We start from the raw sequence: 47,655 nt of genomic DNA on the forward strand, positions 1-47,655 counted from the left end.
CGCCTCCATAACCGCCGCGGAAACGATGTTCTCGCTCGCGATCAGCTCGATCTCGTCGCGCTGGCGACCAAGCTCCGACGACACCGCGCCGAAAACCTCGGGGTCGCGCGACGACAAAGACTCGGTGAAAAAACCGGGGTCCGGTGCGACGCTGTTTCCGTCATGGGCCATGAATCCGACTCCCTGCTGCATGGATCTGCGCGATTTCCTATCGGAAACTCCCGGGGCGGGGAAGGTTGTAAAGCGACAATTGCACCCTTGGGACCGGCACGGGTGGCGCCGGAGGGAAACTTGTGGTTCGATCCGACCCTCGACACCCATTTTCGGAAACGGGACCGGGCGGATGCCGACCAGGATCAACTTCGTCGCCAGCGACGATCCCGTCGCGCAGACCGCGCGCGCGGCGCTGATCGCGCGCTACGGCAACGTGCCGGAGCACGAGGCCGACGTGATCGTCGCGCTGGGCGGCGACGGCTTCATGTTGCACACGCTGCACCGCACGCAGGACCTGGACGCTCCGGTCTACGGGATGAACCGGGGCACCGTGGGTTTCCTGATGAACGAATACAGCGAGAGCGACCTGCTGGAGCGGCTGGCAAAGGCCGAGGAAGCAGTCATCAACCCGCTTTCCATGAAAGCGATGTGCGTGGACGGCACGATCCACGAGGCACTGGCGATCAACGAGGTCTCGCTGCTGCGCGGCGGCCCGCAGGCGGCGAAACTGAAGATCTCGATCGACGGCCACCTGCGCCTGCAGGAGTTGGTCTGCGACGGTGCGCTTGTGGCCACGCCGGCGGGTTCGACGGCCTACAATTATTCCGCGCACGGGCCGATCCTTCCGATCGGGTCGGACGTGCTGGCGCTGACGGCGGTGGCCGCCTTCCGCCCGCGCCGCTGGCGCGGGGCGCTGCTGCCCAAGTCGGCGCACGTGCGTTTCGACGTCATCGATGCCGAGAAGCGCCCGGTCATGGCCGACGCTGACAGCCGATGGGTCGAGAACGTGCTGTGGGTCGAGATCGAATCGGACGATACCATCGCCCACCGCATCCTGTTCGACCCCGGCCACGGGCTTGAGGAGCGGCTGATCCGGGAGCAGTTCGTGTGATGCAACGCCGCACAAACCTGGCCGGCGCGCGGCGCCTGATCCGCTCGATCCTCGCCGCCATCGCCCTGGCCGCGCCGCTTCATGCCGAGGAAGCCATGCCCGACGCCTACACGCCGCCGCCGCCCGAGACCTGGACCTTCCTGAGCGACCGGGTGATGGGCGGCGTGTCCGATGGTCGGGTGACGGTCGAGCCCGGCCCGGACGGCCCGGTGCTGCACCTGTCGGGCACGGTCAGCACCGAGAACCGCGGCGGGTTCATACAGACGCGCGTGGCGCTTGACGCCCCGCTCCCGGCCGGGGCGCGGGGTGTCGTGTTGCGGGTGAAGGGCGACGGGCAGCGCTATTTCGTTCACATCCGCACGCGCGGATCGGTCCTGCCCTGGCAGTTCTACCAGGCGCCGTTCGACACCGACGGGCAGTGGCAGGAAGTGCGCCTGCCCTTCGAGGCCTTCGCGCCCCGGGGCGGGCTTCTGCGGGCGCGCCTGCGCCCCGAGACGGTCGAGAGCGTGGGCATTGCCGCCTACGGGCGCGACCATGTGGCCGATCTGCGCGCCGTCTGGACCCGCCTTTTCTGACGCGTCCACCGGCTGCCGGTGCAATCGGATGACAGCGGGCAGGTTATCCCGTGACGGGCGCGCGATATTGCCTGTCCGGCCGGGGCGGGGGAGGCTGATGGCATCGCAAGGATGCACACGCCAAACCCCGAGGAGACACACCATGACCCGCACCGACCGCACCCGGACCGCGCAATGGCCCGCACCGATGAGTCGGACCGAGCGCCGCCGGTTCCGTCGTTTCGAGCGTGACCGTGGCGCGCGCCAGGTCTTCCCCGATTTCGCGATGATCTGAGCACCGCCCCTGCGCTGTTCCCCGCCCGAGCGGGCCGGAGTTTTCCGGCCCGCTTTTTCGTGTGCGCAGGGGAACGCGGACCGGGCCGGGTGGCGCCCCGGCCGCAGTCACGTCGGAACGCCACAGGCGTGGACGGCCTGCGCCGGCTGTGGCGGCGCCGCTAGATTCGGTCGCATCGGGACCGGCCCCGCGGCGTTGCGCCGGTGCTCCGGGCCCTCGCCGGGCCGACCCGCGCGGCAAAGCCTGCAACCCGCCGGAGGCGGCGCCGACTCGCGCGGCGGCGCGCGCCCTGCGCGCAGGGTGGCGGCAAAACGGTGCTGTTATCCGATGACACAGCACCGTCAAGGGCGCGCAAGGCGGCGACATCGGGGCAGGATCCGGCCAGTCACGAGGCATCGGAAATTCCGGCAAACTCCTGAATGGAAACAAGAAATGAGTTTGTTATCGGATAGCGGGCCCGGGAAATCGGATAGCCTGGCCGCGTTATTGCGTGTCGTCGCGAAACCTCCCCATGGTCGACTTGCCATCCCGAAACGGGAGGCCGTCACAAGGCAGACGGCTCGCCCGGGGAGGAGACGAAAGAAACCGACCACGCAGACCATGAAAGGACCTCGAAAATGACCTTTACCAACACCATCAAGACCGCAGCACTTTCCTTCCTGATCGTCGCAGGCGCAGGCGTCACCGCCGCCGAGGCCGGCAGCAACCGCGTCTCGATCTCGCAGGGCGGCCACGCCAACGCCGTGGGCACCGCGCAGAGCGGTTGGCAGAACCGCATGACCGTCATCCAGCGCGGCGTCGGCAACACGTCGATCCTGAGCCAGGACGGCCGCCGTAACGTCAGCGTCGTGGGCCAGCGCGGCCGCAACAACAGCGCCGCCAGCAGCCAGCGCGGCCGCAACAACATCAGCGGCACCGCCCAGTTCGGCCGCAACAACAATGCCGAGACGCACCAGCGTGGCCGCAACAACGCCGTCGGCGTGATCCAGGCCGGCAACGGCAACGACGCCGAGACGCACCAGCGCGGCAGCGGCAACGTCGCCGTGATCGTTCAGGACTGAAACCCGCCATGCCGGGCGCGGCCCGCGGCGGGCCGTGCCCGACCCCGCCGGAAAGGATGCCGACCATGAAAACCCTCTTCCACACATTCGTCCAGGGCGCGCCGTTGGCGGCTTGTGCCCTGGCCGCCGCCGTCGGCGCCGCCGCGCTGGCGGGGCAGACGACGAACGCCACCGCGGGCGGCACCGCGCAGGACGCGCCGGTGCGCTGCGCCATCGCGATCCGCGACCTTGGCGGTTCGGTCGAGATCAGCGGCAAGGTCAAGTCGGACGTCGCGACGCACGGCCACTACGAGATGACCATCCGCCAGAGCAGCGGCGCGGGCAGCACGATGATCGACCAGTCGGGCGACTTCACGCTTGGCGCGGGCCGCATGACCACGCTTGGCCAGGCGGTCCTGGGCGGGACGCCCGGCAGCTACGACGTCGACCTGCACCTCGACGTGGACGGCCAGCGCCTGCGCTGCGCCGCGCAGGACGACGCCGCGGACATCTGAAACCCGACACGGCAAATCCACCACTGCATACCGAAAGGACATCACCATGAAACGCACCCTTCTTCTCGCCCCGCTCGCCCTCGTCGCTGGAATGATCGCCGCGCCCGAGGTGCAGGCCGGCAGCACCGGCGTTTCCGTCAGCGTCGGGAAAGGCCATGTCGCCCGCACCGTCAGCCGGATGGCCGGCTGCAACCCGTCCGGCCCCTTCGATGCCCATGGCAATTACCGTGGCGACAACGATGACATCTTCGTCACGCAGGGCCGGGGCAACCGCGCGGTGGTTCGGCAACAGGGAAACAACCATCGCGCAGGCGTCCGCCAGCACGGCAAGGACCAGTGCAACCTCGTCATCCAGACGGGCCGCGGCACCTCGGCCAATGTCAACCAGCACGGCAACGGGACGACCGGCCTGACCGTCATCCACGGAAACTGACCGCGCCCCACCACGCAACGCCGGGCCGGACCGTACCCACGGTCCGGCCTGTCGTATTCCCGGGGCGTCAGCCCTTCGGGTAGCCGACCGTCGCCAGCGCCTCGCGGATCTCGTCAAGGATCGCGGGGTCGTCGATCGTCGCGGGGGTCTTGAACTCTGCGCCGTCGGCGATCTTGACCATGGTTCCGCGCAGGATCTTGCCCGAGCGTGTCTTGGGCAGCCGGTCGACGATCACCGCGGTCTTGAAGGCGGCGACGGGGCCGATCTGGTCGCGGATCATGTCAACGCATTCCTTCACGATCTCTTCGCCGGGGCGGTTGACGCCCTTGGTCAGGCAAACGAAGCCCACGGGGCTCTGGCCCTTCAGGTCGTCGCTGACCCCGATCACCGCGCATTCGGCCACGTCCGGGTGATCGGCCAGCACCTCCTCCATGCCGCCCGTGGACAGCCGGTGGCCGGCCACGTTGATGACGTCGTCGGTGCGCGCCATGATGTAGAGGTAGCCGTCGGCGTCGATCATGCCCGCGTCGCCGGTTTCGTAGTAGCCCGGGAAATGGTCGAGATACGACTTGCGGAACCGGTCCTCGGCGTTCCACAGCGTGGGCAGGGTGCCCGGCGCAAGCGGCAGCTTTATCGCCACCGCGCCCAGCGTGTCCGGCCCCTGGGGATGCCCCGCCTCGTCGAGGATCTGCACGTCGTAGCCCGGCATCGGCACGCCCGACGATCCGATCCTGATCTCCATCTCCTCGATGCCCATCGGGATGCCGGTGATCGCCCAGCCGGTCTCGGTCTGCCACCAGTGGTCCACCACCGGCACGCCCAGCTGATCGGCCGCCCAGTTGATGGTGTCGGGGTCGGCGCGTTCGCCGGCGAGGTAGAGCGTGTTCAGGCAGCTCAGGTCGTATTTCTTCACGAACTCGCCCTTGGGGTCCTCGCGCTTGATCGCGCGGAAGGCGGTGGGCGCGGTGAAGAAGCTCTTGACGTTGTGCTCCGAGATCACGCGCCAGAAGGTGCCGGCATCGGGCGTGCCCACCGGCTTGCCCTCGAACACGACCGTCGTGTTGCCGTGGATCAGGGGGGCATAGCAGATGTAGCTGTGCCCGACGACCCAGCCCACGTCGGAGGCGGCCCAGAACACGTCGCCCGGGTCGACGTTGTAGAGGTTCTTCATCGACCAGTTCAGTGCCACGAGGTGCCCCGCGGTGGGGCGCACGACGCCCTTGGGCTGGCCGGTGGTGCCCGAGGTGTAGAGGATGTAGGCGGGGTGGTTGCCCTCGACCGGCACGCAGGCCGCCGGCTCCACGCCGTACTGGAAGCCGTGCCAGTTCACGTCGCGCCCGGGCTTGAGGTCTGCCACTTCCTGTTCGCGCTGGAAGATGACGCAGAAGTCCGGGGCATGGTCGGCCTGGTCGATCGCACCGTCGAGCAACGGCTTGTAGTGGACGATCCGGCCGGGCTCGATCCCGCAGGAGGCGGCGATGATCGCCTTGGGCTTGCAGTCGTCGATGCGCACCGCCAGTTCGTGGCTGGCAAAGCCGCCGAAGACGACCGAGTGGATCGCGCCGATGCGGGCGCAGGCCAGCATCGCTTCCAGCGCCTCGGGGATCATCGGCATGTAGATGATGACGCGGTCCCCCTTCTCGACACCCTTGGCCTTCAGCGCGCCGGCGAGCGTGGCCACGCGGTTGCGCAGCTCGACATAGGGGATCTCGCGCTTGGTGTGGGTGACGGGGCTGTCGTGGATGATCGCCGTCTGCTCGCCCCGGCCCTGTTCGACGTGGCGATCCACCGCGTTCCAGCAGGTGTTGACCATGCCGTCGACGAACCACTCGGGGACGGGCGCATCGGTCTCGAAAATCGCCTTGGACGGCATCCGGTCCCAGTCGATGGCCCTGGCCTGCTCCATCCAGAAACCGTCCGGGTCGGCCTTCCAGCCTTCGTATACCTCTGCGTAGCGCATCTGTCCCTCCTCCACAGTATGCCGGTGCATTCCGGGGCGGTTTACGCGCGGTCGGCACCCCGCGCAAGCGCGCGGCCTGCGCCGCCTTGACGCTGTTTGCGGTAACGCGAAGGCGCGCACCCCGACCGCGCGGAGAATTCGCGGTTTGCGGGACACGCGAGGCAAGGTAGCCTGACCGAAGACGGCGGGGGAGGAAACGATGCGCGCCATCCTTGGGATCGCACTCCTTGCGGGGGCCGCGCTGGTCGGCAGGCCGGCCGCGGCGCAGCCGGCCTGGCAGAGCTACACCAACGCGGTCGACGGCGACCGGGGTGCCGTCACCTGCCCGGTGAACGACGCGCAGACGGGTCATTTCTATTGCCTCGCGCTGGATTGCGCGGAGGGCGGCGAGATCGGGTTCAAGCTCATGATCGCGGGTGGCGGCGCGCTGCCGGAGAAGACAACGGCGCGGATCAGCGTGGACGGCCGCGTCGCCGGCACGCTCAGCCTGGCGCAGACGGCGGCCGTCAACCACCACGAATACAGCGCGCCCTTCGACCCGGCTGCCCACCCGTCGTTGGTCGCGGCGATGAAGGTGGGCCGGCGCGGGGCGATCACCCTCGATCCGGGCGGCCTGGCAGCGCGCCAGGAATTCTCGCTGTCCGGGGCGGCGCAGGCGATCGACGCGGCGATGCGCACGTGCCGGATGCCGCAGGCCGCGGTGCCGCCGGACAACCCGGTGGCCCGCGCCCGCGCCGAGGTGCGCGGCGAATGCGGCGCAAACACGTCCTTCGGCGCAGGCTTTGCGCGGCGGGCGGACCTCGACGGCGACGGGCGCCGCGACATCCTGCTCGACTACGGGGCGGTGTCCTGCGGGGCGATGGCCAGTTTCTATTGCGGCAACGGCGGTTGCCAAAGGACCATCTTCCGCGCGCGGGCCGACGGGGGCTTCGACAAGGTGTTCGACGACGTGGCCTATAGCATCACGCCGGAGCGTGTGCTGCGGATGGAAACCCACGGCAGCATGTGCGGCCGCGTCGGCGCCGAAGGCTGCGTGCTGTACTACACTTGGCGAAACGGCCGGCTGGAAAGGCTCGACCGTCAGCCGTAGTGCGCCACCGGCGTGCCCGCGACGGCCGCCATGTTCAGTAATCCCCGCGCGGTGATCGAGGGTGTCACGATGTGCACCCGGTTGCCCATGCCCATCAGGATCGGCCCGACCTCGAGCCCGCCGGCCTTGGCCTTGAGGATGTTGCGCACGCCCGAGGCCGCGTCGGCATGGGCAAAGATCATGACGTTGGCCGGCCCCTTCATGCGGTTGCCCGGGAAGACGCGCGCGCGCAGCTCGGGATCCATCGCCGCGTCCACGTTCATCTCCCCCTCGTAGCAGAAATCGCGCGGGGCCTCGTCGAGCAGGGCCATGGCGTCGCGCAGGCGCTTGCCGCTGCCCTCGGCCTGGTTGCCGAACTGCGACTGCGAGCACAGCGCGACGTTGGGCTCGATCCCGAAGCGGCGCACGTGGCGCGCGGCCCCGATCGCCGTTTCCGCCAAGTCGGCCGGCTGCGGCAGTTGCCGCACGTGGGTGTCGGCGATGAACAGTGGCCCGTCCTCGAGGATCATCATGGAAAGCGCGCCGTGAGGGTGGTATTCTTCGGTGCCCAGCACCTGTTGCACGTAGTTCAGGTGCCACCGGAATTCCCCGAAGGTGCCGCAGATCAGCGAATCCGCCTCGCCGCGGTGCACCATGATCGCGCCGATGGCGGTGGAGTTGGTGCGCATGATCGCCTTGGCCAGGTCCGGGGTGATGCCGCGTCGCGCCATCAGCTCGTGATAACTGCCCCAGTAATCGCGGTAACGCGGGTCGTCCTCGGGGTTGACGATGTTGAAATCGCGCTCGGGCCTGATCTCGAGCCCCATGCGTTCGCAGCGCTGCTCGATCACGCGCGGCCGCCCGATCAGGATGGGATGTTCGGTTGTCTCCTCAAGGATCGCCTGCGCCGCGCGAAGCACGCGTTCGTCCTCGCCCTCGGCGAACACGATCCGGCGCTCGGCGGTTGCCGCGGCCTCGAACACCGGGCGCATCAGCAGCGCGGACTTGTAGACCGAGGCGTCCAGGTCGGCCTTGTAGGCATCGAGATCCGCGATGGGGCGGGCCGCCACGCCCGACTCCATCGCCGCGCGCGCCACCGCGCTCGACACGATACCCGAAAGCCGCGGGTCGAAGGGCTTGGGGATCAGGTAGTCGGCGCCGAATGTCAGCTGCTCTCCCTTGTAGATCTTCGCCGTCTCGGCGCTGGTGGTGGTGCGCGCAAGTTCCGCGATGCCGTCGACGCAGGCCACCTGCATGGCGTCGTTGATCTGCGTGGCGCCCACATCCAGCGCGCCGCGGAAGATGAAGGGAAAACACAGGACGTTGTTGACCTGGTTGGGGAAATCGCTGCGGCCGGTGGCGATGATGGCGTCCGGCGCCACCTTGCGTGCCACGTCGGGCATGATCTCGGGCGTCGGGTTTGCCAGCGCGAAGATGACCGGGCGGTCGGCCATCTTCGCGACGTGTTCGGGTTTCAGGACGTTGGGCCCCGACAGGCCGAGGAACAGGTCGGCGTCCGCGATCACCTCGTCGAGGTCGCGCAGATCGCTTTGCTGGGCGAAGGCCGCCTTCTCGGGGGGCATGTCTTCTTCGCGGCCGGCGTAGACCAGCCCGTGGATGTCGCACAGCCAGACATTCTCGCGGCGCACGCCGAGCTTGAGCAGCAGGTTCAGGCAGGCGATCCCGGCGGCGCCCCCGCCGGTTGAGACGATCTTGATCTCCTCGAAGCGCTTGCCGGCGACGTGCAGTGCGTTGGTGGCGGCCGCGCCCACCACGATGGCGGTGCCGTGCTGGTCGTCGTGGAACACCGGGATGTTCATGCGCTCGCGGCAGATCCGTTCGACGATGAAGCAATCGGGCGCCTTGATGTCCTCGAGGTTGATCGCCCCGAAGCTGGGCCCGAGGGCACAGACGATCTCGGCCAGCTTCTCGGGGTCGGATTCGTCGAGCTCTATATCGAAGCAGTCGATGCCCGCGAACTTCTTGAACAGCACCGCCTTGCCCTCCATCACCGGCTTGGAGGCCAGCGCGCCGATGTTGCCCAGTCCCAGCACGGCCGAGCCGTTGGTGACGACGCCAACGAGGTTGCCGCGCGCGGTGTACCGGCTGGCGTTGCGTTCATCTGCCTTGATCTCGAGGCAGGCCTCCGCCACGCCGGGCGAATAGGCGCGGGCAAGATCGCGGCCGTTGGCCAGCGGCTTGGTCGCGCGTATCTCGAGCTTCCCGGGCTTGGGCTGCTCGTGATACTCCAGCGCCGCCTGGCGCAGCGTTTCGTTCTGGTTGTCGGTCAACGGTCCCTCCCTCGCGCCGGATGGTTCAACGTTGAACTATTTCCCATCCATGGCGCCGGCCGTGGCGGCAGCGCCATGCCCGCCAGCTTGCAAAACCGGGGCGGGGCACGCAATGATAATCGGGGCACCGGCCCCGGCGCCCCCGCACGAAGGAGACCGCAGGCCCATGACCTTGCTGGACGAAGCGCGCGCCGTGCGCGAAAACGCCCATGCGCCCTATTCGGGGTTCCGCGTCGGCGCGGCGGTGCGCGGCGGGTCGGGGCGCGTCTACCGTGGCTGCAATGTCGAGAACGCGGCCTACCCGGAGGGCGTGTGCGCCGAAACCGCGGCCATCGCCGCGATGGTCGCCGCCGGCGAGACCGAGCTGGCCGAGATCGCGGTGATCGCCGATGGTGCCGCGCCGGTCAGCCCCTGCGGCGGCTGCCGCCAGCGCATGGCGGAGTTCGCCGGCCCGGAATTGCGCGTGGTCATGGGCACGACGCGCGGCAGTAGCACCGCCGTCACGCTGGGCGAGCTCCTGCCGATGACCTTCGGGTCGCACCGCAGCCGCGCCTGATGACTGCCTGCCGGCTTGCACCGCGCGTCCAGCCGGGCGAGGGTGCAGGCGTGGAAACAAGGCCGGGGCATCCGTCATGAGCGACACGCTGACCATCGTCACCCACCCGCTGGTGCAGCACAAGCTGACCCTGATGCGCCAGCGCGACACCACCTCGGCGATGTTCCGCCAGCTGCTGCGCGAGATCAGCCAGCTTCTGGCCTACGAGGTCACGCGCGACCTGCCGATGACCGAAACGGCGATCGAAACGCCGATGGCGCCGATGAGTGCGCCCGACCTGGCGGGCCGCGACCTCGCGCTGATCTCGATCCTGCGGGCCGGCAACGGGCTGCTCGACGGGATGCTCGATCTGATGCCGTGGGCGCGGGTGGGCTTCGTCGGGATGCAGCGCAACGAGGAAACGCTGCAGCCCGAGCAATACTATTTCAAGGTGCCCGACGCGCTTGACGCGCGCCGCGTGATCGTCGTGGACCCGATGCTGGCCACCGGCAACACGGCCGTCGCGGCGCTGGATCGGCTCAAGCAGGCGGGTGCGCGCGACCTGCGCTTCCTATGCCTGCTGGCGGCGCCGGAAGGGGCCGACAGGCTGGCGCAGGCGCACCCCGATGTGCCGGCGATAACGGCCGCTCTGGACGATCGGTTGGACGAACACGGCTACATCCTGCCCGGCCTCGGCGACGCGGGCGACCGGATCTACGGGACGGTGTAGGCCATAAACTGTTTACTCGGTTGAAAAATTGAGGCAGAGTTCCCGCACATCCTGTGGGGGCAAGATGAATATGCGACGTGTCATCGCGATGGCTGCCATCGCGGCGGTTTGCAGCACCGGATTGGTGCATGCGAAAACGCTCAGGAACAGCGACGGACCGGCCGAGATGCCGCCGCCGTCCTACGACAAGCGCCAGTACGTGGACAGCGAAGGGTGCGTCTTTGTCCGTGCCGGCATTGACGGGGACACCAAGTGGGTGCCGCGCGTGACGCGCAACCGCAAGGTGATCTGCGGTTTCAAGCCCAGCTTGCCGGGTTCGCGACGCACGGCCGCCAAGCCCGAGCCGGCGGCCACGCCGGCGCCCGAACGCCAGCCCGAGCGTGTCGTGCGCAGGGTCCGCGTGACGCCGGCCACGGCGCAAGCGCAGCGCCAACCGCGCGAAAAGACGGCCACGCCCGCCCCCGCCAAACCCGCGCCGAGGCGCGTCGCGGTGCGCACCGCGCCCGACATGGCGGCCGCGCCCTGCCCGGGGCGCAGCCCGATGACGCGCCAGCACATGCGCAACAACGCGGGATTTGCCGTGCGCTGCGGTCCGCAAGCGGAGCCCCCCGTCACGCCGGGAACGGGGCGCAACGTCCGGATCGCGCCGCGGCACGTCTATGAAAAGCAGCTTCGGGCCAAGCAGGGCGTCCATGTGCCCGAGGGCTACAAACCCGTGTGGGAGGATGACCGGCTGAACCTCAGGCGCGCCCACCAGACCCCGCAGGGCAAGGCGCGCACTGAGATGATGTGGACGAACACGGTCCCGCGTCGGCTGGTCGAGCGCCCGGTGGAGGCGCGGCCGGCGCCGGTCGCGCGCCTGTCCACGCGGGGAGCGGCCAAGCCCGCCCCGACGAAGCCCGAGGCCACGTCGAAGACCCGGACCGCGCGCGTTTCCAGCCGTTCCGCCCGGCCCGAGCAGACCGTGACGCGCCGCGACAGCACGGCGTCGGAACCGGCCAGCCACCGCTACATCCGCGCCGCCGTCTATCCCGACCGCGCCGCTGCGCGCGCTGCCGCCAAACGGTTGGCGGGGCAGGGGCTGCCGGCGCGGCTGGGCAAGTTCGACCGCGATGGCCGGAGGTTCAGCATGGTGCTGGCGGGCCCGTTCCGCAGCCAGGCGCGGCTGGACGCGGCCATGGCCACGGTCCGGGCGGCGGGTTTCGGCAACGCGGGATTCATCAGGTAGGCAAAGGCGGCCGCGCGGCGCGGCGCAATCATGTTCCGCAGATGCCCTGCAGGCGCAGCCAGTCGCCGTCGCTCAGCAGCGGGTCCGGTGTCTTGCCGGCGAAGGGATCCGCCTCGATCAGCCCGAGAGTCGTTTCGCCGGAAACGTCGCGCGCGTAGGCATAGGGCCGCGCGCGCACGGACCAGCCTTCGAAACCACGCAGCAGGGTTTCGTCCGGCAAAGGCGCCGGGGCGCTTTGCAGCAGGTGGTGCGCGTGGTCCGACAGCGTTTCGGTGGCCAGTTCGCCCGTGGTCAGCAGGCGCAGGCTGGCCACCAGCCCGCCGTGATCGAGAAGCCGTGCCAGCGGGTCGCGCACCCGCGCGCGCAACCGTTCGGCCACGATGTAGCCCGCGGCGACGTCGGGTTCCTCGTAATCCTCGACCAGCGACCGGTTCAGAAGCACCAGGCCACCGGGCAGATGCGCGGCCTGCCGCACGCCGCCCCGCAGCACGACGATCCGGCCCGGCCCGGCCCGCGCCGGCAGGCGGCGGGCCAGCTTGTCCAGCGCGGCCTCGCCGCCATTGGCCGTGCAAGGCGGGCCCGTGACCGGGCGCATCTGCGCCAGCAGCGCCTGTCCGATCTCGGTTCGCTTGACCGCCGGCACCACCGAGACCGCGTGGTCGCGCACGGCGCCGGGCAGCCAGAACACCGCCAGCACCGCGAGGCCGAGCAACACAAGAAGCCCGCCGGTCAACCGCAGGCGACCCGGGTGCGGCCGGCGCCGGTCGATCGCCGTGCGCAGCTTCTCGATCGCCGCGATCATGTCCGTTTCGTCGGCGGGAAGTTCCAGGGTCTCCCCCGGGTCGCCGTCGGGGTGGTAGATGGCGGGAAGATGCCCGGGGTTGGCGCGCGCCACGGCAGGCAGCGACCAGTGCGCCAGCACCCGTTCCCGCAGGTCCGTGATCACGAGGGTCGCGTCGCCGATCGACACGATAACATCGCAGCGTTGCGCCTGCGGCGACTCGCGCCACAGGCCCGACGCTTCGAGCCGCTGGTATTCGCTGAGGGCTGTCATGATCTGCCCGGGGCCTGCTCTGCCTTTGACCCCGACGATAGCATGGCCCCTGCGACCGCGGCAATCGCGCGGCTCAGAGCGCGCGCGCGACCTTGCGCAGCTCGAACTTCTGGATCTTGCCGGTCGAGGTCTTGGGCAGGTCCTGGAACACCACCGTCTTGGGCGTCTTGAACCCCGCCAGCTTCTCGCGCGCGAAGGCGATGAGCTCGTCCTCGGTTACATCGGCGCCGTCCTTGGCCTCGATGAAGGCACAGGGCACTTCGCCCCACTTGTCGTGGGGCATTGCGACCACGGCGCACAGAAGCACGGCGGGGTGCATCATCAACACGCCTTCCACCTCGACCGAGCTGATGTTCTCGCCGCCCGAGATGATGATGTCCTTCGACCGGTCGAGGATCTTCATGTAGGTGTCGGGGTGCTGGATGGCGATGTCGCCGGAGTGGTAGTAGCCGCCGGCAAAGGCCTTGGCCGTCGCCTCGGGGTTCTTCAGGTAGCCCTTCATCACCCCGTTGCCGCGGAACATGATCTCGCCCTGCGTTTCCCCATCCATCGGCACCTGCCTCATGGTGTCCGCGTCCATGACGGTGGCGTCCTCGATGAAGGGCATCGCGACCCCTGTGCGCGCCTTGATGTCGTAGCGGTCCTCGTCGGGCAACTCGTCCCATTCTGGGTGCCACAGGCATTCGGTGCCGGGTCCGTAGGTTTCCGTCAGCCCGTAGACCTGCGTGACGTTGAACCCCAGCGGCTCGATGGCGCGCAGCGTCGCCGCCGGGGGCGGCGCACCGGCGGTGAACACCTCGACTGTGTGGTCGAAGTCGCGGCGCTCGTCCTCGGTGGCGTTCACGATGGCGTTGAGCACGATGGGCGCGCCGCCGAAATGCGTGACGCCCTCGTCGGCGATGGCGTCGTAGATGTTCTTGGCCGTGATGTCGCGGCAGCACACCAGCGTGCCGCCCACCGCGGGCATCATCCAGGTGTGGCACCAGCCGTTGCAGTGGAACAGCGGCACGATCGTCAGGTAGCGGGGGCGAAGCGTCATCCGCCAGCTGATGACCTGCCCCATGGCGTTCAGGTAGGCGCCGCGGTGGTGATAGACCACGCCCTTGGGCCGGCCGGTGGTGCCGGAGGTGTAGTTCAGGCTGAGGCTTTCCCACTCGTCCTCGGGCATGATCCATTCGAAATCCGGATCGCCCGAGGCGAGGAACGCTTCGTACTCGGTGTAGTGGCCGTGCGCGTGCACGCCCGCCTGGTCGTCGGCCACCTCGATGATCGTGGGGGCGGGGCCGTCCATCCGCTCGATCGCCTCGGCGGCCACCGGCAGGAACTGCGGATCGGCCATCAGCACCGTCGCCTCGCCGTGGTCGAGGATGTAGGCGACGGTGTCCGCTTCCAGCCGGGTGTTGATGGTGTTGAGCACGGCGCCGCAAGCGGGCACGCCGAAGTGCGCCTCGGCCTGGGCGGGCAGGTTCGGGATGAGCGTGGCCACCACGTCGCCCGGCCGGGCGCCCAGACCCGCCAGCGCCGAGGCCAGCCGCGTCACCCGCTCGGCATACTCGGCATAGGTCTTGCGGAAACTGCCATAGATCACCGCCTCGGTGTCGGGGAACACCTGTGCCGCGCGTTTGAGAAACGAAAGCGGCGTGAGCGGCGTGTAGTTCGCCGTGTTCCGGTCAAGACCGGTCTCGTCGGTCATCCAGCCCATGTGATCCTCCCTGATTCCTTTCCGCACACCGGCGGGGCCCGTGCGACAGTATTGGCTTTGCCGGCACAGGCAACAGCGAAGGTGGCGCCGCCTTGTTCGGGCCGCCCCGGCGGCCTAGCGTTGGGCGCATGATCATTTCGCGCGGGCGCAACTACATCTTCGTGCACATTCCCAAGACGGGCGGTACGGCGATGGCCGCCGCGCTGGAGCGGCGCGCGATGGCCGACGACATCCTCGTGGGCGACACCCCGAAGGCGCGCCGCCGGCGCGGTCGGCTGAAGGGGCTGGCGACCGCCGGGCGGTTGTGGAAGCATTCGACGCTGGCCGACATCGACGGACTTGTGACGTGCGACGAGATCGCGGCGGCCTTCACCTTCACCCTGGTGCGCAACCCCTGGGACAGGGCGGTGAGCTATTACCACTGGCTGCGCGGCCAGCGGTTCGACCACCCGCACGTGCGCTTGGCGCGGCACCTGGATTTCAGCGGGTTCGTCAACGCACCGCGGGTGCAGGCGGACATGCGCGCGCACCCCTACGGCCATTACATGACGGCCGCCGACGGGCGCGAACACGCCCGCCTGTTCATCCGGCTGGAACACCTGGAGGAGGACGCCGGCCCGCTCTGGGCGCATCTGGGGTTCCGGCTGGATGTTCCGGTGACGAACCGTTCGGAGCGCGGGCGCGACTACCGCGCCTATTTCACCGATGCCGATGCCGAAACCTGGGGCCGGGTCTGCGCGGCGGACGCGGCGCGCTTCGGCTACGCCTTCTGAGGGGCGGCGCGCCCGTCGCGGGGGCGCGCCGCGCACGGGCCGGTCGTCAGGCCGCCTGCGCGTGCTGGCCGAAGCGGCCGTAGAAGGTCTCGTTCTTCTCGGCCATCTCGCGCAGAAGGGCGGGGGCGTCGAACCGCCGGCCGTGGCGGCCGGCCAGCGCGTCGCAGCGTTCCACGGCATAGGGGGCGCCAAGGATGTCGAGCCAGGAAAACGGCCCGCCCGACCATGGCGCGAAGCCCCAGCCGAGGATCGCGCCCACGTCGCCCTCGCGGATGTCCTCCAGCACGCCGTCTTCCAGCGCGCGCACCGCTTCGAGCACCTGCGCGAACATCAGGCGGTGCTGTACCTCGATCAGCTCGGGCTGGTCGTCCTTGGGCGGGTAGCGCTCGGCCAGCCCCGGCCAGTAGCCCTGACGCTGTCCCTTCTCGTCGTAGTCGAAGAAGCCCGCGCCGGCCTTGCGGCCCAGCCGGCCCTCGCCTTCCATCCAGAAGATGACCTCGTCCACGGCTTCGTCGGGATAGTCGTCGCCCATCGCCGCCTTGGTGGCCCGGGCGATCTTGGCCCCCAGTTCGATCGAGGTCTCGTCGACCAGTTGCAGCGGCCCCACGGGGAAACCGAGCTGCCGTGCCGCGTTGTCGATCAGCGGCGGCGTGACCCCCTCGGCCACCATGCGGATGCCCTCGTTGATGTAGGGGATGATGCAGCGGTTGGCGTAGAAGAAACGCGCGTCGTTGACGGCGATCGGCGTCTTGCGGATCTGCCGGACGTAATCCAGCGCCTTGGCCACCGCGCGGTCACCGGTCTGCTTGCCCTTGATGATTTCCACCAGCTGCATCTTCTCGACCGGCGAGAAGAAGTGGATGCCGATGAACTGCTCGGGGGTGTCGGAGGCCTTGGCCAGATCGGTGATCGGCAGGGTCGAGGTGTTCGTGGCGAAGATGCAGTCGCCGCCCGCCTCGGCCAGTGCCTTCCGCGTGACCTCGGCCTTGACCGCCGGGTCCTCGAAGACCGCCTCGATGATCAGGTCGCAGCCGTTGAGCGCGCCGTAGTCGGTGGTGGCGGTAATTCGCCCGAGTGTCTCGACCTTCTTCTCCTCGGTCGCCTTGCCGCGCTTGATACCCTTGTCCATGTAGTCGGCGGTGTAGGCGCGGCCCTTGTCGGCCGCCGCCTGGTCCTGGTCGATCAGCACGACCTCCATGCCCGCCTGCGCGGAAACCAGCGCGATGCCCGCGCCCATCATGCCGGCCCCGAGAACGCCCAGCTTCTGCACCCGCTGGTCGGGCGCGTCGGGCCGGTTGGCGCCTTTCTCCAGCGCTTCCTTGTTGATGAACAGCGACCGGATCATGGCGCTGGAGGAGGGGTTCATCAGCACGTTGACGAACCAGCGCGCCTCGATCTTCAGCGCGGTGTCGAACGGCACCAGCGCACCCTCGTAGACCGCCGAGAGCAGCGCCTTGGCCGCGGGGAAGGCCCCCTGCGTGCGGCCGTTGACCATGGCGCTCGCGCCCACGAAGGTCATGAAGCCCTGCGGGTGATAGGGGGCGCCGCCGGGCATCTTGTAGCCCTTTTCGTCCCACGGCTTGACGATGTCCTTGTCGCCGGCCTCCAGCACCCAGGCCCTGGCCTTGTCCAGCAGCTCGTCCGCCGGCACGACCTCGTCGACCACGCCGGCCGATTTCGCCTTCTTCGGATCGTTCAGCTTGCCTTCCAGCAGCAGCGGAGAGGCCGCCATCGCCCCCATCTTGCGCACCAGCCGCGTGGTGCCGCCCGCGCCGGGGAAGATGCCCACCATGATCTCGGGCAGGCCGATCTTGGCCGATGCGTTGTCGGCGGCGAAGATGCGGTGGCAGGCCAGCGGGATCTCGAGCCCGATGCCCAGCGCGGTGCCGGGCAGGGCGGCGGCGATGGGTTTGCCGCCGCGGTTCTTGTCGTCCATGCCGGCGCGCTCGATCTTGCGCAGGATGGCGTGCATGCCCATCACCCCGTCGAACAGCCCCTGCGCGGGGGCGTCGCCGGCCTCGTCGCGCATCCGCGCAATCGCGTTCAGGTCCATGCCCCCGGCAAAGCTGTCGTCCTTGCCGCTGGTGATGACGATGCCCTTGACGCCCTCGTCGGCGAGAGCGTCGTCGACCAGCGTCTCGAGCTCGGTGAAGCCCTCGCGGCTCATGACGTTCATGGATTTGCCGGGCACGTCCCAGCGGATCACGGCGACGCCGTCGGCGCCCTTGTCCATCTCGAAATCGGTCATCTCTTCAATCTCCTGTCGCTCCGGCGTTCAAACGCGCTCGATGATGGTGGCCGCGCCCATGCCCGAGGCGACGCAGAGCGTGGCCAGCCCCGTCTGCTTGTCGGTGCGTTCCATCTCGTCGAGCAGGGTGCCGATGATGATCGCCCCCGTCGCGCCCAGGGGGTGGCCCATGGCGATGGCGCCGCCGTTCACGTTCACCTTGTCATGGTCGACGTCGAAGGCCTGCATGAATCGCAGCACGACCGACGAGAACGCCTCGTTCACCTCGATCAGGTCGATGTCGGACATCGCCATCCCGCTGTCGGCCAGCGCCTTCTCGGTCGCCGGCACGGGGCCGGTGAGCATGATCGTGGGGTCGGTGCCGATCTTGGTGGTCTGGCGGATGCGTGCCCGCGGGGTGAGCCCCCATTTCTCGCCGAATGCCTTCGACCCGACGAGCACGCCGGCCGCGCCGTCCACGATGCCGCTGGAGTTGCCGGCGTGGTGGATGTGCTCGATCCGCTCCAGGTGCGGGTACTTGAGCTTGGCCACCGCGTCGAAGCCCGGCATCTGCTCGCCCATGTCCTTGAAGCTGGGCTTGAGGCCGCCAAGGCTCTGCATGTCCGTCTCGGGGCGCATGTGCTCGTCCCGGTCGAGGATGGGCAGCCCGTTCCGGTCGCGCACCGTGACGACCGAGCGCGCGAACCGCCCGTCGTCCCAGGCCGCCTTGGCACGCTTCTGGCTTTCGACAGCAAAGGCGTCGGCGTCGTCACGCGAAATCCCGAACCGGGTGGCGATGATGTCGGCCGAGATGCCCTGCGGGACGAAGTAGCTTTCCATCGCCACCGAAGGGTCCACGGCAATGGCCGCGCCGTCGCTGCCCATCTCCACGCGGCCCATCATCTCGACCCCGCCGGCGATGTAGCCGTCGCCCGCGCCCGCGCGCACCTGGTTGGCGGCGAGATTCACCGCCTCCATGCCGCTGGCGCAGAACCGGTTGATGGACAGGCCCGGGATCGCCTCGTCCAGTTCCGAGGCGAGGACGGCCGTCCGCGCAAGGCAGCCGCCCTGTTCCTTGACCTGCGTGGCGTTGCCCCAGATCACGTCCTCGACGGCGTGGCCGTCGAAGCCGTTGCGCGCCTTCAACGCGTCGAGGACGAGGCTGCTCAGCCGCACGCTGGTGACCTCGTGCAGGGCGCCGTCGGTGCGCCCCTTGCCGCGCGGGCTTCGCACGGCGTCATAGATGTAGGCGTCGGTCATCGCTTGCTCCTTTCTCGGGCCCGGTCCGCGGGGGAGCCGGGCATCAGGTCATACGGGTGTTTCCAGCCCGGCGTGCCCTCGATGTTCGAAAGCCACCGGTCGATCCGGGGCCAGTCGGCGCGCGAAAAGCCGAAGGGCTCGGGGTAGAACAGGTAACCGCAGCAGCTCAGGTCGGCGTTGGTCATCGCGTCGCCCACGATCCAGTCCCGCCCCTCGAGATGCGCGTCCAGTGTCTTGTAGGCGCCCTTCAGCCGGCCCTGCAGGAAGGTGATGACCTCGGCGGGGCGCTTCTCCTCGGGCATGAAGTTCATCAGGAAACGCGCCATGCCCGCCTGGCTCGACAGCTTGTGATTGTCCCACAGCACCCAGCGCAGCACCTCGTAGCGGTCCCCGGGCGCGCCGCCGAACCTGCCGGTCCGGTCGGTGATCCACTGCTGGATCGCGCCCGACTGGGTCAGGCGGAACGCGCCGTCCTCCAGCACGGGCACCTCGCCCATCTCGTTGAGCGCGCGGTAGTCGGGGGTTCGCGTGGCGCCGCCGAAGAAATCGACGAACACCGGCGCCCAGTCCAGGCCGGAGAGCTCGAGCGCCAGCGCCGCCTTGTAGGCGTTGCCGGATTCGCCGAAGCAGTGCAGCTTGATGGTCATGGTCTGCTTGTCCTCGCGTTCGCGTTACGGGCGCGGCCCGGCGCGGGGGTTTCACACCCCCGCACCCCCGTGGAGTATTTCCGGCAAGATGAAGGGTGCCGTTCACCGTGCATTAACGTTAATTGTGTTGTCCTGCCCTTGCGGTACAGGCTGGAGAGCCGATGACCGCGCAAGGTGAAGCCCTGTCCCGGTCCGGATGCCAGGCGGCCGGTGGCCGGGGCAGGGTGACCCCCGGCTTCATCTTGCCCGAAATACTCCCGCCGGAGGCATACCGGCATCTCCGCTCGCCCTTTCATCTTTTCTCCGCGTCCCCGGTGAAGCCGCGGGCGATCAGTTCCTTCATGATCTCGTTGGTGCCTCCGTAGATACGCTGCACGCGCGCGTCGGCCCACATGTTGGCCACGTCGTACTCGGCCATGTAGCCGTAACCGCCGTGCAGCTGCAGGCACTCGTCGAGGACCTCGCTCTGCGTGTCGGTCAGCCAGTACTTGGCCATCGCCGCGCGTTCCACGGTCAGCTCCCCGCGCAGGTGCTCGGCGATGCAGGCGTCGAGGAAGGCGCGGCCCACCTGTGTCTTCGTCTGGCACTCGGCCAGCCTGAACCGTGTGTTCTGGAATTGTGTCAGAGGGCCGCCAAAGGCCGCGCGTTCCTGCGCGTAGCGGACCGTGCGCTCCACCGCGCCCTCCATGGCTCCCTGCGCGCCGCAGGCGATGATCAGCCGTTCCTGCGGCAACTGTTCCATCATCTGGTAGAAGCCGCGGCCCTCCTGCCCGCCGAGGATGTTCTCGGGCGGGATCTCGACCTCGTCGAAGAACAGCTCCGAAGTGTCGTTGGCGTGCATCCCCAGTTTCTCGAGATTGCGCCCGCGCGAGAAGCCCTCGGCGCCCCCGGTTTCGACCACCGCCAGCGACACGCCCTTGGCCCCGGCCGACGGGTCTGTCTTGGCGGCCACTACGATCAGGTCGGCGTGCTGGCCGTTGGTGATGAAGGTCTTCTGCCCCGACAGGCGCCAGGCGTTGCCGTCGCGCACCGCCTTTGTCTTGATGCCCTGCAGGTCGGAACCCGCGCCGGGTTCGGTCATGGCCAGCGCGCCCACCATCTCGCCCGAAACCATCCGGGGCAGCCAGCGTTTCTTCTGGTCCTCGCTGCCGTAGGCGAGGATATAGTGCGCGACGATGCCCGAGTGGATCGGGTTGCCCCAGCTGGCGAGATTGGCGCGCGATTGCTCGATGCAGATCACCGCCTCGTGGCCGAAGTCGCCTCCGGCGCCGCCGTAGTCCTCGGGGATGGACGGGCACAGCAGCCCGAGTTCGCCGGCCTGTTGCCATGTCTCGCGATCCATCTGGCCCTGCTCGCGCCAGCGGTCGAAATGTGGTGCCCATTCCTCGGCGATGAACTTCGCCGTCATCTCGGCGATCATCCGGTGGTCGTCGGTCATCCAGTGTGATGTCATGGCGGCTCCTCCTGCCACGGTCAGCGCTTGCGGGCCTCGAGTTCCGAGTTGAACTGGCGCAGGCGGTGCGTGAAGACCTCCTCGTCGATCACGCTGTCGAAATGCTCGAAGAGAAACGACAGGGCCTCGCCTTCGTCCAGCCCCGCCTCGGCGGCGAAGCGGCGCAGGCGGCGATAGGCGTCCTCGGTCATCGCGGCGTTGAAGCGGCGGGTCAGACGAAAGCGTTTCGGCATCGTGTCCTTCCTTTCGCAGGGCGCCGTGGCGGCGCCCCGCGTGTTGCGTGGCCTCAGAACTGCCCGGCGTCCAGTGCCATCACCGGGTCGGCGCCGCTCTGGATGCGCGCGAGGTGCGCGGCCGTCACGGGCAACTGGCGGGCCATGTAATAGCGCCCGGTGGCGATCTTGGCGTTCAGGAAATCGGCGTCGCCGTCGCCCGCCTCCAGCGCGGCCCTGGCGGCGCGGGCCATCCGCGCCCACATCAGGCCGAGGCAGACATGCCCGAAGAGGTGCATGAAATCGTACGACCCCGCGAGCGCGTTGTTGGGTTCCTTCATGCCGTTCTGCATGAAATAGGTGCCTGCAGCCTGCAGGTCCTTGCTGGCGGCCTTCAGCGGCTCGAGGAACGCGGAATCGAAATCCGCGTCCTCGCCGCTCATTTCCTTGATGTCGCCCTTCACCATGTCGAAGAAGGCCATGATCGCCTTGCCGCCGTCCTTGGGCAGCTTGCGGCCCACCAGGTCGAGCGCCTGGATGCCGTTGGTGCCCTCGTAGATCATGGTGATCCGCGCATCGCGCACGAACTGCTCCAGCCCCCATTCGCGGGTGAAGCCGGATCCGCCCAGCGTCTGCTGGGCCAGCACGGTGGTCTCGAAGCCCTTGTCGGTCAGGAAACCCTTGATGACCGGGGTGAGCAGCGAGATCGCGGCCTCGGCCTCTTCATCGCCGGCGCGGTGGCTGGCGTCGATCATCTGCGCGCCCCAGAACGTGAAGGCGCGCGCGCCCTCGACGAAGGCCTTCTGGTCCATCAGGTTGCGGCGCACGTCGGGGTGCACGATGATCGGGTCCGCGGGGCCGTCGGGGTTCTTTTCGCCGGTCACGTCGCGGCCCTGAAGGCGGTCGAGCGCGAAGTCGCGCGCGTTCTGGTAGGCGACCTCGCCCTGGGCATACCCCTGCAGCCCGACGCCCAGGCGGGCCTCGTTCATCATGGTGAACATCGCCTTGAGACCTGCGTGTTCCTCGCCCACGAGGTAGCCGGTGGCGCCGTCGTAGTTCATCACGCAGGTGGCGTTGCCGTGGATGCCCATCTTTTCCTCGAGCCCGCCGCAGGACAGCGCGTTGCGCGCGCCCAGGCTGCCGTCCGCGTTGACAAGGAACTTGGGCACGATGAACAGCGAGATGCCCTTCACGCCGTCCGGCCCGCCGGGGATCCTGGCGAGCACGAGGTGGACGATGTTCTCGGCCATGTCGTGTTCGCCGGACGAGATCCAGATCTTCTGCCCCGAGATCCGGAAGGTGCCGTCGTCCTGCGGCTCGGCCTTGGTGCGGATGAGCCCGAGGTCGGTGCCGCAATGCGGCTCGGTCAGGTTCATCGTGCCGCCCCATTCGCAGGTGGCCAGCCTGGGCAGGTAGGTTGCCTTCTGGTCGTCCGACCCGTGGGCGTGGATCGCGTTGTAGGCGCCGTGCGTCAGCCCCTGGTACATGTTCAGCGCCATGTTGGCCGACGAGAACATCTCGCCCACCGCCGTGCTGACAAGGTAGGGAAGGCCCTGGCCGCCGTAGTCCGGATCGCAGTCGAGCGCGGGCCAGCCGCCCGCGCGCACCTGTTCGAAGGCGTCCCTGAAGCCGTCGGGTGTGCGCACCACGCCGTTTTCCAGCGTGCAGCCCTGCGCGTCGCCCACCGGGTTCAGGGGCGCGAGGACCTCGGCGGCGAGCTTTCCCGCTTCCCCGAGCACGGCGCCGGTGAATTCGCGGTCCAGCTCGTCGTAACCCGGCAGGTCGCTTTCGGCGACCTTGAGCATGTCGTGCAGCACGAACTGCATGTCCTGGGTGGGCGGCGTGTAGCTTGGCATTCTCGTCTCCCTTGCCTGTCCTGTCGGCCGGCGGCGCGCGTTACTCGGCCGCGTCCTTCGATTGCCTGAGCGACGCGATCATGCGTTCGCCCCAGCGCATCTGCTCGCGCAGTTCCGCGATGGCCTCGTCAAGCTCGTCGCGCTGCGCGATCATCGCCTGAAGACGGTCCTGCGCGATGGCATAGGTGTGTTCCAGCTGCGTGAGCTGCTGGTCGCCCATGTCGTAGAGGTCCAGAAGCTGGCGGATCTCCTCGAGGCTGAAGCCGAAGCGCTTGCCCCGCACGATCAGCTTCAGCCGGGCGCGGTCGCGCTTGGTGTAAAGCCGTTTCTGGCCCTCTCGGCGCGGCGCCAGCAATTCCTTGGATTCGTAGAACCGCAGCGTGCGCGGCGTCACGTCGAACGCGTCGCACATCTGGCGGATTGTCATTGTCTCGTCGCTCATGTCCGGGCTTCTGCCGTTGGCTTGCTCATGCACCCAAGGTGGGCCCCGCGCTCCGGTGATACAACAATGGTTGACGTTTACGTAACCAGAACGTCGCGTCACTTTCCCGAGGTGCCGGAGTCCGCGTCGGATGGCGGCCCGATGGCGTCCGCGTGCACGAAACACAGCTTGTTGCCCTCCGGGTCCCTGCAATAGGCGGCATAGAAATCCGGCGCGTAGCGGGGGCGCCGGCCGGGGCGGCCTTCGTCGGTGCCGCCGGCCTTCACCGCCGCGCTCCAGGCCGCGTCGACGGCGCCCCGGTCGGGGGCGGCGAAGCTGACCTGCACGCCGTTGCCGGGGCTGGCGGGCCGGCCGTTCAGCGGTGCGCGGATCGCGAACTGCGGCCAGCGCTGGCCCGGCACGTACCAGATCACGCCGGCCGGGCCGGCCTGCTCGATTCTCTCGCGCCGTTCCAGGCCCAGCGGCGCAAGCACGGCGTCGAAAAAGGCGACCTGCCGCGCGAGGTTGTCGGCGCCCAGCATGACATGGCTGAACATCAGTCCAGGCTCTTGGCGGTTTCGTCACGCAGCTGCTTGAGCTCGGCCATCGCCTCGTCGAGCTGCTCGCGTTGCGCGGCCAGCTCCCTGAGCTGCCGGTCGGCAAGGTCCAGCCAGCTGCGCATCTGCGCCTCCGTGCCCTCGCGCTCGTAGATCAGAAGCCATTGGCGGATGTCCTCCAACGCGAAACCGAAGCGTCGCCCGCGCAGGATCAGCGTCATGCGGGCGATCTCGCGCGGGCCGTAGAACCGCGCGCGCCCCTCGCGTTCGGGCGCCAGAAGCTCGATGTATTCGTAGTACCGCAGGGTGCGCGGCGTGACGTCGAACTTCGCGCACATTTCCTTGAACGACAGACGTGTTTCGGACATCGGCCCCGGGCTCCTCTGGTCGGAAAGGGTAGGATCAAGCGGCCGCGAGGGCAACCGCCGCCCTTGAACCCGGGCCGGAATGCGGCGACAAAAGGCCCGGATTCAAGGGGGCGGCCATGTGCGCGGACAAGACGAGGATCGCGGAACAGTTCATCGGGATGATCCCGCATTCGCAGGCGCTGGGCATGGCGCTGACCGATATCGGTGACGGCACTGCCGAGATCGCGATGGAGTATGACGAACGTTTCGTCGGCGATCCGGAGACGGGCGTGATCCACGGCGGCGCGGTCTCCGCGCTGATGGACACCTGCTGTGGCGCAGCGGCGATGAGCCATCCCGCCTCGCCGGGAACCACGGCCACCATCGACCTGCGGATCGACTACATGCGTCCGGCGACGCCCGGGCAGCGAATCCGGGCGCGGGCGACCTGCTATCACATCACCCGGTCGGTTGCCTTCGTGCGGGCCACGGCGATGGACGACGACGAAACGCGCCCGGTTGCCGCGGCCACCGGGGCCTTCACCGTGGAGGGCGCGTGATGGCCCGGCCCACCCCCGACCCCGTGCAGATGGTCAAGCAGCGGCGCGACGCGGCGCTCAACGCGCTGGTCGAGGGCGTGCCCTACATCCGCTTTCTCGGGATCCACTTCGACCGGCGCGGCGACGAGCTGACCGCCGTGATGCCCTACGACGAAAAGCTCATCGGCAACCCGTCGCTGCCGGCGCTGCATGGCGGCGCCACCGCGGCGTTCCTCGAGGTCGCGGCGATCATCGGGTTGAGCTGGGCGATGCTGTGGGAAGAGATCGAAAGCGGCCGGCTCGACCCCGACAGCCTGGCCGCCGGCGATCTGCCACGGCTGCCCAAGACCATCGACTTCACTGTCGACTACCTGCGCGCCGGGCTGCCGCGCGATGCCTATGCGCGTGCGCAGGTCACGCGCTCGGGCCGACGTTACGCCAGCGTGCGCGCCGAGGCCTGGCAGGACAACCGCGGCCGCCCCTTCGCCGAGGCGACGGGACATTTCCTGATGCCACGGCGCGATGGCTGACACGGCCCCGCCGCGGGGCGCGCCGATCACTCATGGCCGCGTCCTGCACATCGCCCTGCCCATCGTGATCTCGAACGCCACGGTGCCGATCCTCGGCGCGGTGGACACCGGCGTGGTGGGACAGCTGGGGCAGGCCGCGCCCATCGGCGCGGTGGGGCTTGGGGCGGTGATCCTGACATCGCTCTACTGGCTTTTCGGGTTCCTGCGCATGGGCACCTCGGGGCTGACGGCCCGTGCCCACGGCGCCGGGCAGGCGGGCGAGGTGGCCGCCATGCTCACCCGCGCGCTGATGATCGGGCTGGCCGGCGGGCTGGCGATCATCGTGTTGCAGCTGCCGCTGTTCGCGGCCGCCTTCGCCCTCGCGCCGGCAAGCGCCGAGGTCGAGGGGCTGGCGCGCGGCTACATGGGCGTGCGCGTCTGGAGCGCGCCGGCGCTCATCGCGATCTACGGCGTCACGGGCTGGCTGATCGCGCAGGAGCGCACGCGCGCCGTCCTCGCGCTTCAGGTGCTGATGAACGGGGTGAACATCGGGCTGGACCTGTGGTTCGTTCTCGGGCTGGACTGGGGCGTCGTCGGGGTGGCGCGCGCCACCTTCATCGCCGAGTGGGGCGGGCTGGCCTTCGGCATCTGGCTGTGCCGCGACGCCTTCGCCCGGTCCGCGTGGCGGGATTGGCCCCGGGTCTTCGACCGGGCCCGCCTGCGCGAGATGGCGGCGGTGAACACCGACATCCTGCTGCGCTCGCTGATGCTCAAGGGCGTCTTCCTGTCATTCCTGTTCCTCGGCAGCGGGTTCGGCGACGTGACCCTGGCGGCCAACCAGGTGCTGATGCAATTCCTCGAGATCACGGCCTTCGCCCTCGACGGTTTCGCCTTCGCCGCCGAGGCCCTGGTGGGCCAGGCGATGGGAGCACGCGACCCGATGCGCCTGCGCCGCGCGGCGTGGATGACCAGCCTCTGGGGGCTCGTGGCCACGTTCGGGCTGGCCGCCGCCTTCGCGCTGGCGGGCGGCGCGGTGATCGACCTGATGGCCAAGGCCCCGGAGGTGCAGGCCGAGGGGCGCGTCTTCCTGCCCTACATGGTGTTCGCGCCGGTGCTCGGGCTCGCGGCCTTCATGCTCGACGGCATTTTCATCGGCGCCACCCGCAGCCGCGACATGCGCAACATGATGGCCGTCAGCCTCGCCGTCTACGTCCTCGCCGTCGTCGCGCTCGTTCCCGCGCTGGGCAATCACGGGCTCTGGGCCGCGCTGCTGGTCAGCTTCGTCGCACGCGGCGTGACGCTCGGGCTTCGCTACCCGGCACTGGAACGCGCGGCGGCGGGCTGACCGGGCGCGCCCTTCTTCTTGCTCGGGGTATCCCGCGGGGCAAAGCCGTCCCGCGGCCGGTTCCCGTGCTCAGTCGCGCGTCCGCAGCCGCGTGCGCTGCACGATGAAGATGGTTACAAGCGGTGCCAGAACGGTGATCGCCGCCACGCTCAACAGGATCCAGCCCAGTTCGGAGTAGTCCTGCGGAACCTCGACCTCGCCCGTCTCCTGATCGCGCACCTCGCGGGTGACCTCGAAGATCTGGTTGAGGTATTTCGTCAGCAGGCTGCTGGCCGACAGCGCGAGGTTGGTGAACGACGCCATGACGGCGAAGAAGGTGGCCTTCAGGTTCGCCGGCGCGTTGCGCGCGATCCAGGCCAGCATCGGGATCATGGCGACCTGGCCCAGCGGCGACTCGAGCGCGGTGTCGATGATGGCAATGAACCGCGCGTCGACGATCCCGTCGGTCAACGGGCCGGTCCATTCGTGTATCCCGTAGTAAAGGCCGATGTTGGGCATCGACAGCACGCCGTTGGCGAGGGTCAGGACGATGACGATCCAGACGATCGAATGGGTGGCCATCAAGGGCCGCAACACGACCAGCCCGACGAGCGTCAGCACCGAGGTGATGAGCGACAGCACCGACAGGAACCGCTGGTCGAATCCCAGCACGTCGATCGAGAACCAGTTGTAACCGGGGCCCGGCAGGGGCACGGCGCGGAACACGAAGATGATGATCGCCGTGCCGATCAGCGCGCGCGCCTTGGCGGGCTCCAGCACGGCCACGAGTTGACGCATCAGCACGATGACGATGGCCATAGAGCCGGCAAAGACGAGCTCCTGGGAATAGGGCACGTCGGACACGCCGATCGCGATGGTCAGCGCGACGAACAGCCCGCCGCCGACGAAATACCACGGGTTGGCCTCGGAGGCCTCGTTCACGCGATCGAGCACCGCGTCGATCTCGCCCTCGTGCCAGCCCTGCCGCCGCAGGCGCCGGCGCGCGGTGATCTTCTGCAGCGCTGCCAGGATCACGCCGGACACCGAGATCGCCGGTATCGCGAGGGCCATCAGGTAGATGTCGGCATAGGTCTCGACCTTCTGCGGCTCGCTCATGCCCTCCACGCCGCGGAACATGTAGATGTTGAGCGCGGCCACCAGCACGGTGCCGGTGATCACCGCGAAGCGGCCCAGCGTCTGCATGGTGGTGTGCAGCTCGCGCTCGCGCTCGTCGCTCAGCGGGTTGCCCTCGGCGTCCACCCTGGGCACCGCCTCCACCGACATCGCGTCGGCGACCGCGTCCTGGATCACGTATCCGGTGGGTGCCAGAAGCTGGGCCGTGACATACCACGCCGACACCGGCAGGATCCCGGCCATCCAGTCGCGATAGGTTATCAGGAAGAACATGATCGTCAGGCTGGCCGCGATCAGGCCGGCGCCCAGGTAGACCAGAAGCCACTTCCACCGCCAGATCAGGTCGACGAAATGGCCCAGCGGCATCTTCAGCGCCCAGGGCAGCCCTGCCCAGAAGCTCAGCCCGGCCAGGAAGGCCGCCGACAGCCCGAGGTAGTCCTTGACGAAGAAGGTGCCGACGATCGCCGTCAGCCCCGAGATCCCGGCGGCCAGGTAGATCATCAGCGGCGGCAGGAAGGTCCAACGCACCTGCCGGGCCAGATCGAACACCACGGCGTCGATCCAGCTCATCACCGTGCGTGCGGGGGTCATGCTCATCGCGTCTGCCCGGTCTGACTTTCTCCAGTAGAGGCCGCGCGCCGGGCGGAATCAAGCGTTCCGCGCCCCCTCCGGCATCACAGGATCGACAGCACGGACTCCGGTGGCCGGCCCAGCGCGGCGCGCGCGCCCGCGATCACGATGGGCCGTTCGATCAGCCCGGGATGCGCGGCCATCGCCTCGATCAGCCTGTCCGGGTCGTCGTCCTTCGACAGGCCCAGCTCGCGGAAAAGCGCCTCCTTGGGCCGCATCATCGCGATCGCGGGCACGCCCAGCCTTGCGTGGACGGCGCGCAGTTCCTCGGCCGACGGCGGGTCGTCGAGGTAACGGCGCACCCGCGGATCGAGCCCGCGGTCCCGCAAGAGCTTTAGCGTCTCGCGCGACTTGGTGCAGCGCGGGTTGTGCCAGATGGTGATCAAAGCCAATCCTCCCTTGCGGTGCCCACGGCGTCGGCCACGGTGGCGAAGCCGTCCTCGGCCAGCCGCGCATCCAGCCCTTCGGTGATCCGAGGGACCAGCGACAGGCCGTGAAGGCTCAGCGCGGTGTAGAGCTGCACGGCGCGCGCGCCGGCGCGGATCTTGGCATAGGCATCCTCTGCCGAGGCGATGCCGCCCACGCCGATGAGCGGCATCTTCCCGTCCGTGATTTTCGACAGCCGCGCCAGCACGCGCGTTGATCTGTCGAACAGCGGGCGGCCCGACAGCCCGCCCGCCTCGTCCCGCGCGGGGCTCGTCAGCCCCTCGCGCGACAGCGTCGTATTGGTGGCGATGATCCCGGCGACGCCGCCCGCCTGCGCGACGTCGGCGATTTCCGTGAGTTCCGCCTCGGACAGGTCGGGCGCGATCTTCAGGAACACCGGGATCGGCCGGGGCAGCCAGTCACGCGCCTCCATCACGCCCGCCAGCAGCGCCGAAAGCGCCTCGGCGCCCTGCAACTCGCGCAGCTTCTCGGTGTTTGGGCTGGACACGTTCACCGTCGCGAAATCGAGGTGCCGGCCGCAATGCGCCAGCACGCGCGCGAAATCCTCGGCGCGGTCGGGGCTGTCCTTGTTCGCGCCCAGGTTCAGGCCGATGACCGCGTCCGCCGGCCGCCCGGCCAGCCGCCGCGCCACCGCCTCCATGCCGTCGTTGTTGAACCCGAAGCGGTTTATGACCGCATCGTCGGCGGGCAGGCGAAACAGCCGCGGCCGCGGGTTGCCGGGCTGCGGCTGCGGCGTGACGGCGCCCGCTTCCAGGAACCCGAAGCCCGCCCGCGACAGCGGCCCCAGGGCCTCGGCGTTCTTGTCGAAGCCGGCGGCAAGCCCGACCGGGTTGGGCAGGTCCAGCCCGGCCACCCGAGTGCGCAGCCGCGGCGACGCGACGGGGCCGGGCCGCGGCGCCAGCCCCGCACGCAGCGCGAGAATCGCCAGCCTGTGCGCGCGCTCGGGGTCGATACGGCGCAGCGCGGCGAGGCCCGTGCGTTCAAGCATGCTCATCCGAAGCGCCCCCCGGCCTCGGCCGGCCGGCAACGGATCAGCCGAGAGGTGCTCACCGCCGCCTGCCGGTGCACGACCGCCGTCCGGTAGGCCGGGTCCGTCACCATCTCCAGGAAGGCGTGCGCGGTGGGATAGCGCGCGATGAACAGGTGATCCCAGTGCTCGTTCGGCGGGCCGATCAGCACCCCCTCGAAACCGCCGCGCCACAGGATCGTGATCCCCAGCCGGTCGAGGATCGGCGCGGTTTCGGCGCCGTAGCGGGCATAGGCCTCAGCCCCGGACAGCCCCGCCACCGCCAGTGCATGGTCGGCCGGGTAGGCCGCGGTCTCTCGCAGTCGCACGAGGTTGAGCATCTCCACGGGCCGGTCGCGCTCCATCGCCTTGAACCGGTCGAACTGCGCGCGCGCCGGGTCGACATGGCCTGCCACGCACTCGGGGAAGCGGTGCGCACCGTCCGCCAGCGGCAGCGGCACGATCCAGGCGAGATCGGCCAGCGTCAGCGCGCGGTAGAGATGCGGAAACAGGGCCCCGCCGCGCGAGCGTTCCCAACGCAGGGCCTCGCCCAGCGTGTCCGTGTCCACGGCGGCCAGCATCAGCCCGTCCTCGCCCGCGAAATGCTTCGCGGCCGTCCCGGCTGCCTGGTCGGCGGTGGAGAGGTGGATGAAGCCGTCCGCGACGTCCACCGGCGCGCCGTCGGTCCGGCCCTCGGCGCGCAGCGTCTCCCACTCGGGGCCGCGGAGTATCTTGTAGATCAGCATGGGGCTCTTCTGCGGCCTGCGCGCGGGCGGGTCAAGGGTGCGGGCCACCCATCCCCCGACCTTCATCTTGCCCGAAATACTCCGGGGGAGTCGCCCGCAAGGGCGACGGGGGCAGCGCCCCCCGTGCGCCGCCCGACCGTCAGCCCAGCAGGTCGGGGCGCAGCACCATCACCGCACCCAGCGCCAGCAGCACCACCCCGCCCACAAGGTGCGAGATGCGGCTGAACCGGCCCGTGGCCGCGACGGCCCGCAGCGTGACCATCGCCGTCACGAAGATCGCCGTGTCGTCCAGCAGGAAGACCCCGAGGTAAAGCGCGAGATAGCCGTAGTGCGCACCCGCCGGCAGGTCGTGCATCGCCAGCACCTGCGTGTAGACCGCCGGCACCCCGGCCGAGCACAGCAGCTCCACCAGGTTGACCACCACCGCCAGCGCCGCCACGCCGAGGGCGGCCAACGCCAGGCCGGGCCGGTTGACCAGCGCGTCGAGCCGGTCGCGGATGCGCCGGCGCTGCTGGCCGGGCGTCACGCGGCACACGCCCTCGGGGTTGGTCCAGTATTCGCGCAGGTAATAGACGCCCGCCGCCAGCGCCAGCGCCCCGATGGCCAGCCGCAGCCACCCGGCCGCCCCGATCCAGAGCACGACGTTCAGCCAGGCGGCCATCACCGCGAAATACATCGCCCCCGTGGCCAGCAGGAACACCGCGCCCAGCGTCCACATGCGCCGGCGATCCTCGACCCCCAGCAGCAACCCGATCAGCAGCGCGAGCACCCACATCGCGCAGGGGTTGAAGCCGTCCACGCCGGCCAGAACGACCGTGAGCGCGGGCAGCGACAGCCGGTCGAGCGTGATCTCGCCCACGAGCGGCAGGGTCACCGTCTCCGGCAGGGGCGGGGCCGCCGTGTCCGCTGGTGGCGGCACGGGCGCCTGCGCCCCGGCGCGGAGATCGGCCACGCGGTCGGGGCAGGGCACCTCGCGGCACAGCGCGACCATGTCGCGGTAGCGTTGCGTCGTGGCCGCGCCGGCGAATCCCACCTGGTGGCGGGCGCCGATCACCACCAGCGGCACTGCCGGCCGGTCGATTCCAAGCGCGGCGTTCACCCGTTGAAACAGGCGGTTGTTGTCCGCCGAGGGACCGAGCTCGATCGCGTTGACCCCAAGCGCGGGATCCTGCGCCGCGATCTCGGCCAGCGCGGCGCGGGCACGGTTGCAATATGGGCAACCCTCCTGCCAGAACACATGCGCGGTGACCTGCTGGGCGGCGGCGGGCAGGGCGGTCAGGATCAACAGGAACAGCGGGGCGAGGTGGCGCAGGGTCATCAGGGTGTGGCGCGTGTCGTTCGCCCCGATCCTAGGCGGTGGCACGAAGGCGTCGTTGATCGGTGTCAAGGTGCACGAGGCTTTACATCCGCCGCGCGGTCGGCTCTATCCTGTGCCCCGCCGATGATGAGAAGATGCGAATGGTTTCCGTCGAGGACCAATACGAGGCCTATCCCTATCCCGAGCGCGACCCGGCCGAGGAAAAGGACCGGCTGATCACGGGCTCGCCCTCGCACCCGCTGGAGATCGACCATTTCCTGTTCGGCGGGCAGCGCGACTGGTCGCAGCCCCTGCACGCGCTGGTGGCCGGTGGCGGCACCGGCGACGGGCTGATCCAGCTCGCCCAGCTCATGGCCAGCGCCGGGCGGCCGTGCGAGATCACCTATATCGACCTGTCGCGCGCCGCGCGTGAAGTCGCCGAGGCCCGCGCGGCCGCGCGGGGGCTGACGGGCATCTCCTTCGTCACCGGCAGCCTGCTGGACGCGCCCGGGCTGGGCCGGTTCGACTATATCGACTGCTGTGGCGTGCTGCACCACCTGCCGGACCCCGCCGCCGGCTTCCGGGCCCTGCGCGATGCGCTCGCGCCCGGCGGCGGGCTGGGGTTCATGGTCTACGCGCCCCACGGCCGTGCCGGGGTCTATCCGCTTCAGGAAGCCTTCGAGGCGCTCTACGGCGATCTTTCCGCGCCCGAGAAGCTCGCCGCGGCGCGCGCCGCGATGGACAAGGTGCCCGAGGGCCACCCGTTCCGCTGCAACCCCAACCTGGGCGATCACATGTCGAGCGACGCGGGTTTCTTCGACCTGCTTTTGCACTCGCAGGACACGCCCTTCGACGTGGGCACGCTTCTGGACACGCTGGGCGCGACGGGATGGGCGCTGTCGGGTTTCACCATGCCGGTGCTCTACGATCTCGCGCGACTGGTGGAGGTGCCCGCGGGCATGTCGCCGGACCGGGCCATGGCGGTGGCCGAGAAGCTGCGCGGCACGATCAAGACGCACGTGGGCTATGCCGTTCCCGCCGACGAGGCGCGGGCCCCCGCCACGGGGCGCAACCGGGCGCTGGTGCCGCACCTGGTGGGCGTGGAGGCCCGCGGGCTGGCGCGCGCCGTGGGGCAGGGACAGGCGCCGCCGGTGAATTTCGCCGGCGTCTCTGGGCGGCTGGAGCTGCCGAAACAGGCGGCGCCGCTGATCGGCGCGATCGACGGGCGGCGCAGCCTGTCGCAGATCGCCGGCGCCGCGGGCGCCGATCCGATCGGCATGGGCGCCACCTGGGCGCGGGTCGAGGCGGAACTGACCGGCTGGGGGCTGCTGCGCTACTCCGCGTTGCTGGCGCAGGCGTAGGCCGATGTGCGGGCGTTTCGCCGTCACCCTGCCCGACGACGCGATGGCGCGGCTTTTCGCGGCGCGGCCCGCCAACGACCTGCCGCCGGTGCCCAACTACAACGTGTGCCCGACAATGCCGGTCCACGCGGTGTCGCTGGGCGAGGGCGGCCGCCATCTCGGCGCCATGCGCTGGGGGTTCGTGCCGCACTGGTACGACACGCCCGACGACGGCCCGCTGCTCATCAACGCCCGCGCCGAGACCATCGCCGAGAAACCGGCCTTCCGCAGTGCCTGCCGAAACCGCCGCTGCCTGATCCCGGCGGCGGGGTTCTACGAATGGTCCAGGGGCGCCGACGGAACCAAGCTGCCGTGGTTCGTGCGTGCCGCCGACGGCGCGCCCCTGGTGTTCGCCGGCGTATGGCAGGTCTGGGAGCGCGGCGACCAGCGCATCGCCAGCTGCGCCATCGTCACCACCGAATCCAGCCCGGACGTGGCCCACATCCACCACCGCATGCCGGTGATCGTCGCGCCCGAGCACTGGGGCTTCTGGCTGGGCGAAGAGGGGCGGGGCGCCGCGCGGCTCATGCATCCCGCGCCCGAGGGCGCGGTGACGGCCCACCGGGTCAGCCGGGCCGTCAACTCCAACCGCGCGCAAGGCCCGGAGCTGATCGAGCCGCTGGAGGACGGGGAATGACGGCGGCGGAACCCTGCACAGCCCGTGTGCAACCGCGCCGCTTGCCCGTGGCGCACGCGCGCGCCATATCGGCGCAAGGCAAGTGAAGATACGGAACAGGAGGCACCCTTCATGGAAGACCCCAAGTTAGTCACCATCTCGGGATCGTTGCGCGCGGGCTCCTACAACCGGATGCTGCTGCGCGAGGCGGTCGCCGCCTTCGGCCCCGCTCAGGTGACCGAGGCCGACATCCGCTTCCCGCTTTACGACGGGGATCTCGAGGACGCCGAGGGCGTGCCCGAGGCGGTCGAACGCCTGGCCGGCCAGATCCGCGAGGCCGATGCGCTGGTGATCTCCTCGCCCGAGTACAACAAGGGCATTTCCGGCGTGATGAAGAACGCGCTGGACTGGCTCAGCCGGGTCGAGGGGCCGGTGTTCAAGAAGACGCCGACGGTCGTCATGTCCGCCAACGCGGGGCGCACGGGCGGGGAAACCGGCCAGTTCATGCTGCGCAGCTGCCTGATCCCGCTGCAGCCCGACGTGCTGGATGGCCCGATGCTTTGCGTGGCGCATGCAGGTGACGAGTTCGACGCGGACGGGAACCTGAAGAACGATCGTTACCGCAAGGTGCTTGAAGGGCGGATGCGCACCTTGCGCAAGGCCGCCACCGGCTGAGGCGCGCATCACCCCGGTGCGGCGATCTCGAGCAGATTGCCGTCCGGGTCACGGATGTAGAGAGAGGTGATCGGACCCGTGGCGCCCGTGCGCGGCACCGGGCCGAGTTCCACAGTCACGTCGCTGTTTCCCAGATGGGCCAGCCAGTCCGAAATCGGCGCTTGCGTCAGGAAACACAGGTCGGCCGAGCCGGGCGCGGGCCGCGCTGCATGTGGCGCGATCTCGTGGCCGGCCGCGTGCAGGTTGATCTTCTGGTCGCCGAATACCAGCGCCCAACGCGCGGCGCCGTCCGCGCCGGTGAAGCGTTCGGGGCGCATGCCGAGAACGTCGCGGTAGAACGCGCAGGTCGCGGCGATGTCGGCGATCGTGAGCACCAGGTGGTCGAGCGTGGCAACGGTTGGCGGCATGCGTCTTGTCCCTGCTGATCGCGATTCATACTCTCTCGCCATGACCGACGAGATGCAAATCGTTGACGCCGCGATGGATCCCGCGCGCGCCCGCGCGCTTCAGGCGGCGCTGGGGCGGCGTCCGACGGTGGACACCGGGACGCCGCTGCCGCCGTTCTTCCACCAGCTGTATTTCTGGGATCCGCAGCCGCCCGTGGCACTGGGCCGCGACGGGCACCCGAAGGTGGGCGGGGTGATCCCCGACATGGGGCTGCCGCGGCGCATGTGGGCGGGTGGCCGGCTGACCTTCCACGGGCCCCTGGTGGCGGGGACAGCCGCCGCACGCCGCTCGGTCGCCGAAAGCACCGCGTTCAAGGAAGGCCGCAGCGGCCCGCTGGGTTTCGTGACGCTGCGCCACGAGATCCGGCAGGCGGGCCGGTTGTGCGTGACCGAGTGGCAGGATCTCGTGTACCGCCCGGAGCCCGACCCGGATGCCCCCGCGCCGACCCCGCCGCAGGCCCGGCGTGACGAGGCGCTGTGGGAGACGGCGGATTTCGACGCAACGTTGCTGTTCCGCTATTCCGCGCTGACCTTCAACGGCCACCGCATCCACTACGATGCCGACTACGCCCGGCAGGTCGAGGGATATGCCGGGCTGGTGGTGCACGGTCCGCTTCTGGCGCAGTTGCTGATGCTGCTGGCCGAACGGCAACTCGGCGCGCTTGCGGCCTTCGAGTTTCGCGCGACCGCGCCGCTGATCGCGGGCGAGACGGCCGAACTGTGCTGGGACGACGGCGCCGCATGGGTGCGCGCCCCCGACGGCCGCCAGTGCCTTCAGGCCAGCGCCCGCTGAAACGTGCGGCTGCGCCGCGCTCTTTTTCGTTCCGGTGAGGGGCGCTGCCCCTCACGCTCCCCGGAGTATTTGGGGCAAGATGAATGTCAGGGACCGCCCTGTCGGGTATTCCGGCCGTTCGCCCGTCTAAAGCGAGGCCTCCGGGTGGAAACTTTCGGGGATCCGGTCGATGCCGTCGAGCAGAAGGTCGGCCATGACCTCGCCCGCAACGGGCGCCATGCCGAAGCCGATCTTGAAGCCGCCGTTGGCGATGTAGTGACCGGGGCGCCCGGGCCAGGGGCCGAGCATCGGCGCGCGGCTTTTCGCGCGCGGGCGCAGCCCGGCCCAGCGTTCGATGACCGGCGCCGCCGCGAGCACGGGAAGCACCTGGCCCGCGCGCAGAAGCAAGGCGTCGAGCTGCTGGTCGGTGGTGTCCGGCGCGGTGTAGTCACGCTCCGAGGTGGAGCCGACCGCGACCGTGCCATCGGCGTGCGGCACGATCAGCACGCCGTCGGCGGCGATCTGCGGCTGGCCCGCCGCGTTCAGCCCCAGCAGGGCGGCCTGCCCTTTCACCCCGTTGCCGGCCGCGCGGTCGGTCGCGGCCGACAGGTCGCGCAGGCCGGCGACGCCGGTCGCCCAGACCACCGGGCGGGCGCCGTCCGGCGGCGTGTCACCAGCCGTGATCGTGCCGCCCGAGGCCCGGATGGCGCCGGCGAGCGCCTGGCAGGCCGCGCGCGGGTTCACGCGCGCGCTCAGCGTGTCGCGGATCAGCAGGCCGGTGGGGCTGGCCGGCGTCCAGGCACCAGCGGGCGCCTCGATGACCTCCCAGGTGACATGGTCCGGCCATAGCTCCCGCGCCGCAGCGGCGCGGGCGCGGGCCAGTTCCAAGCCGCGCGCGTCGCGTATCGGCTGCAGCCGGCCGACCCTGGCATGGCCCGGGTCGATACCCGAAAGCTCTGCGGCCGTCGTCCAGAGGTCTCGCGCCGCGAGCAGGCTGTCGAGCTGGAACGCCTTGAGGGCGTTCCATTTCTCGGGGGCGTGCGGGGCGAGCATGCCGACCACGCCGCCGCTGCAGCCCGCGGCGATGCCCGTGCGTTCGATCACCGCGACGCGCGCGCCGCGGCGCGCGCAGGCGAAGGCCACCGACAGCCCGAAGACCCCCGCGCCCATCACCGTGACATCCGCCATTGCCAATTCCGCGCCTCCCCGTCATGGTCGCCGGCATTCCGGAACCGGTCCCTACAGGAAGGCGCGATGCACGACCAGCAGGCGGCGGAGATCGAGTGGCGCGCGGGCGGTGTCCCCGTGTCGCGCCGTTTCGACGACCCCTACTACAGCCTCGAGGACGGGCTGGCGGAGGCGCGCCACGTCTTCCTGTCGGGCAACGGGCTGCCCGGGCGGTTCCGGGCCGGGTTTCACATCGCCGAACTGGGCTTCGGCACCGGACTGAACATGCTGGCCGCGCTGGACCTGTGGCGGCGCGCGGGCCCGGGGGGCACGTTGCACTATACCGCCTTCGAGATGCACCCGCTGGGCGTCGACGAGATGCGCCGGGCGCTGGCGGCCTTCCCTGACCTGGCGGATGTTGCTGCCGAGCTCGCGCCGCACTGCGGGATGGGCGCGTGCGAGATCGCGCTTGACGACGTGGCATTCACGCTGGTCGAGGGCGACGCGCGGGCCACCTTGCCAGCCTGGGAAGGGCGGGCCGACGCCTGGTTCCTCGACGGTTTCGCGCCCGCCCGGAACCCCGAACTGTGGGAGCCCGCGCTGCTGGTGCAGGTGGCGCGCCATACGGTGCCGGACGGTACGGCGGCGACCTACACCGCGGCGGGCGCCGTGCGCAGGGGACTGGCCGAGGCGGGTTTCGCGGTGACCCGGGCGCCGGGCTTCGGGCGGAAACGCCACATGACGACGGCCCGGCTGGAGCGCGCGGCATGACCGAACAGAACACGCGCCTGGGTATCCTGCTGATGGTGGCCACCACCTTCATCTTCGCGTCGCAGGACGGGCTGTCGCGTCACCTGGCGGGCGAATACAACGTCTTCATGGTCATCATGATCCGCTACTGGTTCTTCGCGGCCTTCGTGATGACCCTCGCGGCGCGGCAGGCCGGCGGGCTGCGCGCGGCCGCGGCGACGGACCAGCCGTTGGTGCAGGGCTTCCGGGCGGTGCTTCTGGTGGCCGAGATCTGCGTGATGGTTCTGGGCTTCACGCTGCTTGGGCTGGTGGAAAGCCACGCGGTCTTTGCCTGTTACCCGCTGCTCATCGCCGCGCTGTCGGGGCCGGTGCTGGGCGAGCGCGTGGGCTGGCGGCGCTGGGCGGCGATCGGGGTGGGTTTCGTCGGGGTTGTCATCATACTCGAGCCGGGGTTCGGCGTGTTCCGGCCGCAGGCGGTGGTGCCCTTGGCCGCGGCCTTCATGTTCGCGCTTTACGGGCTGCTCACGCGCTATGTCGCGCGACTGGACACGGCGGCGACCAGTTTCTTCTGGACGGGGACCGTGGGCGCGGTGGCGATGACGGCCGTCGGCGCGTGGTTCTGGGAGCCGATGACCACCCCCGACTGGGGCTGGATGGGGCTGCTGTGCCTTACCGGGGCGCTGGGGCACTACACGCTCATCAAGTGCTACGAGGTGGCCGAGGCCAGCTCGGTCCAGCCCTTCGCCTTCCTGCAACTCGTCTTCGGCAGCGCCATCGGCATGATGGTCTTCGGCGAGACGTTGCGCCTGAACGTGGCGCTGGGGACGGCGCTGATCGTGGGGGCGGGGCTGTTCACCATCTGGCGCCAGCGCCGCGCGGCGGCCTGAGGCGCGCGCGACCTGCGACGTTTTGGCGGCTGGTCGGATGCGTGGCTTCGCTGTTCCTTGTCGTCCAACGACAACGACGGGCACCGCCCGCGGCGAGCGCACCGCGCAACGAGGGACGCATGAGAACGGGACTTACCCCGGCGGGCACCGGGCATGCAGGGCGGCGCGGCGCGCTGGCTTTGCTGCTGGGCCTCGTGCTCGCGCTGCGGGTGATCGCCGTTCCGTTCGTGATGGCGGCGCCCGCGCCGGGGCTGATGGCGATCTGCTCGGGTGGCGAGATCGTCTATGTCTCGCTCGACACGGGGCAGCCGGTGTCGAACGGTCCGGCGGCCGATCCCTGTCCCTTCTTCGGTACCACCGCTGCGCTGACGGGCGCCGGACCGGACCCCGCAAGGCCCGTCTTCGCCGCCTCGGGCATACCTGTCGTCCTGCCCGCTCGGATCGTGCCGGCACCGCGGCGGGTCGTGGCCCACGCCCCGCGCGCGCCACCCCTTTCCACCTGATTTTCCAGCGAAATGACAATCAGGACACACGGGGTGTGCCGGGTTCGGCCGGTCGCCCCGCACGGAAAGGACGCATACATGAAACTTCAACTTATTCCGGCCCTCGTTCTGGGCGCGGGGCTGGCGGCAGGTGCCGCGGCGGCCCAGGACACCGCGATGGCGAAGCCCGCGGGCGGCAAGATGGCCCACGGCCACATGCACGGACCCATCGGCGTCACCGGCCGGCACACACCGCCGCAGGGCAAACTGATGCTGAGCTATCGTTACGGCGGCATGTCCATGTCGGGCAGCCGCATGGGCACCACGGACGTCAGCCCCGATTACATCGTCACCGCGTTGCCCAACCGGTTCTTCGGCCGTCCCGGCCAGCCACCCACGCTGCGCGTGGCCCCGCGCGAGATGACCAAGGACATGCACATGCTGGGCGCGATGTACGGCGTGGCCGACCGGCTGACGCTGATGGCGATGCTGCCCTATGTCGAGAAATCGATGACCATGCGCAGTTATGCCGGCCCGGTGGGCACGACCGTGCTGGGCGATTTCACCACGCACAGCCGCGGGCTGGGCGACATCAAGCTGGGCGCGCTGTTCGGGCTGGCGGGCAAGGGCCGCAACGCGTCCGTGGCGCGGCTCGGGCTGAGCCTGCCGACGGGTTCGATCACCGAAACCGACCGGGTGCTTTCGCCGATGGGCACGCGGCCGGTGAAACGCCTTGGATACGGCATGCAGCTCGGGTCCGGTACGGTCGACCTTCGCCCGGCGATCACCTTGCAGCGTGGCCGCGGTGCGTGGAACTGGGGGGCGCAACTCGGGGGCGTGGTGCGTCTGGGCACCAACGACGAGGGCTATGCGCTGGGCGACGGCGCGACCGCGGTCGCCTGGGCAAGCTGGCGCGCGGCGCCGTGGATCAGCCTGTCGGGCGGGGTCGAGGCGCGCACCATGGGCGCGATCGACGGCATCGACCCCAATATCGTCGGCGCCGCCACCGGGGCTGACCCGCGCAATTCCGGCGGTGACAAGGTGATCGTGTTCGCCGGGGCGGACCTGACGGCACGGCGCGGCGCGCTGAAGGGCCACAAGCTGGGGCTGGAGCTGGGCGTGCCCGTCTACCAGGATCTCAACGGCGTGCAGAGCAAGGGCGACTGGCGCCTGCGCCTTGCCTGGCGCCGGGCGTTCTGAAAACGTGCCTTCGGGGCGCTGCCGTTCCGTGTTACCTTTCTCCAACGGCCGAGAGGGACAGGGGGGAGGTTGCGATGTTGAGAACGGCATTGGCGGGGGCGGTCTGCGCTTTGGTGGCGTGGTCCGCCCCCGCGGCGGCGCAGGAGGTCGCGGGCACCATCACCGGCACGCTCGACGGCGTGGAGACGCAATGGCTGATCCTGCAGCACCCGCAGGGATCGCAATCGGAGTTCATGGACTGGGGCGCGATCCATGCGGTCACGTTGTTCGGCCAGCCCGAGGGGGCGGGCATGCTGGACACCGAAGGCGCGCTGATGATCGACATGAACGTGCCCGGCACGACGGCGCCACTGGACGGGCGCGAGGTTTCGGTCCGTTACCTCACCGAGGGAATGTTCAAGGGATACGCCAGCAGCTACGACCGTGAACCGGTGGTGAAGATCACCGCTCTGGAAAAGTCCGGCGAGGGGCTTGCGATCTCCGGCACGGTGTCGGCCGAGCTGGGCCAGACCGACGGGCCGGGACAGCAACCCGACTACGCGGACGCGCGCAGGCTGCAGGCGGATTTCGAGGCGACGCTTCCCGGCCAGCGCTGACCGCGCCGCCGTTATTGCGTCCGCCCGGGCGCGTGCAGGGTGCCGCCCGTCAATTCCTGTGAAAAGGGCACCGGGTGGGGCGCCTGCCCCAGCCGCGCGCGGTAGACCGGCAGGCTTTCGGCCACGCGCATGACGTAGTTTCGGGTCTCGCGGAACGGGATGTGCTCGATCCAGTCGATCACGTCCATGTCGCCGCCCAATACACCGCCCGCGCGCGGGTCGCCGTAGCGGTCCATCCAGTCAAGCGGCCGCCCCGGGCCCGCGTTGTAGCCGGCCGCGATCATCACCGCGTTGCCGTCGAAGCGCCGGGCGAGCCCGGCGAGGTAGGCCGCGCCCAGACGGGCGTTGTAGCGCCAGTCGCTGCGCAGCTTGCCTTCCTCGTGGGTGACATCGAGGGTGCGCGCCATGTCCCGCGCCGTGCCCGGCATGAGCTGCATCAGCCCCCGGGCGCCGGCGCCGCTGACGACGGTGAAGTCGAATTCGCTTTCGCGCCGCGCGATGGCCAGCGCCAGTTCCATGGGCACGGGCAGGTCCATCTCCTGCATCGGGTGAAGCGCGTAGTAGGGGCCGTGCAGCACGATGCCCCGCCGCGCCGCGCGCTTGCCCAGCATGACTTGGAGGTGGGGTTGGCCCAACTCGTCGAGCATCCGGCCCAGCTGGCCCAGCGCCTCGCGCTCCAGCCCGTCGGCCAGATGCAGCAGGAAGCGTTCCGCGAGGTTAAGGCGGCCGTTGGCCAGCGCCAGCACACCCACCTCGAACACGCTGCTTTTCGTGAACTCCGCGGCGCGCCAATCGGGGAAGGCCTCGTCGCCGGCAAGATCCGGGTCGGCGGGCGCGCCCGCGCGTTCGGCGGCCAGAAGGCCGTAGAAACTGGTCTGGTAATGCGCCCCGCGTCCGTAGGCGATGGCCGCCGCCTCGGAATTGCCCAGCGCCTCCTGTGCCCGGCCGATCCAGTACCCCGCCCGGCCCAGCGAGATCGGCGTTTCCACGGCCTGGCGGAAACGCTGGAAATGGTCGAGCGCGATTTCGGGCTGATCGAGGTGGCGCAGGGCGATATAGCCCGCGAGCCATTCGAGATCGGCGTAGGCCGCGCCGGGCGCCAGCTGGTGGAACGCGGCGAGTTCATAGGCAAGCGCCGGCTTGCCCGCCCGCATCTGCGACCGTGCGAGCGCGCGCCGCCACCCTGCCCAGCGACGCGGCTCTCCCAGGCCGCCGCGCACGCGGCTCTGCCGGCGGATGACCGCGATCGCCTTGTCGGTCTCGTTGCGCCGGATGTAACGGTTGAACAGGGCGTGCGCTATACCGGGATCGCGACGCTGCGCCCCGGTCAGCCCCTCGATCCGGTCGGCAACCCCGCTGGCATCCTTGCGAAGCATCTGCCACAATTCGGCGCGCTTGCGCGTTTCCGCGTCGACCAGCGGCATCATCTGGCCGGCGTCGAGCAATCCGCGCCACAGCGTCATCTCGAGCCGCGCGGCGTGATGCGGTTCGAGCAGATCGCCGTGTATCTGCACGAAGGCGGTATGCTCGGCGGGGCTGAGGTCCATCGTGCGCCATGCCAGCACGACCTCGGCCTGCGCGTCGCCCTTGCGCCCGGCCTCGGTCAGGGCGCGCGCGTGGGTCAGCGCGCCGATGCCGGTCTGCGGCGGGTTGTTGGCGAAGAAGTCGAAGACCTGCTGCATGGTGGCCTTGGCGAAGGCCGCCTCGCTCCGGCGCCGCAGGTATTCCAGCCCCGGCCAGTCGCCGTTGCGCGACAGGAAGTCGAGCACTTCGGCCGGGGTCCCGCGGCCCGCGCGCAGACGGTACCATTCGATCAGCTCGCCCGCGGCCGGGCCGGCCCGCGCGGCGAGTTTCGCGGCCGTGTTCCAGTCGCCGGCATCCACGGCCTGCAGCGCGCTCGACAGGGGGCGGGGGGCCGCGGGCGCGCCGGTTTCGGCGCGGGCAGCGGCACCGGACAGGACCAGCGCCACGGCGAGACAAAGAACGCGCAACATCTCTTGCATTTCCCGCTTGGGCGAAGGATAGACGACGTCACGTTATGCGCCCGCGCGCGGGGCGTCCATGCCCGTGGTTGGCAGATCGGCGGGCCGTCGCTAGATTCGCGCGCGCTTGCAGCGGGCGCACGCGGCGGAGGCCGACGAAAACGAAAGGAGCGTGTCATGTTCAAAGGATCCTTCCCGGCCCTCGTGACGCCGTTCAGGAACGGCGAGGTGGACTTCGATACGCTCGAGAAACTGGTCGAATGGCACATCGGCGAGGGCAGCAACGGCCTGGTGCCGGTGGGCACCACCGGCGAAAGCCCCACGCTGAGCCATGACGAGCACGAGAAGGTCGTCGAGGCCGTGGTGCGCGCCGTGGCCGGGCGCATTCCGGTGATCGCCGGCGCGGGCAGCAACAACACGCTGGAATCGATTCGTTTCATGCAGCACGCGGCACGGGTCGGCGCGGACGCGGCGCTGGTGGTCACGCCGTATTACAACAAGCCCACCCAGCGGGGCATGATCGCCCATTTCACGGCGCTGCACGACTGCTGCGAACTGCCGATCCTGATCTACAACATCCCCGGGCGCTCGGCCGTGGACATGACGCCGGAGACGATGGGCGAGCTGGCGAAACTGCCCCGAATCGTCGGGGTCAAGGACGCCACGGGCGACCTGGCGCGCGTCAGCGACCAGCGCATCGCCTGCGGCAAGGATTTCATCCAGATCTCGGGCGAGGACCCCACCGCCCACGGCTTCAACGCCCAGGGCGGGCAGGGCGTGATCTCGGTCACCGCGAACGTGGCGCCGGGCCGGGTCGCGCAGGTGCAGGCCGCCACGCTGGAGGGCGACTATGCCCGCGCGCTGGACCTGCAGGACACGCTGATGCCGCTGCACAGGGCGATCTTCGCGGAGCCGGGCCTGGTGGGCGTAAAATACGCCATGTCGCGGCTGGGCCTTTGCAGCGAGGAGGTGCGTTCGCCGCTGACCGGGCTGAGCGACGAGACCCGGGCGCTGGTCGACGACGCGATGCGCCATGCGGGTCTGATGAACTGAGCCGGCCTCGGCGCGGGTGGCGCACGTCGGCAGGGGCGCTGCCCCTCTTGGCGCTGTGCGCCAATTCACCCCGGAGTATTTGGGGCAAGATGAAGTCGGCGAGCCGGTTTGCCCGCGCGGCCGTCAGTCGACGCGGCGGACCATGAGCTGGTTGCCCTCGCGGCGGGTCTCGAGCACCTTGATGTCGGCCACGAGGTCGCTGAGCTTCTTGTGGCCGTAGCTGCGCGTATCGAAATCGGGGTTGGCGGCGGTGATCTGCTGGCCCAGCCGGCCCAGCGCGTACCAGTCGCTTTCCTGGTCGATGGAATCCATCGCCTTGAACAGCAGGTCGCGGGCCTCCTGCAGGTTCTTGGTGCGGGCCGTGCCCGGTTTCTCCTCGGGTGCCTCGCCGATGTTTTCCAGGTAGATGAACCGCTTGCAGGCCTGCCGGAAGGCTTCGGGCGTCTTGCGCGCCCCGATGCCGTAGACGTCGAGCCCCTGTTCGCGCAGCCGGCTGGCCAGCCGGGTGAAATCGCTGTCCGAGGATACCAGAACGAAGCCGTCGAAACGGCCCGAATGCATCAGGTCCATCGCGTCGATGACCAGGGCGATGTCGCTGGCGTTCTTGCCCACGGTGTTCGACGGCTGGTGATGCGGCACCAGTCCGAATTCCGCCTGCACCTTGTTCCAGCCGGTCATCTGCTGGGACGAGAAATCGCCGTAGACGCGGCGCACGCTTGCCTCGCCCATGGCCGCGATCTCCTCGAAGATCGACTTCGTCCACTTGGGCGAGGTGTTGTCGGCATCGATCAGGACGGCCAGAAGCGGGGGACGGTCGGGCATGGGCGGACTCCTTTGCGCCTTCATGCCCGATCCCGGCGGCCGGCGAAAGCCCCGGCTCCGGCGTGACCGCTCAGCCGGTGGTGCCGATCCTGTCCTGCGTTCGGGTCTCGAAATCCGCGGGCGAATGGCGTTCGTGCAGCTGCATCGACTCGTCGCCGAAGGTGCGGTTGACCATGCGGCCGCGTTGTACCGCGGGACGCGCGTCGATCTTTTTCGCCCAGGCCAGGACGTTGGCGTAGCTCTCGGCGTCAAGGAAGGTCGCCGCGCCGTAGAGCCGGCCCAGCACCAGTTGCCCGTACCACGGCCAGATCGCCATGTCCGCGATGGTATAGCTTTCGCCGGCGATCCACGGCCGTTCGGCCAGCTGCCGGTCGAGCACGTCGAGCTGGCGCTTGGTTTCCATCGTGAAGCGGTCGATGGCGTATTTGATCTTTTCCGGCGCGTAGGCGTAGAAATGGCCGAAGCCGCCGCCCACGTAGGGCGCGCTGCCCATCTGCCAGAACAGCCAGTTGAGCGTCTCGGTGCGCGCGGCGCGGTCCGCGGGCAGGAAGGCGCCGAACGTCTCGGCCAGGTGCAGCAGGATCGCGCCCGATTCGAACACGCGCAGGGGGGCCTCGCCGGTATGGTCCACCAGCGCGGGGATCTTCGAGTTCGGGTTGATCTCGACGAAGCCGGACGAGAACTGGTCGCCGTCGCCGATGCGGATGAGCCATGCATCGTACTCGGCCCCCGCGTGGCCGGCGGCCAGCAGCTCCTCGAACATCATGGTGACCTTGACACCGTTGGGCGTGCCCATCGAGTAGAGCTGGAAGGGGTGGTCGCCAACGGGCAACTCGCGCGCGTGGGTGGGGCCCGCGACGGGGCGGTTGATGCTTGCGAACTGGCCGCCGCTTTCGCCTTCCCACGTCCAGACCTCGGGCGGGGTATAACCGGTGTCGCTCATGGTTGCGCGTCCTTTCCTGTCTTGCGTCGTCCCGCGACGTAACAGGGTGCGGGTGCGATGCAACCTGCACCTGCGCACATGGCGGTGTTCGATCAAATGAGCATGGCCCGCAGACCTGCAGGCCGCGCCCGGGCGGATCGATCAGTAGACCACGACCGACCGGATCGACTCGCCCGCGTGCATCATGTCGAAGCCCTTGTTGATCTCCTCCAGCGTGAGCGTGTGGGTGATCATCGGGTCGATCTCGATCTTGCCGTCCATGTACCAGTCGACGATGCGGGGCACGTCGGTGCGCCCGGATGCGCCGCCGAAGGCCGTGCCCTTCCAGACGCGGCCGGTGACCAGCTGGAAGGGCCGGGTGGCGATCTCGGCGCCCGCGGGGGCCACGCCGATGATGACGCTCTCGCCCCAGCCCTTGTGCGCCGATTCCAGCGCGGTGCGCATCACGTCGACGTTGCCGGTGGCGTCGAAGGTGTAATCGCCGCCGCCCCCCGTCATTTCCACGAGGTAGGGCGCGAGCGCGCCCTCGACTTCCGAGGGGTTGACGAAATCGGTCATGCCGAACTTCCACGCCATGTCGGCCTTGTCGGGGTTGATGTCCACGCCCACGATCCGGTCTGCGCCGGCGAGTCTGAGCCCCTGGATGACGTTCAGGCCGATGCCGCCCAATCCGAAGACGATGGCCGTCGCGCCGATCTCGACCTTGGCGGTGTTGACGACCGCGCCGATGCCGGTGGTCACGCCGCAGCCGATGTAGCAGACCTTGTCGAAGGGCGCGTCGGACCGGATCTTGGCCAGCGCGATCTCGGGCAGGACGGTGTGGTTGGCAAAGGTCGAGCAACCCATGTAGTGCAGCAGCGGCGTGCCGTCGGTCATGGAGAACCGCGACGTGCCGTCGGGCATCACGCCCTGGCCCTGGGTGCCGCGGATCGCCTGGCACAGGTTGGTCTTGGGATTGAGGCAGTACTCGCACTCGCGGCACTCGGGCGTGTAAAGCGGGATCACGTGATCTCCGGGCTTGAGCGATTTCACGCCGGGGCCGACCTCGACGACGACGCCCGCCCCCTCGTGGCCGAGGATCGCCGGGAACTGCCCCTCCGGATCGGCGCCCGAAAGCGTGAAGTCATCGGTGTGGCACAGGCCGGTGGCCTTCACCTCGACCAGGACCTCGCCCTCCTTGGGCGCGTCGAGGTTCACATCCATGATCTCGAGCGGCTTGCCGGCCTCGAGTGCAACTGCGGCCTTGGTGCGCATTTTCCTGTCCTCCCTGATATGCCGGGGAAAGCTTGGGCGAAAGCGCGGGTCTTTTCAATGCCGCAGCGACGCCCCGTGAGCCGTTGGCGACGGCGGCGGCCGGCGCGGACTCGACTCGCCGGGCGGCGCGCACTAGAAAATCGCCGGAACAATTCAGGAACATTTGTGTCTCATGCCTGGCCGCCGCATCCTTTCGCTGTGGTTTCCGCACCTGGGGGCCGAACGGGTTCTGCGCCGTCTGGGCCTGCCCGGAGAGGCCTGTCTCGGCGTGGTGGCCGAGGACGGGGCGCGTCAGGTCCTGTCGTCGGTTTCGCCGGGGGCACGGGCGGCCGGTCTGGCCGAGGGCCAGGCGCTGCGGGATGCGTTTGCCATGTGTCCCCAGCTTGTCGTGCGGCCGCAGGATGCGCCGGCGGAGGCCGCTTTCCTCGACGCGCTGACCCGCTGGGGCGGGCGGTTCTCGCCCTGGGTCGCGCCGGAGGCGCCGGCGGCCCTGATGCTCGACATCACGGGCTGCGCGCACCTGTTCGGCGGCGAGGCGGCGATGATGGAGCGGGCGATGGAGGACGCCCGCGCGCTCGGCCTGACGGCCCGGGCAGGGCTGGCCGACACCCCCGGCGCGGCCTGGGCGTTGGCGCGGTTCGCCGGGCAGGGCCCGGCGCCCGCGCCGGCCGGCGACATGATCGAGCAGGAGGCGCGCGCGACACGGTCGCGCGC

The 47,655-nt window shown here is 69.5% G+C and carries 49 protein-coding genes and 2 pseudogenes; 25 read left to right on the forward strand and 26 right to left on the reverse strand.

Annotated features, from left to right (window positions below):
* Positions 1 to 171 (reverse strand): annotated as a pseudogene (gene glyA, locus CEF10_RS14800) (serine hydroxymethyltransferase); the annotation flags it as partial.
* Between the two features lie 172 nt (positions 172 to 343).
* Here glyA and CEF10_RS14805 point away from each other — a divergent pair.
* The 6 genes from CEF10_RS14805 (at position 344) to CEF10_RS14825 (ending at position 3,942) form a co-directional block, all read left to right on the forward strand.
* Positions 344 to 1,105 (forward strand): NAD kinase, encoded by a 762-nt coding sequence (locus CEF10_RS14805; protein ID WP_101068955.1) that lies wholly within the window; start codon positions 344 to 346, stop codon positions 1,103 to 1,105.
* Entirely contained in the window at positions 1,105 to 1,680 is a 576-nt protein-coding gene (locus CEF10_RS14810) for a CIA30 family protein (RefSeq protein WP_232796528.1), read from the forward strand. The genes CEF10_RS14805 and CEF10_RS14810 overlap by 1 nt, the downstream gene beginning before the upstream one ends.
* A 142-nt stretch (positions 1,681 to 1,822) precedes the next feature.
* Positions 1,823 to 1,954, forward strand: coding sequence for a hypothetical protein (locus CEF10_RS17365; protein WP_269801330.1), 132 nt, complete (start codon positions 1,823 to 1,825; stop codon positions 1,952 to 1,954).
* Positions 1,955 to 2,571: 617 nt separating this feature from the next.
* Positions 2,572 to 3,015 carry a curlin gene (locus CEF10_RS14815; RefSeq protein WP_101068956.1) on the forward strand — a complete coding sequence of 148 codons (444 nt, stop codon included), beginning with the start codon at positions 2,572 to 2,574 and terminating at the stop codon, positions 3,013 to 3,015.
* Between the two features lie 65 nt (positions 3,016 to 3,080).
* Positions 3,081 to 3,509 carry a curli-like amyloid fiber formation chaperone CsgH gene (gene csgH, locus CEF10_RS14820; RefSeq protein WP_157933040.1) on the forward strand — a complete coding sequence of 143 codons (429 nt, stop codon included), beginning with the start codon at positions 3,081 to 3,083 and terminating at the stop codon, positions 3,507 to 3,509.
* Between the two features lie 46 nt (positions 3,510 to 3,555).
* Positions 3,556 to 3,942, forward strand: coding sequence for a hypothetical protein (locus tag CEF10_RS14825; protein WP_101068958.1), 387 nt, complete (start codon positions 3,556 to 3,558; stop codon positions 3,940 to 3,942).
* Between the two features lie 67 nt (positions 3,943 to 4,009).
* Here CEF10_RS14825 and prpE read toward each other — a convergent pair whose 3' ends face one another.
* A complete protein-coding gene (gene prpE / locus CEF10_RS14830; RefSeq protein WP_101068959.1) occupies positions 4,010 to 5,902 on the reverse strand; it encodes a propionate-CoA ligase PrpE in 1,893 nt (630 codons plus the stop codon).
* 199 nt (positions 5,903 to 6,101) lie between these two features.
* Between prpE and CEF10_RS14835 the strand changes: the two genes are divergently transcribed.
* Entirely contained in the window at positions 6,102 to 6,992 is an 891-nt protein-coding gene (locus tag CEF10_RS14835; protein ID WP_101068960.1) for a hypothetical protein, read from the forward strand.
* Here the strand turns inward: CEF10_RS14835 and CEF10_RS14840 are convergent.
* Complete coding sequence (locus CEF10_RS14840) at positions 6,983 to 9,262, reverse strand: NADP-dependent malic enzyme (protein WP_101068961.1); 2,280 nt, start codon at positions 9,260 to 9,262, stop codon at positions 6,983 to 6,985. The two genes, CEF10_RS14835 and CEF10_RS14840, sit on opposite strands and share 10 nt — an antisense overlap.
* A 166-nt stretch (positions 9,263 to 9,428) precedes the next feature.
* On the opposite strand from CEF10_RS14840, the gene CEF10_RS14845 reads away from it, so the two are divergent.
* The 3 genes from CEF10_RS14845 to CEF10_RS14855 all read left to right on the forward strand — a co-directional run bounded on the left by CEF10_RS14845 (position 9,429) and on the right by CEF10_RS14855 (position 11,755).
* Positions 9,429 to 9,818, forward strand: a complete 390-nt coding sequence (locus CEF10_RS14845) for a cytidine deaminase (protein WP_101068962.1) — start codon at positions 9,429 to 9,431, stop codon at positions 9,816 to 9,818.
* A 76-nt stretch (positions 9,819 to 9,894) separates the two neighbouring features.
* Entirely contained in the window at positions 9,895 to 10,527 is a 633-nt protein-coding gene (gene upp, locus CEF10_RS14850) for a uracil phosphoribosyltransferase (protein WP_101068963.1), read from the forward strand.
* A gap of 64 nt (positions 10,528 to 10,591) precedes the next feature.
* Complete coding sequence (locus CEF10_RS14855) at positions 10,592 to 11,755, forward strand: SPOR domain-containing protein (RefSeq protein ID WP_157933041.1); 1,164 nt, start codon at positions 10,592 to 10,594, stop codon at positions 11,753 to 11,755.
* A gap of 28 nt (positions 11,756 to 11,783) precedes the next feature.
* On the opposite strand, the gene CEF10_RS14860 is transcribed toward CEF10_RS14855, so the two are convergent.
* Both CEF10_RS14860 and CEF10_RS14865 read right to left on the reverse strand, forming a co-directional pair.
* The gene (locus tag CEF10_RS14860; protein WP_101068965.1) at positions 11,784 to 12,809 is read right to left on the reverse strand and encodes a hypothetical protein; all 1,026 of its coding nucleotides are present in this window, start codon (positions 12,807 to 12,809) and stop codon (positions 11,784 to 11,786) included.
* Positions 12,810 to 12,882: 73 nt separating this feature from the next.
* Positions 12,883 to 14,511: an AMP-binding protein gene (locus CEF10_RS14865; RefSeq protein ID WP_101068966.1), complete on the reverse strand. Its 1,629-nt coding sequence runs from the start codon at positions 14,509 to 14,511 to the stop codon at positions 12,883 to 12,885.
* A gap of 128 nt (positions 14,512 to 14,639) precedes the next feature.
* Here CEF10_RS14865 and CEF10_RS14870 point away from each other — a divergent pair, with 128 nt between their 5' ends.
* Positions 14,640 to 15,284 (forward strand): sulfotransferase family protein, encoded by a 645-nt coding sequence (locus tag CEF10_RS14870; protein WP_101068967.1) that lies wholly within the window; start codon positions 14,640 to 14,642, stop codon positions 15,282 to 15,284.
* A 46-nt stretch (positions 15,285 to 15,330) separates the two neighbouring features.
* Here CEF10_RS14870 and CEF10_RS14875 read toward each other — a convergent pair whose 3' ends face one another.
* The 9 genes from CEF10_RS14875 to CEF10_RS14915 all read right to left on the reverse strand — a co-directional run bounded on the left by CEF10_RS14875 (position 15,331) and on the right by CEF10_RS14915 (position 24,285).
* Positions 15,331 to 17,532, reverse strand: coding sequence for a 3-hydroxyacyl-CoA dehydrogenase NAD-binding domain-containing protein (locus CEF10_RS14875; RefSeq protein ID WP_101068968.1), 2,202 nt, complete (start codon positions 17,530 to 17,532; stop codon positions 15,331 to 15,333).
* A 27-nt stretch (positions 17,533 to 17,559) separates the two neighbouring features.
* Positions 17,560 to 18,771, reverse strand: a complete 1,212-nt coding sequence (locus tag CEF10_RS14880) for an acetyl-CoA C-acetyltransferase (RefSeq protein WP_101068969.1) — start codon at positions 18,769 to 18,771, stop codon at positions 17,560 to 17,562.
* On the reverse strand, positions 18,768 to 19,418 hold the full coding sequence (locus tag CEF10_RS14885; RefSeq protein ID WP_101068970.1) for a glutathione S-transferase family protein: 651 nt from the start codon (positions 19,416 to 19,418) through the stop codon (positions 18,768 to 18,770). Before CEF10_RS14885 ends, CEF10_RS14880 begins: the two co-directional genes overlap by 4 nt.
* Positions 19,419 to 19,710: 292 nt before the next feature.
* Positions 19,711 to 20,871, reverse strand: coding sequence for an acyl-CoA dehydrogenase family protein (locus CEF10_RS14890; protein ID WP_101068971.1), 1,161 nt, complete (start codon positions 20,869 to 20,871; stop codon positions 19,711 to 19,713).
* A 20-nt stretch (positions 20,872 to 20,891) separates the two neighbouring features.
* Entirely contained in the window at positions 20,892 to 21,104 is a 213-nt protein-coding gene (locus CEF10_RS14895; protein WP_101068972.1) for a hypothetical protein, read from the reverse strand.
* Between the two features lie 53 nt (positions 21,105 to 21,157).
* Positions 21,158 to 22,939 carry an acyl-CoA dehydrogenase gene (locus CEF10_RS14900; protein WP_101068973.1) on the reverse strand — a complete coding sequence of 594 codons (1,782 nt, stop codon included), beginning with the start codon at positions 22,937 to 22,939 and terminating at the stop codon, positions 21,158 to 21,160.
* A gap of 40 nt (positions 22,940 to 22,979) precedes the next feature.
* A complete protein-coding gene (locus CEF10_RS14905) occupies positions 22,980 to 23,381 on the reverse strand; it encodes a MerR family transcriptional regulator (protein ID WP_101068974.1) in 402 nt (133 codons plus the stop codon).
* A 98-nt stretch (positions 23,382 to 23,479) separates the two neighbouring features.
* Positions 23,480 to 23,917, reverse strand: a complete 438-nt coding sequence (locus CEF10_RS14910) for a VOC family protein (RefSeq protein WP_101068975.1) — start codon at positions 23,915 to 23,917, stop codon at positions 23,480 to 23,482.
* Complete coding sequence (locus CEF10_RS14915) at positions 23,917 to 24,285, reverse strand: MerR family transcriptional regulator (RefSeq protein WP_101068976.1); 369 nt, start codon at positions 24,283 to 24,285, stop codon at positions 23,917 to 23,919. The genes CEF10_RS14910 and CEF10_RS14915 overlap by 1 nt, the downstream gene beginning before the upstream one ends.
* 116 nt (positions 24,286 to 24,401) lie before the next feature.
* On the opposite strand from CEF10_RS14915, the gene CEF10_RS14920 reads away from it, so the two are divergent.
* Genes CEF10_RS14920 through CEF10_RS14930 form a run of 3 tightly spaced genes read left to right on the forward strand, consistent with a single transcriptional unit; the run spans position 24,402 to position 26,657 of the window.
* Entirely contained in the window at positions 24,402 to 24,824 is a 423-nt protein-coding gene (locus CEF10_RS14920) for a PaaI family thioesterase (protein WP_101068977.1), read from the forward strand.
* Positions 24,824 to 25,333, forward strand: a complete 510-nt coding sequence (locus CEF10_RS14925; protein ID WP_101068978.1) for a PaaI family thioesterase — start codon at positions 24,824 to 24,826, stop codon at positions 25,331 to 25,333. Before CEF10_RS14920 ends, CEF10_RS14925 begins: the two co-directional genes overlap by 1 nt.
* Entirely contained in the window at positions 25,326 to 26,657 is a 1,332-nt protein-coding gene (locus tag CEF10_RS14930) for an MATE family efflux transporter (RefSeq protein ID WP_101068979.1), read from the forward strand. The genes CEF10_RS14925 and CEF10_RS14930 overlap by 8 nt, the downstream gene beginning before the upstream one ends.
* A gap of 69 nt (positions 26,658 to 26,726) precedes the next feature.
* Here the strand turns inward: CEF10_RS14930 and CEF10_RS14935 are convergent, their stop codons facing one another.
* From CEF10_RS14935 to CEF10_RS14955, 6 genes and pseudogenes are all read right to left on the reverse strand, one after another.
* Positions 26,727 to 28,361, reverse strand: coding sequence for an MFS transporter (locus tag CEF10_RS14935; protein ID WP_101069000.1), 1,635 nt, complete (start codon positions 28,359 to 28,361; stop codon positions 26,727 to 26,729).
* A gap of 83 nt (positions 28,362 to 28,444) precedes the next feature.
* Positions 28,445 to 28,786: an arsenate reductase (glutaredoxin) gene (gene arsC / locus CEF10_RS14940; protein ID WP_232796529.1), complete on the reverse strand. Its 342-nt coding sequence runs from the start codon at positions 28,784 to 28,786 to the stop codon at positions 28,445 to 28,447.
* Positions 28,783 to 29,841, reverse strand: coding sequence for a quinone-dependent dihydroorotate dehydrogenase (locus tag CEF10_RS14945; protein WP_101068981.1), 1,059 nt, complete (start codon positions 29,839 to 29,841; stop codon positions 28,783 to 28,785). Before CEF10_RS14945 ends, arsC begins: the two co-directional genes overlap by 4 nt.
* Positions 29,838 to 30,218: a DUF1330 domain-containing protein gene (locus CEF10_RS17230; protein WP_332870153.1), complete on the reverse strand. Its 381-nt coding sequence runs from the start codon at positions 30,216 to 30,218 to the stop codon at positions 29,838 to 29,840. The genes CEF10_RS14945 and CEF10_RS17230 overlap by 4 nt, the downstream gene beginning before the upstream one ends.
* 54 nt (positions 30,219 to 30,272) lie before the next feature.
* Positions 30,273 to 30,599, reverse strand: a pseudogene (locus CEF10_RS17235) (DUF952 domain-containing protein); the annotation flags it as partial.
* Between the two features lie 139 nt (positions 30,600 to 30,738).
* Entirely contained in the window at positions 30,739 to 31,986 is a 1,248-nt protein-coding gene (locus tag CEF10_RS14955) for a hypothetical protein (RefSeq protein WP_157933042.1), read from the reverse strand.
* Positions 31,987 to 32,057: 71 nt separating this feature from the next.
* Between CEF10_RS14955 and CEF10_RS14960 the strand changes: the two genes are divergently transcribed.
* From CEF10_RS14960 to CEF10_RS14970, 3 genes are all read left to right on the forward strand, one after another.
* Positions 32,058 to 33,257 carry a class I SAM-dependent methyltransferase gene (locus CEF10_RS14960; RefSeq protein ID WP_101068983.1) on the forward strand — a complete coding sequence of 400 codons (1,200 nt, stop codon included), beginning with the start codon at positions 32,058 to 32,060 and terminating at the stop codon, positions 33,255 to 33,257.
* Between the two features lie 4 nt (positions 33,258 to 33,261).
* A complete protein-coding gene (locus CEF10_RS14965) occupies positions 33,262 to 33,933 on the forward strand; it encodes an SOS response-associated peptidase (protein WP_101068984.1) in 672 nt (223 codons plus the stop codon).
* 111 nt (positions 33,934 to 34,044) lie between these two features.
* Positions 34,045 to 34,587, forward strand: coding sequence for an NADPH-dependent FMN reductase (locus tag CEF10_RS14970; RefSeq protein ID WP_101068985.1), 543 nt, complete (start codon positions 34,045 to 34,047; stop codon positions 34,585 to 34,587).
* Positions 34,588 to 34,595: 8 nt separating this feature from the next.
* On the opposite strand, the gene CEF10_RS14975 is transcribed toward CEF10_RS14970, so the two are convergent.
* Positions 34,596 to 34,994, reverse strand: coding sequence for a VOC family protein (locus tag CEF10_RS14975; RefSeq protein ID WP_101068986.1), 399 nt, complete (start codon positions 34,992 to 34,994; stop codon positions 34,596 to 34,598).
* Between the two features lie 52 nt (positions 34,995 to 35,046).
* On the opposite strand from CEF10_RS14975, the gene CEF10_RS14980 reads away from it, so the two are divergent.
* On the forward strand, positions 35,047 to 35,826 hold the full coding sequence (locus CEF10_RS14980; RefSeq protein ID WP_232796530.1) for an FAS1-like dehydratase domain-containing protein: 780 nt from the start codon (positions 35,047 to 35,049) through the stop codon (positions 35,824 to 35,826).
* Between the two features lie 126 nt (positions 35,827 to 35,952).
* Here the strand turns inward: CEF10_RS14980 and CEF10_RS14985 are convergent, their stop codons facing one another.
* Positions 35,953 to 36,993: an NAD(P)/FAD-dependent oxidoreductase gene (locus tag CEF10_RS14985; RefSeq protein WP_101068988.1), complete on the reverse strand. Its 1,041-nt coding sequence runs from the start codon at positions 36,991 to 36,993 to the stop codon at positions 35,953 to 35,955.
* A 66-nt stretch (positions 36,994 to 37,059) separates the two neighbouring features.
* Here CEF10_RS14985 and mnmD point away from each other — a divergent pair, with 66 nt between their 5' ends.
* From mnmD to CEF10_RS15010, 5 genes are all read left to right on the forward strand, one after another.
* On the forward strand, positions 37,060 to 37,743 hold the full coding sequence (gene mnmD / locus CEF10_RS14990) for a tRNA (5-methylaminomethyl-2-thiouridine)(34)-methyltransferase MnmD (protein WP_101068989.1): 684 nt from the start codon (positions 37,060 to 37,062) through the stop codon (positions 37,741 to 37,743).
* Positions 37,740 to 38,609, forward strand: coding sequence for a DMT family transporter (locus CEF10_RS14995; protein ID WP_101068990.1), 870 nt, complete (start codon positions 37,740 to 37,742; stop codon positions 38,607 to 38,609). The genes mnmD and CEF10_RS14995 overlap by 4 nt, the downstream gene beginning before the upstream one ends.
* 119 nt (positions 38,610 to 38,728) lie before the next feature.
* Positions 38,729 to 39,112: a hypothetical protein gene (locus CEF10_RS15000; RefSeq protein ID WP_157933043.1), complete on the forward strand. Its 384-nt coding sequence runs from the start codon at positions 38,729 to 38,731 to the stop codon at positions 39,110 to 39,112.
* A 78-nt stretch (positions 39,113 to 39,190) separates the two neighbouring features.
* On the forward strand, positions 39,191 to 40,291 hold the full coding sequence (locus tag CEF10_RS15005; protein ID WP_101068992.1) for a transporter family protein: 1,101 nt from the start codon (positions 39,191 to 39,193) through the stop codon (positions 40,289 to 40,291).
* Positions 40,292 to 40,365: 74 nt separating this feature from the next.
* Positions 40,366 to 40,887: a hypothetical protein gene (locus CEF10_RS15010; RefSeq protein ID WP_157933044.1), complete on the forward strand. Its 522-nt coding sequence runs from the start codon at positions 40,366 to 40,368 to the stop codon at positions 40,885 to 40,887.
* An 11-nt stretch (positions 40,888 to 40,898) separates the two neighbouring features.
* On the opposite strand, the gene CEF10_RS15015 is transcribed toward CEF10_RS15010, so the two are convergent.
* The gene (locus CEF10_RS15015; protein ID WP_198586213.1) at positions 40,899 to 42,881 is read right to left on the reverse strand and encodes a lytic transglycosylase domain-containing protein; all 1,983 of its coding nucleotides are present in this window, start codon (positions 42,879 to 42,881) and stop codon (positions 40,899 to 40,901) included.
* A 165-nt stretch (positions 42,882 to 43,046) separates the two neighbouring features.
* Here CEF10_RS15015 and dapA point away from each other — a divergent pair, with 165 nt between their 5' ends.
* Positions 43,047 to 43,922, forward strand: coding sequence for a 4-hydroxy-tetrahydrodipicolinate synthase (dapA, locus tag CEF10_RS15020; protein WP_101068995.1), 876 nt, complete (start codon positions 43,047 to 43,049; stop codon positions 43,920 to 43,922).
* A 123-nt stretch (positions 43,923 to 44,045) separates the two neighbouring features.
* Here dapA and CEF10_RS15025 read toward each other — a convergent pair whose 3' ends face one another.
* From CEF10_RS15025 to CEF10_RS15035, 3 genes are all read right to left on the reverse strand, one after another.
* The gene (locus CEF10_RS15025; protein WP_101068996.1) at positions 44,046 to 44,744 is read right to left on the reverse strand and encodes an NYN domain-containing protein; all 699 of its coding nucleotides are present in this window, start codon (positions 44,742 to 44,744) and stop codon (positions 44,046 to 44,048) included.
* 70 nt (positions 44,745 to 44,814) lie between these two features.
* Positions 44,815 to 45,687, reverse strand: a complete 873-nt coding sequence (gene yghU, locus CEF10_RS15030) for a glutathione-dependent disulfide-bond oxidoreductase (RefSeq protein WP_101068997.1) — start codon at positions 45,685 to 45,687, stop codon at positions 44,815 to 44,817.
* A 141-nt stretch (positions 45,688 to 45,828) separates the two neighbouring features.
* Entirely contained in the window at positions 45,829 to 46,941 is a 1,113-nt protein-coding gene (locus tag CEF10_RS15035) for an S-(hydroxymethyl)glutathione dehydrogenase/class III alcohol dehydrogenase (protein WP_101068998.1), read from the reverse strand.
* Positions 46,942 to 47,113: 172 nt separating this feature from the next.
* Between CEF10_RS15035 and CEF10_RS15040 the strand changes: the two genes are divergently transcribed.
* A partial coding sequence (locus CEF10_RS15040) for a Y-family DNA polymerase (protein WP_198586214.1) occupies positions 47,114 to 47,655 on the forward strand: 542 nt, incomplete at its 3' end.

Origin of the sequence: Roseovarius salinarum (assembly GCF_002834145.1) — a bacterium.
Classification (GTDB): Bacteria; Pseudomonadota; Alphaproteobacteria; order Rhodobacterales; family Rhodobacteraceae; genus Roseovarius; species Roseovarius salinarum.

What these genes read in the sequence shown, in the direction of transcription:
- CEF10_RS14805 (WP_101068955.1), top strand. Translation starts at nt 344, where the DNA reads ATGCCGACCAGGATCAACTTCGTCGCCAGCGACGATCCCGTCGCGCAG.
- CEF10_RS14810 (WP_232796528.1), top strand. Translation starts at nt 1,105, where the DNA reads ATGCAACGCCGCACAAACCTGGCCGGCGCGCGGCGCCTGATCCGCTCG.
- CEF10_RS17365 (WP_269801330.1), top strand. Translation starts at nt 1,823, where the DNA reads ATGACCCGCACCGACCGCACCCGGACCGCGCAATGGCCCGCACCGATG.
- CEF10_RS14815 (WP_101068956.1), top strand. Translation starts at nt 2,572, where the DNA reads ATGACCTTTACCAACACCATCAAGACCGCAGCACTTTCCTTCCTGATC.
- csgH (WP_157933040.1), top strand. Translation starts at nt 3,081, where the DNA reads ATGAAAACCCTCTTCCACACATTCGTCCAGGGCGCGCCGTTGGCGGCT.
- CEF10_RS14825 (WP_101068958.1), top strand. Translation starts at nt 3,556, where the DNA reads ATGAAACGCACCCTTCTTCTCGCCCCGCTCGCCCTCGTCGCTGGAATG.
- prpE (WP_101068959.1), bottom strand. Translation starts at nt 5,902, where the DNA reads ATGCGCTACGCAGAGGTATACGAAGGCTGGAAGGCCGACCCGGACGGT.
- CEF10_RS14835 (WP_101068960.1), top strand. Translation starts at nt 6,102, where the DNA reads ATGCGCGCCATCCTTGGGATCGCACTCCTTGCGGGGGCCGCGCTGGTC.
- CEF10_RS14845 (WP_101068962.1), top strand. Translation starts at nt 9,429, where the DNA reads ATGACCTTGCTGGACGAAGCGCGCGCCGTGCGCGAAAACGCCCATGCG.
- upp (WP_101068963.1), top strand. Translation starts at nt 9,895, where the DNA reads ATGAGCGACACGCTGACCATCGTCACCCACCCGCTGGTGCAGCACAAG.
- CEF10_RS14855 (WP_157933041.1), top strand. Translation starts at nt 10,592, where the DNA reads ATGAATATGCGACGTGTCATCGCGATGGCTGCCATCGCGGCGGTTTGC.
- CEF10_RS14860 (WP_101068965.1), bottom strand. Translation starts at nt 12,809, where the DNA reads ATGACAGCCCTCAGCGAATACCAGCGGCTCGAAGCGTCGGGCCTGTGG.
- CEF10_RS14865 (WP_101068966.1), bottom strand. Translation starts at nt 14,511, where the DNA reads ATGGGCTGGATGACCGACGAGACCGGTCTTGACCGGAACACGGCGAAC.
- CEF10_RS14870 (WP_101068967.1), top strand. Translation starts at nt 14,640, where the DNA reads ATGATCATTTCGCGCGGGCGCAACTACATCTTCGTGCACATTCCCAAG.
- CEF10_RS14875 (WP_101068968.1), bottom strand. Translation starts at nt 17,532, where the DNA reads ATGACCGATTTCGAGATGGACAAGGGCGCCGACGGCGTCGCCGTGATC.
- CEF10_RS14880 (WP_101068969.1), bottom strand. Translation starts at nt 18,771, where the DNA reads ATGACCGACGCCTACATCTATGACGCCGTGCGAAGCCCGCGCGGCAAG.
- CEF10_RS14885 (WP_101068970.1), bottom strand. Translation starts at nt 19,418, where the DNA reads ATGACCATCAAGCTGCACTGCTTCGGCGAATCCGGCAACGCCTACAAG.
- CEF10_RS14890 (WP_101068971.1), bottom strand. Translation starts at nt 20,871, where the DNA reads ATGACATCACACTGGATGACCGACGACCACCGGATGATCGCCGAGATG.
- CEF10_RS14895 (WP_101068972.1), bottom strand. Translation starts at nt 21,104, where the DNA reads ATGCCGAAACGCTTTCGTCTGACCCGCCGCTTCAACGCCGCGATGACC.
- CEF10_RS14900 (WP_101068973.1), bottom strand. Translation starts at nt 22,939, where the DNA reads ATGCCAAGCTACACGCCGCCCACCCAGGACATGCAGTTCGTGCTGCAC.
- CEF10_RS14905 (WP_101068974.1), bottom strand. Translation starts at nt 23,381, where the DNA reads ATGAGCGACGAGACAATGACAATCCGCCAGATGTGCGACGCGTTCGAC.
- CEF10_RS14910 (WP_101068975.1), bottom strand. Translation starts at nt 23,917, where the DNA reads ATGTTCAGCCATGTCATGCTGGGCGCCGACAACCTCGCGCGGCAGGTC.
- CEF10_RS14915 (WP_101068976.1), bottom strand. Translation starts at nt 24,285, where the DNA reads ATGTCCGAAACACGTCTGTCGTTCAAGGAAATGTGCGCGAAGTTCGAC.
- CEF10_RS14920 (WP_101068977.1), top strand. Translation starts at nt 24,402, where the DNA reads ATGTGCGCGGACAAGACGAGGATCGCGGAACAGTTCATCGGGATGATC.
- CEF10_RS14925 (WP_101068978.1), top strand. Translation starts at nt 24,824, where the DNA reads ATGGCCCGGCCCACCCCCGACCCCGTGCAGATGGTCAAGCAGCGGCGC.
- CEF10_RS14930 (WP_101068979.1), top strand. Translation starts at nt 25,326, where the DNA reads ATGGCTGACACGGCCCCGCCGCGGGGCGCGCCGATCACTCATGGCCGC.
- CEF10_RS14935 (WP_101069000.1), bottom strand. Translation starts at nt 28,361, where the DNA reads ATGACCCCCGCACGCACGGTGATGAGCTGGATCGACGCCGTGGTGTTC.
- CEF10_RS14945 (WP_101068981.1), bottom strand. Translation starts at nt 29,841, where the DNA reads ATGAGCATGCTTGAACGCACGGGCCTCGCCGCGCTGCGCCGTATCGAC.
- CEF10_RS17230 (WP_332870153.1), bottom strand. Translation starts at nt 30,218, where the DNA reads ATGGAGCGCGACCGGCCCGTGGAGATGCTCAACCTCGTGCGACTGCGA.
- CEF10_RS14960 (WP_101068983.1), top strand. Translation starts at nt 32,058, where the DNA reads ATGGTTTCCGTCGAGGACCAATACGAGGCCTATCCCTATCCCGAGCGC.
- CEF10_RS14965 (WP_101068984.1), top strand. Translation starts at nt 33,262, where the DNA reads ATGTGCGGGCGTTTCGCCGTCACCCTGCCCGACGACGCGATGGCGCGG.
- CEF10_RS14970 (WP_101068985.1), top strand. Translation starts at nt 34,045, where the DNA reads ATGGAAGACCCCAAGTTAGTCACCATCTCGGGATCGTTGCGCGCGGGC.
- CEF10_RS14975 (WP_101068986.1), bottom strand. Translation starts at nt 34,994, where the DNA reads ATGCCGCCAACCGTTGCCACGCTCGACCACCTGGTGCTCACGATCGCC.
- CEF10_RS14980 (WP_232796530.1), top strand. Translation starts at nt 35,047, where the DNA reads ATGCAAATCGTTGACGCCGCGATGGATCCCGCGCGCGCCCGCGCGCTT.
- CEF10_RS14985 (WP_101068988.1), bottom strand. Translation starts at nt 36,993, where the DNA reads ATGGCGGATGTCACGGTGATGGGCGCGGGGGTCTTCGGGCTGTCGGTG.
- mnmD (WP_101068989.1), top strand. Translation starts at nt 37,060, where the DNA reads ATGCACGACCAGCAGGCGGCGGAGATCGAGTGGCGCGCGGGCGGTGTC.
- CEF10_RS14995 (WP_101068990.1), top strand. Translation starts at nt 37,740, where the DNA reads ATGACCGAACAGAACACGCGCCTGGGTATCCTGCTGATGGTGGCCACC.
- CEF10_RS15000 (WP_157933043.1), top strand. Translation starts at nt 38,729, where the DNA reads ATGAGAACGGGACTTACCCCGGCGGGCACCGGGCATGCAGGGCGGCGC.
- CEF10_RS15005 (WP_101068992.1), top strand. Translation starts at nt 39,191, where the DNA reads ATGAAACTTCAACTTATTCCGGCCCTCGTTCTGGGCGCGGGGCTGGCG.
- CEF10_RS15010 (WP_157933044.1), top strand. Translation starts at nt 40,366, where the DNA reads ATGTTGAGAACGGCATTGGCGGGGGCGGTCTGCGCTTTGGTGGCGTGG.
- CEF10_RS15015 (WP_198586213.1), bottom strand. Translation starts at nt 42,881, where the DNA reads ATGTTGCGCGTTCTTTGTCTCGCCGTGGCGCTGGTCCTGTCCGGTGCC.
- dapA (WP_101068995.1), top strand. Translation starts at nt 43,047, where the DNA reads ATGTTCAAAGGATCCTTCCCGGCCCTCGTGACGCCGTTCAGGAACGGC.
- CEF10_RS15025 (WP_101068996.1), bottom strand. Translation starts at nt 44,744, where the DNA reads ATGCCCGACCGTCCCCCGCTTCTGGCCGTCCTGATCGATGCCGACAAC.
- yghU (WP_101068997.1), bottom strand. Translation starts at nt 45,687, where the DNA reads ATGAGCGACACCGGTTATACCCCGCCCGAGGTCTGGACGTGGGAAGGC.
- CEF10_RS15035 (WP_101068998.1), bottom strand. Translation starts at nt 46,941, where the DNA reads ATGCGCACCAAGGCCGCAGTTGCACTCGAGGCCGGCAAGCCGCTCGAG.